This is a genomic window from Brumimicrobium salinarum (genome assembly GCF_002844555.1).
Taxonomy (GTDB): Bacteria; Bacteroidota; Bacteroidia; order Flavobacteriales_D; family Crocinitomicaceae; genus Brumimicrobium; species Brumimicrobium salinarum.
Map to the genome: position 1 here is coordinate 1 of NZ_PJNI01000012.1, position 57,671 is coordinate 57,671.

The 57,671-nt window shown below is 35.2% G+C and carries 47 protein-coding genes and 1 pseudogene (1 of these 48 running past the window's edge); 21 read left to right on the forward strand and 27 right to left on the reverse strand.

Annotated elements, in window-relative coordinates; genetic code table 11:
• The 14 genes and pseudogenes from CW751_RS10880 to CW751_RS10945 all read left to right on the forward strand — a co-directional run.
• On the forward strand, positions 1-1,038 hold a 1,038-nt coding region (locus tag CW751_RS10880; RefSeq protein WP_133122203.1), incomplete at its 5' end, for a T9SS type B sorting domain-containing protein.
• 11 nt (positions 1,039-1,049) lie between these two features.
• A complete protein-coding gene (locus CW751_RS10885) occupies positions 1,050-2,093 on the forward strand; it encodes a PorP/SprF family type IX secretion system membrane protein (RefSeq protein ID WP_101335065.1) in 1,044 nt (347 codons plus the stop codon).
• Positions 2,094-2,136: 43 nt separating this feature from the next.
• Positions 2,137-7,815, forward strand: a complete 5,679-nt coding sequence (locus CW751_RS10890) for a PKD domain-containing protein (RefSeq protein WP_101335066.1) — start codon at positions 2,137-2,139, stop codon at positions 7,813-7,815.
• 5 nt (positions 7,816-7,820) lie between these two features.
• Positions 7,821-8,747 carry a PorP/SprF family type IX secretion system membrane protein gene (locus tag CW751_RS10895; RefSeq protein ID WP_101335067.1) on the forward strand — a complete coding sequence of 309 codons (927 nt, stop codon included), beginning with the start codon at positions 7,821-7,823 and terminating at the stop codon, positions 8,745-8,747.
• 4 nt (positions 8,748-8,751) lie between these two features.
• Positions 8,752-10,680: an OmpA family protein gene (locus CW751_RS10900; RefSeq protein WP_101335068.1), complete on the forward strand. Its 1,929-nt coding sequence runs from the start codon at positions 8,752-8,754 to the stop codon at positions 10,678-10,680.
• A 240-nt stretch (positions 10,681-10,920) separates the two neighbouring features.
• Positions 10,921-11,778: an ATP phosphoribosyltransferase gene (hisG, locus tag CW751_RS10905; protein ID WP_101335069.1), complete on the forward strand. Its 858-nt coding sequence runs from the start codon at positions 10,921-10,923 to the stop codon at positions 11,776-11,778.
• Entirely contained in the window at positions 11,778-13,073 is a 1,296-nt protein-coding gene (gene hisD / locus CW751_RS10910; protein WP_101335070.1) for a histidinol dehydrogenase, read from the forward strand. The genes hisG and hisD overlap by 1 nt, the downstream gene beginning before the upstream one ends.
• Entirely contained in the window at positions 13,060-14,088 is a 1,029-nt protein-coding gene (gene hisC / locus CW751_RS10915) for a histidinol-phosphate transaminase (protein WP_101335071.1), read from the forward strand. The genes hisD and hisC overlap by 14 nt, the downstream gene beginning before the upstream one ends.
• Complete coding sequence (gene hisB, locus CW751_RS10920; protein WP_101335072.1) at positions 14,085-15,173, forward strand: bifunctional histidinol-phosphatase/imidazoleglycerol-phosphate dehydratase HisB; 1,089 nt, start codon at positions 14,085-14,087, stop codon at positions 15,171-15,173. Before hisC ends, hisB begins: the two co-directional genes overlap by 4 nt.
• Complete coding sequence (gene hisH, locus CW751_RS10925) at positions 15,170-15,748, forward strand: imidazole glycerol phosphate synthase subunit HisH (protein WP_101335073.1); 579 nt, start codon at positions 15,170-15,172, stop codon at positions 15,746-15,748. The genes hisB and hisH overlap by 4 nt, the downstream gene beginning before the upstream one ends.
• Positions 15,745-16,470: a 1-(5-phosphoribosyl)-5-[(5-phosphoribosylamino)methylideneamino]imidazole-4-carboxamide isomerase gene (gene hisA, locus CW751_RS10930; RefSeq protein WP_101335074.1), complete on the forward strand. Its 726-nt coding sequence runs from the start codon at positions 15,745-15,747 to the stop codon at positions 16,468-16,470. The genes hisH and hisA overlap by 4 nt, the downstream gene beginning before the upstream one ends.
• Before the next feature lie 2 nt (positions 16,471-16,472).
• The gene (gene hisF, locus CW751_RS10935) at positions 16,473-17,225 is read left to right on the forward strand and encodes an imidazole glycerol phosphate synthase subunit HisF (protein ID WP_101335075.1); all 753 of its coding nucleotides are present in this window, start codon (positions 16,473-16,475) and stop codon (positions 17,223-17,225) included.
• Positions 17,222-17,805, forward strand: a pseudogene (gene hisIE, locus CW751_RS10940) (bifunctional phosphoribosyl-AMP cyclohydrolase/phosphoribosyl-ATP diphosphatase HisIE). The gene hisF and the pseudogene hisIE overlap by 4 nt, the downstream one beginning before the upstream one ends.
• A 49-nt stretch (positions 17,806-17,854) precedes the next feature.
• A complete protein-coding gene (locus CW751_RS10945) occupies positions 17,855-18,430 on the forward strand; it encodes a phosphatase PAP2 family protein (RefSeq protein WP_101335076.1) in 576 nt (191 codons plus the stop codon).
• Between the two features lie 66 nt (positions 18,431-18,496).
• On the opposite strand, the gene CW751_RS10950 is transcribed toward CW751_RS10945, so the two are convergent.
• The 7 genes from CW751_RS10950 to CW751_RS10980 all read right to left on the reverse strand — a co-directional run bounded on the left by CW751_RS10950 (position 18,497) and on the right by CW751_RS10980 (position 25,377).
• Positions 18,497-19,216, reverse strand: a complete 720-nt coding sequence (locus CW751_RS10950; RefSeq protein ID WP_101335077.1) for an SAM-dependent methyltransferase — start codon at positions 19,214-19,216, stop codon at positions 18,497-18,499.
• A complete protein-coding gene (locus CW751_RS10955; RefSeq protein WP_240612571.1) occupies positions 19,209-19,673 on the reverse strand; it encodes a low molecular weight protein-tyrosine-phosphatase in 465 nt (154 codons plus the stop codon). Before CW751_RS10955 ends, CW751_RS10950 begins: the two co-directional genes overlap by 8 nt.
• Positions 19,674-19,690: 17 nt before the next feature.
• On the reverse strand, positions 19,691-20,485 hold the full coding sequence (locus CW751_RS10960) for an SDR family oxidoreductase (RefSeq protein ID WP_101335079.1): 795 nt from the start codon (positions 20,483-20,485) through the stop codon (positions 19,691-19,693).
• A 90-nt stretch (positions 20,486-20,575) separates the two neighbouring features.
• A complete protein-coding gene (locus CW751_RS10965) occupies positions 20,576-21,358 on the reverse strand; it encodes an SDR family oxidoreductase (protein WP_101335080.1) in 783 nt (260 codons plus the stop codon).
• Positions 21,359-21,364: 6 nt separating this feature from the next.
• Positions 21,365-23,209 (reverse strand): glutamine--fructose-6-phosphate transaminase (isomerizing), encoded by a 1,845-nt coding sequence (gene glmS, locus CW751_RS10970; protein WP_101335081.1) that lies wholly within the window; start codon positions 23,207-23,209, stop codon positions 21,365-21,367.
• Between the two features lie 28 nt (positions 23,210-23,237).
• Positions 23,238-24,506 (reverse strand): DUF4270 family protein, encoded by a 1,269-nt coding sequence (locus tag CW751_RS10975; protein WP_317045814.1) that lies wholly within the window; start codon positions 24,504-24,506, stop codon positions 23,238-23,240.
• A gap of 46 nt (positions 24,507-24,552) precedes the next feature.
• Positions 24,553-25,377, reverse strand: coding sequence for a glycogen/starch synthase (locus tag CW751_RS10980; protein ID WP_101335083.1), 825 nt, complete (start codon positions 25,375-25,377; stop codon positions 24,553-24,555).
• 104 nt (positions 25,378-25,481) lie between these two features.
• Between CW751_RS10980 and panC the strand changes: the two genes are divergently transcribed.
• Complete coding sequence (panC, locus tag CW751_RS10985) at positions 25,482-26,330, forward strand: pantoate--beta-alanine ligase (protein ID WP_205677825.1); 849 nt, start codon at positions 25,482-25,484, stop codon at positions 26,328-26,330.
• Positions 26,331-26,349: 19 nt separating this feature from the next.
• Entirely contained in the window at positions 26,350-26,934 is a 585-nt protein-coding gene (locus tag CW751_RS10990) for a riboflavin synthase (protein WP_101335144.1), read from the forward strand.
• Here the strand turns inward: CW751_RS10990 and CW751_RS10995 are convergent, their stop codons facing one another.
• The 8 genes from CW751_RS10995 to CW751_RS11030 form a co-directional block, all read right to left on the reverse strand.
• Positions 26,935-27,480, reverse strand: coding sequence for a hypothetical protein (locus CW751_RS10995; protein ID WP_101335084.1), 546 nt, complete (start codon positions 27,478-27,480; stop codon positions 26,935-26,937).
• Positions 27,481-27,501: 21 nt separating this feature from the next.
• Positions 27,502-28,452, reverse strand: coding sequence for a methylenetetrahydrofolate reductase [NAD(P)H] (gene metF, locus CW751_RS11000; protein ID WP_101335085.1), 951 nt, complete (start codon positions 28,450-28,452; stop codon positions 27,502-27,504).
• A 59-nt stretch (positions 28,453-28,511) separates the two neighbouring features.
• Entirely contained in the window at positions 28,512-29,186 is a 675-nt protein-coding gene (locus CW751_RS11005) for a 2-C-methyl-D-erythritol 4-phosphate cytidylyltransferase (RefSeq protein WP_101335086.1), read from the reverse strand.
• A gap of 87 nt (positions 29,187-29,273) precedes the next feature.
• Entirely contained in the window at positions 29,274-30,323 is a 1,050-nt protein-coding gene (gene queA, locus CW751_RS11010) for a tRNA preQ1(34) S-adenosylmethionine ribosyltransferase-isomerase QueA (RefSeq protein ID WP_101335087.1), read from the reverse strand.
• Positions 30,324-30,649: 326 nt separating this feature from the next.
• A complete protein-coding gene (locus CW751_RS11015; RefSeq protein WP_101335088.1) occupies positions 30,650-32,554 on the reverse strand; it encodes a TIGR00341 family protein in 1,905 nt (634 codons plus the stop codon).
• A complete protein-coding gene (gene truB, locus CW751_RS11020; RefSeq protein ID WP_101335089.1) occupies positions 32,555-33,268 on the reverse strand; it encodes a tRNA pseudouridine(55) synthase TruB in 714 nt (237 codons plus the stop codon).
• Complete coding sequence (locus tag CW751_RS11025; RefSeq protein ID WP_101335090.1) at positions 33,258-33,560, reverse strand: DUF3098 domain-containing protein; 303 nt, start codon at positions 33,558-33,560, stop codon at positions 33,258-33,260. Before CW751_RS11025 ends, truB begins: the two co-directional genes overlap by 11 nt.
• 12 nt (positions 33,561-33,572) lie before the next feature.
• The gene (locus tag CW751_RS11030; protein WP_101335091.1) at positions 33,573-34,463 is read right to left on the reverse strand and encodes a cell division protein FtsX; all 891 of its coding nucleotides are present in this window, start codon (positions 34,461-34,463) and stop codon (positions 33,573-33,575) included.
• Between the two features lie 375 nt (positions 34,464-34,838).
• Here CW751_RS11030 and CW751_RS11035 point away from each other — a divergent pair, with 375 nt between their 5' ends.
• Both CW751_RS11035 and CW751_RS11040 read left to right on the forward strand, forming a co-directional pair.
• A complete protein-coding gene (locus CW751_RS11035; protein WP_101335092.1) occupies positions 34,839-35,480 on the forward strand; it encodes a YceI family protein in 642 nt (213 codons plus the stop codon).
• 66 nt (positions 35,481-35,546) lie between these two features.
• Positions 35,547-36,173 (forward strand): HAD family hydrolase, encoded by a 627-nt coding sequence (locus CW751_RS11040; protein ID WP_165779288.1) that lies wholly within the window; start codon positions 35,547-35,549, stop codon positions 36,171-36,173.
• Here the strand turns inward: CW751_RS11040 and mce are convergent.
• A complete protein-coding gene (gene mce / locus CW751_RS11045; protein ID WP_101335094.1) occupies positions 36,153-36,554 on the reverse strand; it encodes a methylmalonyl-CoA epimerase in 402 nt (133 codons plus the stop codon). The two genes, CW751_RS11040 and mce, sit on opposite strands and share 21 nt — an antisense overlap.
• A gap of 66 nt (positions 36,555-36,620) precedes the next feature.
• Complete coding sequence (locus CW751_RS11050) at positions 36,621-37,418, reverse strand: T9SS type A sorting domain-containing protein (protein ID WP_101335095.1); 798 nt, start codon at positions 37,416-37,418, stop codon at positions 36,621-36,623.
• Positions 37,419-37,605: 187 nt separating this feature from the next.
• Between CW751_RS11050 and CW751_RS11055 the strand changes: the two genes are divergently transcribed.
• Both CW751_RS11055 and CW751_RS11060 read left to right on the forward strand, forming a co-directional pair.
• A complete protein-coding gene (locus CW751_RS11055) occupies positions 37,606-39,474 on the forward strand; it encodes an ABC transporter substrate-binding protein (RefSeq protein ID WP_101335096.1) in 1,869 nt (622 codons plus the stop codon).
• Positions 39,401-41,851, forward strand: coding sequence for a TonB-dependent receptor (locus CW751_RS11060; protein ID WP_101335097.1), 2,451 nt, complete (start codon positions 39,401-39,403; stop codon positions 41,849-41,851). The genes CW751_RS11055 and CW751_RS11060 overlap by 74 nt, the downstream gene beginning before the upstream one ends.
• A 159-nt stretch (positions 41,852-42,010) precedes the next feature.
• On the opposite strand, the gene CW751_RS11065 is transcribed toward CW751_RS11060, so the two are convergent.
• The 8 genes from CW751_RS11065 to CW751_RS11100 all read right to left on the reverse strand — a co-directional run bounded on the left by CW751_RS11065 (position 42,011) and on the right by CW751_RS11100 (position 55,153).
• Positions 42,011-43,162: a mechanosensitive ion channel family protein gene (locus CW751_RS11065; protein ID WP_101335098.1), complete on the reverse strand. Its 1,152-nt coding sequence runs from the start codon at positions 43,160-43,162 to the stop codon at positions 42,011-42,013.
• Positions 43,163-43,171: 9 nt separating this feature from the next.
• A complete protein-coding gene (dnaG, locus tag CW751_RS11070) occupies positions 43,172-45,139 on the reverse strand; it encodes a DNA primase (RefSeq protein WP_101335099.1) in 1,968 nt (655 codons plus the stop codon).
• A 2-nt stretch (positions 45,140-45,141) separates the two neighbouring features.
• On the reverse strand, positions 45,142-45,555 hold the full coding sequence (locus tag CW751_RS11075) for a toxin-antitoxin system YwqK family antitoxin (RefSeq protein WP_101335100.1): 414 nt from the start codon (positions 45,553-45,555) through the stop codon (positions 45,142-45,144).
• Between the two features lie 93 nt (positions 45,556-45,648).
• Complete coding sequence (locus tag CW751_RS11080; protein WP_101335101.1) at positions 45,649-46,527, reverse strand: bifunctional 5,10-methylenetetrahydrofolate dehydrogenase/5,10-methenyltetrahydrofolate cyclohydrolase; 879 nt, start codon at positions 46,525-46,527, stop codon at positions 45,649-45,651.
• 287 nt (positions 46,528-46,814) lie between these two features.
• Positions 46,815-47,135 carry a hypothetical protein gene (locus CW751_RS11085; protein ID WP_101335102.1) on the reverse strand — a complete coding sequence of 107 codons (321 nt, stop codon included), beginning with the start codon at positions 47,133-47,135 and terminating at the stop codon, positions 46,815-46,817.
• Between the two features lie 174 nt (positions 47,136-47,309).
• On the reverse strand, positions 47,310-49,109 hold the full coding sequence (typA, locus tag CW751_RS11090; protein WP_101335103.1) for a translational GTPase TypA: 1,800 nt from the start codon (positions 49,107-49,109) through the stop codon (positions 47,310-47,312).
• A 24-nt stretch (positions 49,110-49,133) separates the two neighbouring features.
• Positions 49,134-50,873, reverse strand: a complete 1,740-nt coding sequence (locus tag CW751_RS11095) for a DEAD/DEAH box helicase (protein ID WP_101335104.1) — start codon at positions 50,871-50,873, stop codon at positions 49,134-49,136.
• Between the two features lie 851 nt (positions 50,874-51,724).
• Positions 51,725-55,153 (reverse strand): BspA family leucine-rich repeat surface protein, encoded by a 3,429-nt coding sequence (locus CW751_RS11100; RefSeq protein ID WP_101335105.1) that lies wholly within the window; start codon positions 55,151-55,153, stop codon positions 51,725-51,727.
• Positions 55,154-56,055: 902 nt separating this feature from the next.
• Between CW751_RS11100 and CW751_RS11105 the strand changes: the two genes are divergently transcribed.
• Positions 56,056-56,736 (forward strand): NAD(P)H-binding protein, encoded by a 681-nt coding sequence (locus tag CW751_RS11105; protein WP_101335106.1) that lies wholly within the window; start codon positions 56,056-56,058, stop codon positions 56,734-56,736.
• Positions 56,737-56,753: 17 nt separating this feature from the next.
• Here CW751_RS11105 and CW751_RS16125 read toward each other — a convergent pair whose 3' ends face one another.
• Both CW751_RS16125 and CW751_RS11110 read right to left on the reverse strand, forming a co-directional pair.
• Positions 56,754-57,458 carry an HAD-IC family P-type ATPase gene (locus CW751_RS16125; RefSeq protein WP_449495006.1) on the reverse strand — a complete coding sequence of 235 codons (705 nt, stop codon included), beginning with the start codon at positions 57,456-57,458 and terminating at the stop codon, positions 56,754-56,756.
• A protein-coding gene (locus CW751_RS11110; protein ID WP_449495005.1) for a heavy metal translocating P-type ATPase crosses the window boundary here: on the reverse strand, positions 57,434-57,671 show its end. It continues 1,307 nt past the right edge of the window; the window shows 238 of its 1,545 coding nt (coding positions 1,308-1,545); the start codon falls outside the window, past its right edge; its stop codon occupies positions 57,434-57,436. Before CW751_RS11110 ends, CW751_RS16125 begins: the two co-directional genes overlap by 25 nt.

The following is a 57,671-nucleotide window of genomic DNA, read 5'->3' on the forward strand; positions in this document are numbered from 1 at the left end:
AATCAAGCAGGTTGTGATTCAATCGTAACTTTAGATTTAACTATTTCTGGAGGTGTTTCGGTTAACGTTGATAACATTCAGGATGTAACTTGTGCTAATGGAGCGGATGGAAGTGCAGAAGTTATTGCTTCGGGAGGAACTTCTCCTTATAGTTACAATTGGATTCCAAGTGGTGAAACAACAGCTAACGCCACTAATTTACCAGCAGGAACTAATACCGTTGAAGTTACAGACGCAGCAGGATGTGCTACTACAATTGATGTTACAATCGATAGTCCAGCACCTATTGGACTTGGAACAAGTGTCATTCACGCAGCAGATTGTGGAATAAATAACGGGTCTATTTCAATTATTCCAGGAGGAGGGACGCCAGGATATACCTTTGAGTGGGAAAATGGAACAACCTCATCTAATTTAGACAGTTTGACCGCAGGCAATTACCAAGTAACGATTACAGATGCAGAAGGATGCACCTTAGACACTTCTTTTACAGTGAACACTTCAAATTATTTTGATTTTTATGTATCTCCAACTGACACCACAATTTTATTGGGAGAATCAATTGAAATATCAACAAATGTTGAAGATGGGGTAAATGGAACAACTTATGAATGGACTCCAGCTGAAGGTTTGTCATGTACAACATGTACCTCACCAATTGCAACACCTGAATCAACAACAACATACTATGTTACGGCAACTACACCAGACGGTTGTTCAGCAACCGATTCAGTTGTTGTAAAAGTAAACGATGAAGATCCCTGTAAAGATTTATACATTCCAAACATGTTTAGTCCAAATGGAGATGGACAGAATGACGAATTCTGTGTTTATGGAGATTGTATTTCAAACTATCAAATCTCTATTTACGACCGTTGGGGAGAACTCGTGTTTTCTTCAGAAGACCAAACGGAATGTTGGAACGGAAAATACAGAGGGAAATTAATGAACACAGGTGTATTTGTGTATAAGTTAAAATTAACAACCCAAGAAGGCGAAGATATTGAAGCGTCTGGAAACATTAACTTAATTCGCTAAACTATTGTAATATGAAAAACAGAAATTTTAAAAAATCGATAATAATAGCATTATCTTTTACGATTGGAATTCTACGTGCGCAAGACATTCATTTTTCAGCAATGGATTATTCACCACTAACTATAAACCCAGCCATGGCGGGTGCAAATTATGATTTGCAAGCAACAGCCAATTACCGTACACAATGGAATTCGGTTGCTACGCCCTACAACACAATTGCGGCAAGCTATGATATGCGCTTTTTCAACAACAACCAGTTTGGAGAAGGGTTTTTAGCTGCGGGGATTCACTTCAATAATGACAATGTTGGTGAAAGTCGTATTAGTTCTAACAACATTGGCTTATCTGTCGCTTATCATTTAAAACTAAACCAAGAACATACTTTAGGTTTAGGAATTCAAGGAGCTTATGGTTCGCGCTCTTTTACAGAAAACAATGGTCAATGGGGAAACCAATATGACGGTACAGGGTACAATCCTAATATGGCAACCGGCGAATCATTTGATCGTGCTAACTTTGGATATTTTGATGCTGGAGCAGGATTACATTACACCTACAGACCAGTTCAGAAAACAACCAACAATAACGGAACATTATTAAATATAGGTTTTGCAGCATATCATTTAAACCGACCCAGCTATTCTTTTATTAAAGAAGACGGTGAAGACCTTTATGTTCGACTTTCAAGTTACGTGATGGCAGAAATTGGGATTGGAGAAACAAAAATGGCAATCGAACCACAATTAATTATGCAATTTCAAGGCCCTTCAATAGAGACATTATTGGGAACTGATTATCGTTTTTATTTAGGTCAAGGAACAAGTAAAAATGGTCATTACGATGGAACATCTCTAGCGGTTGGTGTATTCTATCGAAACAAAGATGCTTTATTATCTCGTTTTTCTGTACGTTTTGGAGGAATAGATGCGGGATTAGTCTATGACTTTAACCTATTCTCTTCTTTAAAAGAAGTTTCACGTGCGAAAGGAGGCGTTGAAATATTCCTTAGGTATATTTTAAACAACCCGTTTAAAGAAACAAGAGCAAGGATTTAAATGCTACGGGTTTAGCTCATTTTTTTACTAATACTATACAATTATGATACTAAGAATTACATTAACAGTGTGCTTGATCATCTCAAGTGCACTAGCTATTGGTCAATGCACCGACTTAAATTTAAACATATCAGAAAGTCAAAACTCGTTTTGTGGACCTGGTACAAACACGGTCACATTCACAAATAATTCAACAGGAGCTGAAGCTGCCACAACAACTTTTAACTGGTCTGTAAATGGTAGTTTAGAACATACTTCAGTTGGAACTGGAACCTGGACTTACGATTTCAACGGTGTAGGGAATTACACCTTAACAGTTGAAGCAGAAACAACTGGTGGTTGTACAGATAACACCCCCCCTATTTCCATTGAAGTTGTACCTGTTCCAAGCGCAAACTTCTCAGTGGCCGCACCATTACTTTGTTCAAATCAAGCTTTTAGTTTCACAAATAACTCAACTGGTACCTTTACAGGAACAACATACAACTGGGACTTTGGAGATGGAAGCAATTCAAGTGATGAAAATCCTTCTTATACTTACACAAATGCAGGTAACTACACTGTTACACTAACAGTTACAAACTCAGCAGGCTGCCAAGACACATATATTCAGCCGGTAACTATAGAACAGTCTCCTGTTGTTGCAATTGCAGGAGCAGACGATGATGGAGACCTAGAAAGTTGCGTTACCGCTTCTAACCCATTAACAGATATGGATGTAGTTTTCACAAACTATACAACCAATGCGATTAGTCATTTATGGGATTTTGGTGACGGAGCAACAGGAAACACACCATCTCCAACGCATAATTACAATACATACGGTGTGTATAACATCCAATATACAGCAGAATCAGCAGCTGGATGCGTGTCAACAGACAGTTTACAATTTATATTCCAACGACGAACGACCGCAGATTTCACCTTTGATGTTAACCAAGAAGAGGGATGCGCACCACATACAATCAATACTTTAGTCAACAATTCTGATGCAGCAACCTCCTATTTATGGGATTTCGGTGATGGGACTACATCCACTGCAACCACACCGACTAATGTGTACACAAATGAAGGGAATTATACCATTTCTTTAAGAGCCATTAATAGTTGTGGATATTCAGAAGCGTCTTATGGACCAATTATCGTTGAGGATGTTCCCAACACTGCATTTTCATTAAACCCGTCTTCTAACTTTTGTGCTCCTGTTAGCAACATTATGATTACCAACAGCACCACAGAAGCTTCTGCTGGCCCATGGGGATCTAAATATGAATGGGATTTTGATAATGGCACAACATTAAATACAAATGCAGAAATTACACCTCCTCAAAATTATACAAACCAAGGCAATTACACCATTTCATTAACGGCTACAAACGGATGTGGTGCAAATACGGTTACCCGAGATATTCGTGTTGATTCAATACCTGAACTTTCAGTTATTGCTAATCCTATTGAAGCTTGTTCACCTCAAGTTATTGAATTTACGAATAACTCTACTGATAATCATCCTAGTACAAACCATTATTGGCATTGGAGTCCACGTTTTCCTGGCGATATAGAAAGAAACTATTATCCCTATTACTACGTAAGACGATCTTATAATAAACAACGACCAGATTTGACCTTTAATTACCCAACAGGACCAAACCCTGTAAATGGAGACGTTTATTACAGAATAAGCAATGCGTGTGGAACAAAAGATACGACTATCAATATCATAACGCATAGACCGACTCATGCGAATTTCAGTATTCCATCATCAGTTTGTGTTGGTGATGCTATTAATATCAATGATAATTCTAATGGTGAAAATATTGCTTACAAATGGGATTTTGGTGACGGAAACCTATCTACAACCTTAAGTAATGACACTACATATACCTATAATACAGTAGGAGATGTTGATCTAGAATTAATCGTTGACGGTTATTGTGGTCCTGATACAATTGTACGTACCTTAACTGTCAAACCATTTCCAATTGCAGATGTTTCTGTAGCCGAAGACAGTTTATGTTTTGGTGATGAGATCATATTAGAGAACAATATTCCTGACACTGTTAGTGCTCATTATTGGAATTTCGGTGAGGGAATTACCTATACATCGGGAGGCACAGTTTATAGTAGTTCCTCAGCATATACACCCGGCAATATAACTTATGGAACTGATGGACAAAAAAGAATAACATACCAATCTACTTTAAATGGATGTACAAGTCATGATACTGTTTATGCAAGGCTTCACCCAAACCCAGAAGCGTTATTCAACTTGTCTTCTGTCGAGGAATGTAGCCCATTCGAAATAGATGGCACCGTATTAACAAACTCAAGTATTAACAACACAAATCATTCTTATAATTGGGATTACGGAAATGGTTCAACAAGTAATGGCTTCAATGCAAATACGACAATTTATGAAGCTTTAGGTAATACAGATTCACTTCACACCATTAAACTGGAAATAATTACGGATAAAGGATGTGTAGACTCTTTGAAACGTGATATTACAATTCATCCTTTGCCAGTTTCTGATTTCTCATTGATCGAAGATACCATTTGTAGAAATGTACCTACAGATATTATCAATAACTCGACAATAGGAAGTAATTATGAATGGAACTTTGATGGTACAGGTTCTTCCATCGATTTCGAACCTAATTATATCTTCCCTTCAGATGGAAATTTCGAAATTGAACTCATTTCATTTACCAACTTTGGATGTTCTGATACTATTACAGATTCCATATTTATCGATCAAATACCTAATGCGAACTTCGACGCATCAGAAGTTTGTGAAGGTTTTAATACAGTTTTTACTGATGCTTCAACAGGAAACATTAATCGTTGGGAATGGATTTACGGTGACGGAAATAACAATACAACTGATACTAATCCTATTCATCAATTTGGTAATGATGGCGCATATAATACAAGTTTAGTTATCGAAAACCTTGCGGGATGTACAGATACCCTAACAAAGACGGTAAATGTACTCCTTGTTCCCGAACCTCAAATCAATGCCACGGAATTTTGTTTAACTAACAACACGCAATTTCAAGGAACAAATAACGCTCCAGCAAGTACAATCAACAATTGGTATTGGGACTTTGGAGATGGAAATAACGACAACAGTAATGTGAATAACCCAACACATGAGTATAGTACTGTAGGTGTTTATGACGCTAAACTAATTGTTGAGAATGATTTAGGCTGTATTGACTCTATTGAACAAACAATAACAATTACAGAAACCCCTGTATCTGACTTTGATTTTACAGCAATGTGTATGAATGATACAATAATGTTTAATGATTTATCTTCAGGTGCTCCGGATTCGTACAATTGGAGTTTTGATAATGGTGACACCAGCACAGATGAAGAGCCTAGGTATGCATATAACGTTGACGGAACTTATAATGTAAGCCTAACAACAGCATATACCGCTTCTGGGTGTAATCATACAATTACCAAACCAGTTGAAGTTTATCCGAGAACGGTGCCTAACTTCACCAATACAACTGTTTGTTTAAATGAACCCACTGTTTTTACAGACGCAACAACAAATAACCCTAATGATTGGAAGTGGATTTTTGATGAAGGCGCTGCAAATGCAAATACACAAAACACAACTCACACCTATGGTAGTGCTGGAAACTATGATGTTTCTTTAATAACAGAAAACTCGTTTGGATGTGTAGACACCATTACTAGAGTGGTAACCATTAACACATTACCCATTGCTGATTTTAGTTTTGACACGGTATGTTTAGGAAATTCTACAACTATTAATGATTTAAGTATTGATGCGATAAACTGGGAATATACATGGGGTGATGGAAATAGCGCTGCCGGAACTCCCTCCCCATCATATACATATACAACTGCGAATACATATACTGTAGAACAAATTGTAACGACAATTAATGGTTGTAAGGACACTACTGATAGAACTATTACCGTTCGTCCTAATCCAACTGCTGATTACAGTTTTACTGAAGTATGTAATACGTACGCAACGCAGTTTACCGATATGTCGTCAGCGAGTGCTGTTGGCTGGTCATGGGATTTTGGTGACCCCGCAAGTACAACAGGTCAAACACAAGACACAGCATTTGTTTATCCTGACGAAGGAACTTACACAAGTACCTTAACTGTTTCAAATACGTATGGTTGTACAGATCAAATTTCAAAAACAGTTCTCGTGAAACACCAACCAACAGCAGATTTCACAAATCCAACTGTTTGTGCGGGAAGCAGTGTTAATTTCAATAACACATCTCAAGGAAACAATCACATTTCCTACGCTTGGGATTTTGGGGACGGAACAACTTCAACAAACCAAGATGAAGTACATGATTATGCGATTGGTGGAACCTATCCAATTACTCTTATTGTAGAAAATAACGTTGGATGTATCGATACACTAATTCGAAATATTGATGTGTTTAATGTGCCTTTCCCAGATTTTGTTGCTGACACAGTTTGTATTGGGTCCATGACATCTTTTACCAATTTAACAACAGATGCTTCAGGATTAGGTAATGATTACTTCTGGGATTTCGGAGATGGAAACTCGTCTTATCAAGCAACACCAACATATATCTATGACACACCAGGCGTTTATACCGTAACCTTGTTAGCAGGAAACCCTAATGGATGTGATTCGACCATTCAAAAAGATGTACGCGTTGCAGAAGTTCCAGTAGCTGACTTCATAAACGATACAGTATGTATGGGAAATCCAACTGAATTTACGGATGTCTCAACAGGAATTCCTAACGAATGGATTTGGAATTTCGGAGATGGTACAATTATTAATGCCACAGACAATGTTACACATGAATTTAACACTGAAGGTGATTATCTTGTCACACTAAGAGTAACAGGAGGCGGTTTAAATTGTACGGATGAAGTTTATAAAATTGTTACTGTCAATGAGGTACCTAAGGCAATGGGGACTTTAGACGATCAAGCTTGCCTAGACCAAGAAGTGAATTTCCAGAACAATAGTGTTATGATTAAAGACTCAATCGTTTCTTATAGTTGGAATATGGGAGACAATACCACTTACTATACTGAAAATGGTGAACATCAGTATACAGCTGAAGGCGTTTACGATGTTCTTTTGCGTGTAACCTCATCACAAGGTTGCCAAGACAGTATTGTTTTTTCAACTGAAATCCATCCTTTACCACAAACAGGGCTTAACACCTATCCTCTAGAATTTTGTCCAGGAGAAACCTTAACATTAGAAGCCTACGATGGTTTAAGCTACGATTGGACAGGTCCTAATGAATTTACTAATAGTCAACAAATGTTTACTCTTGAAAAATTAACCAAAGAAAACGAAGGTTTTTATAATTTACGAGTAACTGATGGAAACAATTGTGAAAATATAGACTCAGTTAATGTCTCAGTCCTCACAGGTAAAAATTGTTTAGTTGTAACACAATTGGTCACACCCAATTCAGACGGAAACAATGATACATGGATAATTGAAGGTGTTGAACAATACCCTAATGTTGAAGTTAATATATTTAATCGTTGGGGAAGTTTATTGTACAACAACAAGCAATATGCTAATGAATGGTCGGGTGAGGTCAACAAAGGCTTGAAAATCGTTCCTGAAGGTCAGGTTCCAGAAGGGACTTATTATTACACGATAGATTTAAATGATGGTGTTACAGAAATTATTAATGGCTTCATTGAGGTAGAATACTAAGAAATATGAAAAAGATAACTTATATAATTACCGTTCTTTTATTGATTAGCTTGAGCACAAATAAGGCACAAGCTCAACAAGATGAACAGCTAAGCTTTCAAAGTTTAAATCCACTCTATTATAATCCAGCTTATGCCGGGAGTTCAAATTCAATAAACATTACAGGAATTGGACGGTTCCAATGGGTAGGAATGGAAGGAGCGCCAAACACACAATGGCTTACCGTTCATGCACCTATTATTGGGAAGTCATTAGGAATGGGAATTCATACAGTAAATGATCAAATAGGTTCCCGAAATAGAACTGGAGTTTATTATGACATAAGTTCAAGTATTCGGTTAAACGACAAGGGTGCAAGATTAGCTTTTGGATTATCGGCAGGTGTGGATATTATTTCAAGAAACTTTACTTCACTCACAATACACGATCAAAATGACATTCATAACTCACAGTATTCATACTCAAAATTTAATCTTGGCGCGGGGCTTTTTTATTACAATGAGAAAACTTATATCGGTTTATCCATGCCAAGGGTACTTAAATATAAAGATGAAGATTTAATTTCAAATGTAGAACATGGTTTATATGCACAACATCTATTCTTAACATTTGGACAAGTTTTTCAGCTTAATTCATCCTTTAAATTAAAAGCTACTCTTTTGGCGAAACATACACCTGAAACACCAATTGCAATAGATTTAGGTCTACACACGCTAATGTATGACAAAATTAATGTCGGTGTAATATACCGTTTAACAGAAGCGCTCGGTGTAAACATGTACTATCAAGTTAAAAACTTTATGCGTATAGGATATGGATATGAATTCCCTTTAAATCGATTGGCAAATTATCAAACTGGCTCACACGAAATTTTATTGCAGTTCGATATCAAAATGAAAAACTCTGTTTATAAATCACCACGTTATTTCTAACACAATGAAAATACTTATACCCATATTTACTGTTTTATACTTTTCAATAGGATTAAACGCACAATTAAAACAGAAAAATGCTGACCAATACTTTGAATTGGAACAATATTATAAAGCCGCTCCAATATATGAAGAGTTGTCGAACAAAGGAATTAAGAAGAATAATGTCAACTGGAAAAACATTAGAAAAGCAGCGCAAGCATTCTCTTATTTAAACAAGAACAATAAGTCGGCTGAATTTTATGAAATGCTTAATCAAAATAATCAACTTGTAGAACAAGATTATTTAGACTACATTTTGGTTCTACGTCAATTAAAAAGGTACCCGCGTGCTGCAGAGATTACAAAGAAAGGTCATAAAAATCATCCCAAAAACAAATTATTATCAACATGGCAGGAAGAGCTTTCAACTCTACTCAGTTTATACAACGACCTATCCAACAATACTGTTGATGAGACAAACTTAAATAGTGGAAAAGGAGATTTTTCACCCGTATTCTACAAAAAAGGTATTGTATTTTGTTCAAAGTCGATACAAAAAGGATTTTTAGTAGGCAAAACAGGTTGGGATAACACCAACTTTATACGTTTATTTTATGCAACCAAGCCTGATAGTTCCTCAAAACAAAGACCTGAATTAATGAAAGATAAGTTCTTTTCGCGTTTGCACAATGGTCCAATCGCTTTTGATTCAACAGGAACACAGATGATGATCACTAAAAATGTTAGAAATAAAACGGATAAGACTGCTTATCTAGCTTTGTTTTCGTCAACAAAAAATGAAGATGGAGAATGGAGCGATTTAGAGCCCTTTCCTTACAACGAGGAAACTCATAATGTTGGTCATGCGAGTTTCTCTAACAATCAAAAAGGAATCTATTTCACATCTGACAAACCTGGAGGGTTTGGAGGAACAGACATTTATTATTCAGAAAAAGTAAACGGGAAATGGACAACTCCTATTAATTTGGGACCAAAGATCAATACGGCGTTAGATGAAATGTTTCCTTATATGAACAATCAAAATACACTATATTTTTCTTCAAATGGTCATTTTGGTTTAGGAGGTTTGGATATTTTCAAAATCCAATTAAATGAAGAACAGCAAAAGGTAACTAATTTAGGATATCCTATAAATTCATCAGCAGATGATTTTGGCATAATTGAATTCAATGATAAATCGGGTGGTTACTTCAGTTCGAACAGAACCGATTATATAGACCGTATTTATCAATGGAGTGGAGAAAAAGAATTTGACCAATTTTATGCGTATCAATTGTCTGGATCTGTTTTTAATGCAACAACAAAAGAAGCAATTGAAGGAGCAGATATTAGCATTAAAATGTTTTCTGAACAAGAAAGCCACCGCTCTAAAAATGATGGAGCATATCATTCAAACCTCCTTGATAGCATGTCGTATGGTGATAAAATAAAGGTAGCATTAGAGGTTAACAAACCTGGATTTATTCCACAAACGATCAACATTGATATACAACTCGATAAAAAAGAAAACTTAGTGTATGACTTCCATCTTAAACCTTTCGATATCGGTAGTGACTTAAGTAAAGTTTTACAGCTTAATCCGATTTATTATGATGTAGACAAGGCAACTTTAAGAAAAGAATCAAAAATAGAACTAGATAAAGTTGCAAAAATCCTCAATGAAAATCCGGAAATGATGATAGAGTTGGGTTCTCATACAGATTGTAGACAAACCTATACATACAACATGGAACTTTCCAAGAGAAGAGCCATTTCAGCTGCGGAATATCTAAAAACTAAAATTGTGAATCCACAACGTATAATTCCTATTGGATACGGGGAGTTAAAACTTATCAATGATTGTGCGTGTGAAGGTGATATTACAAGTGATTGTAGCGATGAAGAACATCAAGAAAATAGAAGAACAGATTTCATAATTGTAAAGAATTAATTGTTTTAATTAAAAATAAGTTAGGCTAAATTAAGTTAGGCTAATTTAAATTTATTAATAAATTTGTGGCAAACAAATAAAATTATGAACTCAAATTATTTACATCATCATTTACATTTTTGCCCTCAGGCGATGTAATCTGATATGTAAATAAAAAAATAATATCATAAACACCGTTTGAGCAATTCAAACGGTGTTTTTTTATACCCAGAGGTTTGCTCAAACATAACAAATAAAAAAATGAGTAAACTAAAAATTGCAATTCAGAAAAGCGGAAGATTAAACGAAAGTTCCCTTAAACTCCTAAAATCATGCGGAATCGCCATAGATAACGGGAAGGATCAATTAAAAGTAGCAGTTGCTAATTTTCCAATGGAGATTTTATACCTCCGAAATTCTGACATACCTCAATACCTTGAAGACGGTACAGTTGATATCGCTATAGTTGGAGAGAATCTATTAGTAGAACAGCAAAAACAAGTAGAAATTGTCGAAAAACTAGGATTCTCAAAATGTAGAGTTTCACTCGCAATTCCTAAAGATATAGAGGATGAGAGCACTAACTACTTAAACAATAAGAAAATCGCTACTTCTTATCCTGTAACATTAAAAACCTTTTTAGACAAAAACAATATTAATGCTGAAATTCACAATATTTCAGGCTCAGTAGAAATCGCACCGAATATAGGTTTAGCAGACGGAATTTGTGATATTGTAAGTTCAGGAAATACACTTTTTAGGAATGGACTGAAGGAAACACAAAAAATACTTGAGTCTGAAGCCGTTTTAGTTAAATCACAAAATCTTGGCGAAAGTCAAAAGCAATTATTAGAAAAGTTATTGTTTAGAATTAAAGCCGTTCAAAAAGGTAAAACAAGTAAATACATACTTTTAAACGTACCTAACGATAAAATAAAAGCGGTTACGAATATTCTTCCTGTTCTAAAAAGCCCAACTATTCTTCCATTAGCCGAAGAAGGTTGGAGTTCTTTACATTCAGTAATTGAAGAGCAAGAATTTTGGGAAGTGATAGATGCATTAAAATCTGCAGGAGCCGAAGATATTTTAATCGTACCAATAGATAAAATGGTGAGCTGATGAAAACATATAATAATCCAAAGAGAGAGGAATGGAACCAACTTGCATTACGCCCAAGCATCAATCAACAAGAACTCGATGAACTGGTTTCCTCTATTATCAAAAATGTAAAATTAAATGGTGACCAAGCCCTAATAGATTATGCACTACAATTTGATCGGGTAGCACTCAATGAACTTTACGTTTCTGAAAAAGAAATTGAAGACGCAAAAAATGAAGTCTCTAATGAATTAAAATCAGCTATTCAATTGGCTTATGCTAATATTTCTACATTTCATCAATCACAACAAATAGATGAACCCATAATTGAAACAGTAAAAGGGGTGAATTGTTGGCGAAAACCTGTTGGAATTGAGAAGGTTGGTTTGTACATCCCAGGTGGAAGTGCTCCTCTTTTTTCAACTATTTTGATGTTAGGGATTCCAGCCCAAATTGCTGGATGTAAAGAGCTAGTGCTATGCACCCCTCCAGGAAAAAATGGAAAAATAAATCCTGCTATTTTATATGCAGCAGATTTAGTTGGTGTAACTAAAATATATAAAACTGGAGGAGCCCAGGCTATTGCGGCAATGGCAGTTGGAACAGATACCATTCCGCAAGTTTATAAAATTTTCGGGCCGGGCAACCAATATGTTACCAAGGCTAAAGAACTTGTTCAACAAATGGGAGTAGCTATAGATATGCCTGCGGGTCCAAGTGAAGTACTTGTTGTTGCAGACCAAACTTGTAATCCAGAGTTTGTTGCTGCAGATTTGCTTTCTCAAGCAGAACACGGCCCCGATAGTCAAGTCGTTTTATTAAGTGATAACGAAAGTACCATAAAAGCATGTCAATTGGCAGTTGAAAGGCAAGTAGCGTTACTTCCACGAAAAGATACAGCATTAAAAGCCTTGACAAACAGTACAGCTATTACTTTTCAAAACATCAAAGAATGTATTGCGTTTAGCAATCAATATGCACCAGAACATTTAATTATCGCTTCAGAAAACGCTTCTCAATATGTGAATGATATTACCAATGCGGGTTCTGTATTCTTAGGGAACTATAGCTGTGAATCAGCAGGTGACTATGCAAGCGGTACAAATCACACTTTACCAACAAATGGGTTTGCTAAGAATTATAGTGGCGTATCTTTAGATAGTTTTGTAAAAAAAATCACCTTTCAAGAGTTAAGTGCAGAAGGAATAGAAAAAATTGGTGAAGCCATTGAAATCATGGCGGAAGCTGAAGGATTAGATGCACATAAAAACGCAGTTACATTAAGATTAAACAAAATTAGAAATGGTAGAAATTAACAACCTTGTTCGTTCAAACGTACTCACATTACAGCCATATTCGAGTGCTAGAAGCAAGTTTACAGGAAAAGATGGAACTTTTTTAGATGCCAATGAAAATCCTTTTGGAACCTTAAATCGTTACCCTGATCCTCAACAAAGTGAACTCAAAAAGAAGCTGGCTCAATTAAAGGGAGTCAATACACAAAATATATTTGTAGGGAATGGAAGTGATGAAGTAATCGATTTAGCATTTAGAATATTCTGTAACCCTGGGAAGGACAAAGCACTTACTTTTTCACCAACTTACGGCATGTATAATGTTTCGGCAGCAATTAATAATATTGAATTAATTGAACAACCGTTAAATTCAGCATTTCAAATTGATTTACCCACTTTAAGACCTTACTTTAATGATCCATCAATTAAACTCATGTTTATCTGTTCGCCGAATAACCCTACCGGAAACTTGATCGACAGAGCAGCAATAGACTATATTCTCACCAACTTTAAAGGGATTGTCATTGTAGATGAAGCATATATTGATTTTGCAACTGATGAATCCTTAATTTCAATGATTGACCAATATAATAACCTAATCGTGAGTCAGACTTTCAGTAAAGCCTGGGGGTTAGCGGCTGCAAGATTGGGAACAGCCTATGCTGATAAAGAAATAATCAATCTTTACAACAAGGTGAAACCGCCTTATAATGTAAGTGAACTCAATCAAAAAGCTGCAAATGAAGCCTTAGACAAAATTAAAAAATATGAGGAGAATTTAGCAGTCATTTTAAGTGAGCGCAAGAGGGTTGAAAAAGCACTTTCAAATATAAAAGAAGTTCAAAAAGTGTACCCTTCAGATGCAAACTATATACTTATTGAAGTTCAAAACGCTGATCAACTTTATACAGATTTAGTCAACCAGAATATCATTACAAGAAATAGAAATAACCAAGTTAAAAACTGCATACGTATTTCTATAGGTACACCAGAAGAAAATAACATATTGATTAACGCAATAAAAAATATAAAATGAAAAAAGCATTATTCATAGATCGAGATGGAACGCTGGTAATCGAACCTCCAGTGGATTATCAATTGGACAGTTTAGAGAAGCTAGAGTTTTACCCTGGAGTATTCCAGTGGCTATCTAAAATAGCTAAAGAAATGGATTATGAATTGGTTATGGTTACGAACCAGGACGGATTAGGAACAGATTCATTTCCAGAAGATACTTTTTGGCCTGCACAAAACAAAGTTATCCAGGCTTTTAAAAATGAGGGAATTGAATTTGATGAGGTCTTAATTGATAAAAGTTTTCCAGAAGATAATGCTCCTACAAGAAAGCCTAGAACTGGATTGTTGCAAAAATATATTCACGGGAATTATGATTTAGCTAATTCTTATGTAATTGGCGATCGTGCAACTGATGTAGAATTAGCTACAAACCTAAAAGCACAAGCTATATATATTGGAGAAGAAGATAAGAATGCAGCATTAAGCACTCAAAATTGGAGTGAAATATATCAATTTCTTAAAGCTATTCCTAGAACTGGTGAGGTAAGTAGGGTTACTAATGAAACCTCAATTCTTATCAAGCTTAATTTGGACGGAAGTGGTCAATCAAATTTGGACACTGGACTTCCATTTTTCGACCACATGCTAGAACAAATAGCCAAACATGGAAATATTGACTTAGCGGTTAAAGTAAAAGGTGATTTAGAAATTGATGAACACCACACCATTGAAGATGTTGCCATAACTTTAGGAGAAACGTTTATACAAGCTTTAGGAAGTAAAAGAGGTATTGAGCGCTACGGATTTTTACTGCCAATGGATGATTGTTTAGCGCAAGTTGCTATTGATTTTGGTGGTCGTCCTTGGTTAATGTGGGAAGCTGAATTTAAGCGTGAAATGGTTGGAGATATGCCAACTGAAATGTTTATGCACTTCTTTAAGTCTTTCAGTGATGCTGCTAAATGTAACCTGAATATTAAGGCTGAAGGAGATAACGAACACCACAAGATAGAAGCTATATTTAAAGCCTTTGCGAAAGCGATTAAGTCAGCCGTAAGCAAAACAGAAAACTACAGTATTCCGAGTACAAAAGGTAAATTATGATTGCAATCATCAAATACAATGCTGGAAATATTCAGTCTGTTCAGAATGCACTAACTAATTTAGGCTATGAAAGCGTAATCACAGATGATCATGCAACAATTCTTGCGGCAGAAAAGGTGATTTTCCCTGGTGTAGGTGAAGCCAGTTCGGCTATGCAGTATTTAAAAGAAAAAGGCCTCAACGAGGTACTTACCGCTATCAAACAACCTTTTTTAGGAATTTGTTTAGGTTTACAATTGATGTGTAAAAGCTCTGAGGAAGGATCAACAGAATGTTTAGGTATTTTTGATACAGAGGTAAAGCAATTTCCTCCAACAGATAAAGTGCCACACATGGGTTGGAATAATTCAACACAATTAGAAGGATCACTTTTTTTAAATATAAATTTGGAAGATAGCTTTTACTATGTGCATAGCTATTTCGCTGAAGTTTGTGAAAACACAATTTCTGTTTGCGATTACATCGAACCTTTTAGTGCAGCATTGCACAAGAACAACTTTTACGCCACGCAGTTTCACCCAGAAAAATCAGCAGATATAGGGATGAAATTACTGAAAAACTTTTTAAAATTATGAGAATTATACCTGCAATAGATATCATAGACGGAAAATGTGTTAGGCTTTCCAAAGGAGACTATAACACACAAAAAGTCTACAATGAAAACCCGCTTGAAGTTGCTAAAGCATTTGAAGACAACGGCATTGAGTTTTTGCATGTCGTAGATTTAGATGGAGCAAAGGCCCAACACATTATCAATCATAAGATACTCGAAGAAATATGTACTAAAACAAACCTAAAGGTTGATTTTGGAGGAGGATTAAAATCCGATGATGATCTTAGAATAGCTTTTGAAAGTGGAACGCATCAAATTACCGGAGGAAGTATAGCGGTTAAAAATCCTGAAGTTTTTAAAACTTGGCTGCAACAGTATGGAAGCGATAAGATTATTCTCGGAGCAGATTGTAAAGATCGAAAAATAGCAACCAATGGCTGGACAGAAAGCGCAGATCTTGATATTGTTGACTTTATCCTTGACTATGAAAAAGAAGGTGCAAAATATGTAATCTGTACTGATATTTCAAAAGATGGAATGCTTCAAGGTACTTCCAACGAATTATACGAAGAAATTATTGAAAAAAGCAATGTAAACCTTATCGCTAGTGGAGGAGTTTCTTGTGTTGAAGACTTGTATTTACTTCATGAAATAGGTTGTGAAGGTACAATCCTTGGAAAGGCTTTCTATGAAGGTAAAATCAGTATGCGTCAACTGGTAGAATTTATAAATAAAACAACTTAATTATGTTAAAGAAAAGAATTATTCCGTGTTTAGACATCAAGGATGGAAGAACCGTAAAGGGAATCAACTTTGTGGACATTAAAGATGCAGGTGACCCAATTGAATTGGCGAAAAAGTACGTTGAAGAAGGGGCTGATGAATTGGTTTTTTTAGACATCACAGCAACACTAGAAAATCGTAAAACCTTAGTTGATTTAGTGAGGGCGGTAGCACAAGAAATAAATATTCCTTTTACTGTTGGTGGAGGAATCAACTCGGTTAAAGATGTGCAGAAAATAATTAAAGCTGGAGCTGATAAAGTGAGCGTAAACTCTTCTGCAGTAAAACGACCAGCTCTAATTACAGAAATAGCCAATCAATTTGGAAAACAGTGCGTTGTTGCAGCTATCGATACCAAGTTTGAAAATGGTGAATGGAAAGTTTTTACACATGGTGGAAAAACAGCAACACCGCTTAATACTGTTGCCTGGGCTAAAGAAGTTGAAGCGCTTGGTGCCGGAGAAATCCTATTAACATCAATGAATAATGATGGAATGAAAACCGGATTTGCAATAGACATCACACAAGAGGTTTCGGAAGCTGTGAATATTCCAGTAATTGCCTCTGGTGGAGCAGGTGAGATGGAGCATTTCAAAGCTGTTTTTGAAAAAACAAGCGCAACAGGAGGATTAGCAGCAAGTATTTTCCATTATGGTGAAATACCAATTCCACAGTTGAAAGAATATTTAAAAACACAAAAAATTGCAGTTCGATGATAGATTTTAAAAAAGGCGATGGCTTAGTGCCTGTAATCGTTCAAGATAATGAAACTTTACAGGTTTTGATGCTTGGATACATGAATGAAGAGGCTTATGAAAAAACAAAAGCCGAAAAAAAGTAACGTTTTTTAGTCGCAGCAAAAGCAGATTATGGACGAAAGGTGAAACTTCAAATAATTTTTTAGAAGTGGTTGATATTCAAATCGATTGCGATCAAGACAGTTTGCTTATAAAAGCGAATCCCGCTGGTCCAACATGTCATACAGGAACAACCTCTTGTTTTAAAGAAGAAACGCCTAAAGGATTTCTGTATGCTTTGGAAAGTATCATTCACCAAAGAATTGATGAAAATGATGAAAAATCATACACCAATCAATTATACAAAAGAGGCATCAACAAAGTGGCGCAAAAAGTAGGCGAAGAAGCTGTTGAATTAGTCATTGAGGCCAAAGATAATGATGCTGATCTCTTTAAAAATGAAGCGGCAGATTTGATGTATCACTATATCATTTTACTAAAAGCTAAAGGATATCAACTAGAAGATATAGAAGAGGTGTTAAAGCAACGAAATGAATAATCCTCATTTCTATTCAAAATAATATTAACTTCGCTTTTTTAAGTAAAATATGGAGACATTAAAAAACATAGATGAACAACTATTCCTTTACCTTAACAATTTAGGAACTGAATCTTGGGATGGGTTTTGGCTTATTATCACCGATAAGTATTTAGCTTTTCCGCTTTATGCTTTGCTTGCTTTATTGATTCTCTGGAAAACAGGATTCAAATCTGCTGTAATAAGTGGCTTTATGATTCTAGGAACAGTTGCCGTAGCGTATGGAATTTCTCTAGCTATGAAATACGGAATAGCCCGACCAAGACCTTGTAATACATTTGAGTTTGGCTCAGAAATGCGTTTCCCTTTAGCTTTAAAAGGAAAAGAATGTGGCGATTTTGGTTTTGTCTCTTCACATGCTACAGTTGGAATGGCCATGATTACACTCATTGCACTAATTCTAAAACCTTATTTTAAATATATTTTAGCTCCTCTGATTGCTTGGGTAGCTTTATTTTCTTACAGTAGAATTTACGTGGGAAAACATTACCCTGGAGATTTAATCGTAGGGATACTCATCGGAATTGTTGTGGGTATTTTGGCATTTAAAGCGCATGGCTGGGTGCAGAAAAAATACAGTAAATAATTTTGCATGAAGGGAAGTTTTGCATGTAAGGATGTTTTGCAAAACTTCCCTTCATGCAAAACATCCCTACATCGCAAAAGGTTTTCCGATCAAAAACATAGTCGGCCGTTTACTCAAGTCAAACGCATTCTTTCTCCATTCAGCAACTGTCATTGTTTGAACGCGTTCTGTTGGTAACGTCAAATCACAGGCAATGCATAAAAATGTGTTATCTAAACACTCGTTGAGTAAATCTTCCAATAAATGATTATTGCGAAAAGGCGTTTCCATAAAGATTTGTGTTTGACCGTATTTATTGGCCATTCGCTCAAATTCTTTAAAGGTGTAAACACGTTTTTTACGCTCTTTTGGAATATAACCATTAAACGCAAAAGACTGACCGTTGAAACCACTCGCCATTAATCCCAATAAAATTGAAGAAGGTCCAGTTAAAGGACTTACAAAATGACCATTTTGATGTGCTAAAGCAACTAAATCAGCCCCTGGATCAGCAACCCCAGGACAACCTGCTTCAGAAATAATTGCAACATCATGACCATTTCTAATAGGTGCTAACATTCCCGCTAAATCCGTTGGAGGTGTTTTTTTATTGAGGATAAAAAACGTAGAGTCATCGATGGGAAAAGTGCGGTCTAACTTTCTTAAATACCGCCGTGCAGATTTTAAATTCTCTACAGCAAAATAGCGCGTATTTATCGCAAGTTCTGCTACTTCTTTTGGAATAACATGTTCCCATGTTTCCGAGCCCATCAATGTAGGCAATAAATACAATCGTCCTTTAGCCATTGTTTTTTAATTCTTCAATGAGTACATCTGTCCCTGCATCCAACATTTTAAATACATCTTGAAATCCTTCATCTCCTCCAAAGTAAGGGTCTGGAACTTCAAGATCTTTTCTTGGGTGTGTTAAGTTTAAGAACAATTCTACTTTTTTTGTATCATTCTCATCACGAGAAAGTTTAGTAACATTCTCAAAATTACTCTTATCCATCACAATGATTCTGTCGAATTCATCAAAATCAGTAACTTTAAATTGTCTTCCACGCAATTCATCAATTGGCACACCATTTTTTCTTCCTGTCTCCATCATACGTGGATCTGGTTGGTCGCCAACGTGCCAATCACCTGTACCGGCAGAATCTACAACAACATCCAAGTTGTTATCAGCTACTTTTTTACGTAATAATCCATCTGCCATTGGTGAACGACAAATATTTCCTAAGCATACCATTAATATTTTCATATCTCTATCTTTAATCTCTATGTTGGACTTTGATTCTTAATAATCTTCCAAAATAAAGCAGGAGAAAAACGTTTGATTTTCGCCGCTAATATTTCTTTATTACCAATTAAAACTTCTTTTTTCTTCTTTACTGTAGCTTTTAGCATCTGATTTACACATTCCTCAACAGACATTCCTGTTTCTTGATTGTGATCCATTTCTCCATGAGCCGTTCCGTCCTCTGTCAATGCACTTTTTGAAATGGGGGTGTTTATTTTTCCTGGACAAACAATCGTAACATATATATTGTTCTTTGCTTCCTCCAACAGCAGACTTTCGTAATAACCGTGCAAAGCATGTTTCGAAGCTGAATACGCAGAACGCAAGTAGAAACCGAACTTCCCAGCAATACTAGAGGTAATAATAAAATGTCCACTTTTTTGCTTTTGCATATAAGGCAACACAGCTTTAGTTAGCGCAATATTTCCAAAGTAATTCACTTCCATAATGCGACGATCTACGTCAATTGATGTTTTAGAAGCCTCTGCGCGTTGAGAAACTCCACCACTATTGAATAAATAGTCGATGCGTTGATATTGTTCAATAACCACTTTGGTTAACTCCTCATAGTTAGAGTTTTTCGCCAAGTCTAATGGCAATACCAAGTGCTTTTCGGAATTTTTTAAAGTTGATTTTAATTTTTCTAATTCCTGCTCATTTCTAGCAGACAAAATTAATTTACTACCTAATTCAGCTAATTGAATGGCCAACTCCTTCCCTATTCCTGAGGAAGCTCCTGTAATCCAAACTACTTTATTGGCAAATGTTTTCATACCTACAAAGATACCTAAAAGCTTTCACATTATCCCATAAAATAAAATGTTCAAACAAACCAAACACGAACAGGTAAAAGAAGTTCGATTTTATAATGATTTTGTTCTTCCACCATCAACAGGAAGGTTAATTCCATTGATATAACTCGCTGCTGGACTAGCTAAAAAAGCGACTGCATTGGCAATTTCTTGCGGCTCTGCAATTCGTTTCATAGGTGATTGAGCTGCCATATTTGTTAAAATCTCTTTATAATCTAAATGAGACGAATCTGCTGCTTTATTTTCTGCGATTGATTGTAAACGAACCGTATTTGTTGCACCTGGCAATACGTTGTTCACTGTAATATTAAATGCTCCTAATTCGTTGGCTAATGTTTTACTCCAATTTGCAACCGCTCCTCTAATCGTATTGGAAACTCCCAATCCGTCCAATGGTTGTTTTACGCTAGTAGAAATAATGTTGATGATTCTACCATATCCTTCTTCTTTCATTCCTGGGTACAAAGCTTGAACAAGAATATGATTGCAAATTAAATGTTTTGAAAAAGCATCGACAAATTCATCTGTAGCCGCTTTTCTAATTGGTCCTCCTTTTGGACCACCCGTATTATTCAAAAGAATATGAGCTTTATGGTTGGCTGTCCAAACCTTAAGTTTCTCTTTTAAGACTTCTGGAGACGAAAAGTCCGCTACGATATAATCGTTTTTATCATGTGGAGTTAACTCCTGCAGAACAGCTTTTAATTTCTCCTCATTTCTAGCTACTAGAGTAATTGAAGCACCTAGTTTTGACAAAGCGAGTGCTGATTCTTTTCCAATACCTTGAGTACTACCGCAAACTACTGCGTGCTTTCCATTCAAATCTATTTTCATATACTTTTATTCTACAGTTACAGATTTTGCTAAGTTTCTCGGTTGATCAACATTAGCTCCTCTCATTACCGCTACATGGTAAGAAATCAATTGAAGAGGTATAGTAGCTAATAAAGGAACAAGATGGTCGTCTGTTTCCGGAATTTCAATATAATGGTCTGCCATTCCTTTGACTTGTTCATCGCCTTCTGTAATCACAGCAATGATTTTACCTTTTCTGGCCTTTACCTCTTGGATATTACTTACCACTTTTTCATAGGAAGTGCCTTTTGTTGCAATAACAAATACGGGCATCTCTTCATCAATTAAAGCAATTGGACCATGTTTCATCTCAGCAGCGGGATATCCTTCTGCGTGTATATAAGAGATTTCCTTAAGTTTTAGAGCGCCTTCCAATGCAACGGGAAATGAGATTCCTCTTCCGAGGTAAAGTGCATTGCTCGCATCCTTATAAACTTTAGATATTTCTTCTAATTTCTCATTTTTATCTAAAATTCGACTTACTTTCTCTGGAATAAGGTCTAATTCAGTAATTATTCGTCTAAAGTCAGATTCTTTTAAAGTGCCTTTATTTCTAGCAATTGTCAAAGCCATTAAAGTCAATACAGTTACCTGAGCTGTAAAAGCTTTGGTAGAAGCCACTCCAATTTCTGGGCCTGCGTGGGTGTATGATCCAGCATCTGTTACACGAGAAATTGATGAACCTACAACATTACAAATACCTAATATTGTGGCACCTTTATCTTTTGCTAAATTCAAAGCCGCTAGCGTATCCGCAGTTTCACCAGATTGAGATATTGCAATAACGATATCTTCTTCTGATATAATTGGGTTTCTATAACGAAACTCAGAAGCATATTCAACTTCAACAGGAATTCGAGTCAATTCTTCAAAGAGATACTCTCCTACTAATCCAGCATGCCAAGAAGTACCACAAGCAACCATGATAATACGTTTGGCATTTGCCAATTGTTTCTCATAGTCTTTAATTCCTCCTAGACCTACCCATCCTTTCTCAACATTTAATCGCCCTCTAAAGCAATCGCGAATTGAACGTGGTTGTTCATGGATTTCTTTCAACATAAAATGCTCATATCCACCTTTCTCTATGGCCTCTAACTGTAACTCTAACTCTTGTATATAAGGTGTTTTTTCTTTATTTTGAATACTAAAAATACGTAATCCTGAATCTCTCCCAACAACAGCAATTTCCTCGTCTTCCAAGTAAACTACTTCATTAGTATATTCGATGATTGGCGTTGCATCAGAGGCAAGATAAAAGTCTCCATGTTTACCAATACCCACAACAAGAGGACTTGATTTTCTTGCAGCAATCAATTCATTTGGATTGTCCTTACTCAACACAACTATCGCATAGGCACCAACAACACTATTAAGTGCTATTCTTACCGCTTCTGATGTTTTAACATTCTCATTTTTTTTAATATCATCTATAAGATGTACTAAAACCTCAGTATCAGTTTCACTTTGAAATGTATGTCCCCTAGCAATGAGTTCTTCTTTAATGGCATCATAATTTTCAATAATCCCATTATGAATGAGTGCCATTTCACCATCACTAGAAACATGTGGATGTGCATTAATATCATTTGGCAAACCATGAGTTGCCCAGCGTGTATGTCCAATACCTATTGTTCCTGAGGTATCTTTGCGCTCAGAAAATTTTTCTAGTTCAGATACCTTTCCTTTTCTTTTATAATTGTGAAGTCCATTTTCATTCAACACAGCTATTCCGGCACTGTCATAGCCTCTATACTCTAATCGTTTTAAACCTTTCAAGACAATAGGAAAGGCTTGTTCTTCACCGATATATGCAACAATTCCACACATATTTACTTTTTTTCAGTTAATTAATTATTTAAAGTTCCGTATAAACGATACTTAATTTAGGTTTTGATTTATTTTGTGTATCCACACCATTGAAGACAATTCTTTCTGCTGTGGTATTATATTTTTTTGGAGAAACATATAGTCCATTATTTTGTATTTCTCCTTTTAGGATATTTTGAATGTACGTTCTTAAATCAACAATATAAGACTTACTGAATTCATCATAAATAACTGAAGAAACAATATATTTTCTAGAATCGTCATTAAACAATACTGAACTTACATTAACTTCCGTACTTGGATAAAAGTTACTCCCACCATAATAATCAATCGGCAAATGGAGCTTTGCACTGTGTACAATTATATTTTCTGGTAAATCTTTAATGGATGGGAAGTCAATTTTCGCACGTGTTGAAAACGCTTGTGCATAAAACTCTTCATTTCCTGAAGTCGAATCGTTAATAACTTGTTGCACTCGGGTGCTTGAATAATCTGTAACCACATGGTTGTAATCGGCAGCCCTTCCCGTAACTATAAATTCATATTCTGCTTGTGCACCATTGACGGTGTAATAAACTGTTAATTTAGAATTCGGCCGTGTTGTTGCTAAATATAAAATAGAACCTTCACCTGAAGACATCATTCCGTTATTTACTTTAAAGTGAAGTCCTTTAAACAAGTTTAAAAAGTCTTCATCTGAGCTCGCTCCATCGGCGTAAGTTAACAGTTGTTTTGCAAAGGTTTTATCCAAAGGGATACGTAATTGAGGATCTAGGGTGTCATTTCCTACCACTACTGGTAACTCAACATTTGGGGTGATCAATCCTTCATTATTCACAGTTGGCACAAGGTTTTGGGCAGCGGTTTGCTTTGTTGACGTGCTAACATAATTTGAATCAACATGTAAATCTTCAGTTATTTCGTAAACCTCAAATAATTGTTCATTCAAATTTCCATAATAACCTCCATATTCAAAAGCCATAACAGCAGAGTCGACTACCAAAGAAGCTAAGTCTTCAAAATCTGGGTCAAACCCAGACAAAGTTAGTTGCGTATAAAAATCTGCTGAAACCTCTCCAAAAACAGGATCCATGTAAGACCCTAATAAATTAAATTCAGGATCATTAGAAAAAACGTCGCCTTCTTCAACCGTATATGTAGATATAGAAAATGTATCTACACCATCTGAAGTCATAAGGCTTTCTGTTGGAAGACTTCCTTTACCAACTGGGTTTACTTTCTTTTTACAAGCGCCTAAGCCAATTGTAAAACAAAAAAAGCAGCGAAAAACGTTAATGTTTTCCGCCGACTTTTAATTTTAAATATAATTTTATTCTCTGTCATCATTGAATCAATGCTTCCTCGTCTATTACTTTATCGAAAAACTCACTCATCACTTTGGGTTGTGGTTCTTCTGATTCAAAGTCTAGTTTCATTTTATCTGAACTTTCGAAAGCTGTTTTCAAATCTTCATGAACACTGTTACTTCCCATAACAACTCCATCAGAATACTCCATTGCTGCTTTATTCAGGCTCAGGTAATCTCCAGACTTAATTGAATCTATCACTTTTTCATCAAAACCTTCAAATTTAAGTTTTTCATCGAAACGATCGTTCCAATTATTGTTAAATTCATTATCATATAAAGAATAAACTACCTTGGTGTCTGCAAAATGCGGATCATTTTTGTAAATATCCTTTACATATAAAGGCATAAGAGAGGTCATCCAACCATTACAGTGAATTACATCTGGTTTCCATCCCAATTTTTTAACCGTCTCTAGAACACCACGACAAAAGAACATTGAACGCTCATCATTATCAACGTATTCTTTGTCTTTATCATCAGTAAAAACACCTTTTCGCTTAAAGTACTCCTCATTATCAATGAAGTAAACTTGCATTCTTGCAGTTGGAATTGATGCAACCTTAATAATTAATGGATGATCTGTGTCATCAACAATTAAATTCATTCCCGACAATCGAATTACTTCATGTAACTGATGCCTCCTTTCATTAATCACGCCAAATCGCGGCATAAATACTCTAATTTCTTTCCCACTCTCTTGAACCCCTTGAGGTAATTTACGAGCTGCGGTTGAAACTTCTGAACTTGGTAAAAATGGTTTGATTTCTTGCGAAACAAAAAGGATTCTTTTCTTCTCCATGAAAATTAATTTGGTAAAACGTTTACAAAAATATAAAAAAAAAATCGGATTTTCGTTATAAAAAGATAGTTTTGTTGATTGGCTTTTTTAAAACTATAGAAATATTGATAACATCACACCATATAGCCGATCTCAAAACACATCTTACACAGCTGAAAAACAAAGGCTTAAAGATTGGATTTGTACCCACAATGGGCGCTTTACACGCAGGACACATCTCCTTAGTAGATCGTGCAAAAAAAGACTGTGACACCGTAGTTGTGAGTATTTTTGTTAATCCAACGCAGTTTAACAATGCATCTGACCTAGCATCATATCCTCGGCAAGAAGAAAAAGATATTCAAACATTAAAAGAAAATGGCTGTGATATTGTTTTCCTTCCTAGTGCCGAAGAAATTTATCCTCCAGGTTACGATTCAATAACAATAGATCTTGATCCAATTGAAAACACGATGGAAGGAGCACATCGACCAGGTCATTTCAATGGCGTAGTTAATGTCGTTTCTCGTTTATTTAAAATTATTGGACCGCACATAGCTTATTTTGGACGCAAAGACTTTCAACAAGTTGCAGTTATAAAAGAAATGGTAAAACAACTTCAGTTTGATATAAAGATTGCAACAGTTGAAACAAAACGAGATCCAAATGGTTTAGCTATGAGTAGTAGAAACTTAAGGTTGAGTGAACAGCAGAAGGAAGAAGCAACCATCCTATCTCAGGTGCTGAAAAAAGGAAAATCATGGGCGAACACCTACTCTCCTTACCAAACAAGAGAAAAAATGAAAACTTATTTAAGTGAATCTTCTCTGGAGCTGGAATATCTACAAATTGTTCACCCTGAGGACTTGACAGACCTCAACCAATATTGGGTAGAAGGAGCAACGGCATGTATTGCAGCTTTTTGTGGGGATGTGAGATTAATTGACAACATGGAACTTGTGGAATACACATAAAAATTTAACTTTCAAGGATATGTTTACAGGAATTATTGAGGATTTAGGAACAATTACGAAAATAGAAAAAGAAGGAAGCAATATACATTTTACGCTACAATGTAGCTTTACAAACGAACTCAAAGTCGATCAAAGTTTAGCGCATAATGGTGTATGTTTGACAGTAGTAGATATTAGTGACAATCAATATACAGTTACAGCAATAGCCGAAACGTTAAGTAAAACAGATCTCGCAGATTGGAATGTTGGCAGAAAGGTTAACCTTGAAAGGTGCATGCCTGCTAATGGTAGATTTGACGGCCACATTGTTCAAGGCCATGTAGACACTGTAGGAATCTGCACATCAATAATAGAGAAACAAGGAAGTTGGGTGTTTACCTTTACATACACTTCAGAAGACATCACAGTTGAGAAAGGGTCTATAACGGTAAACGGAGCCAGCTTAACTGTTGTTGACTCAAAAGAGAATGAATTTTCTGTACACATTATTCCCTTCACCTATGAACACACTGTATTTCACCAACTAAAGATAGGTGATAAAGTAAACTTAGAATTTGACATTATAGGTAAATACCTTGCAAAAATGTTAGATAAAAGAAAATGATTATTTAATCCAGTCTTTACGTAATTTGCGTTCCACTTTTTTCATCAACTTCTTCATTACAGCATCCTTAGACCCAACCGTTCCAGTACGTATCAATTCATAATGAACAGGCGCTAGATTACGGTAGAAAGTAAATGTAAATGTAACGTTAGAAGCGCTCTCTCTATACAGCGGGTATAGGTGTCCTGCTTTTATTTCTTCATCAAAATCATTAATCTCTTCCGAAGGTTTAAACCGCTTGTTATATCCACGAATAGATACCAAAAGATAAGTGTCAATACCTTCAGATTTTAATTTTTGAACAGTTGAGTCTGCCTGTAAGATATTCGCAGCTCCACCTTGTTTTATCACGTTAAGAGAAGCTTTGGTATTTATACCATATCGATTAAACAACTCAAGTAAAGCTACTTCCAAAGTATATCGATCCGAGAGGTCATCCTGTTGAGCCACAACTAACACGTTTTCCAAATCTAATTCCTGTTCGTTTTGAGCGGAAACCGATTGAATGATTAAAAAAGTGGATATAATGATTATTAAATACTTCATATTATTGTTATTTATTTTGATTTAGAAAAGTTCTCTTGCAATTTCTTTAACTTCAGAGGAGTCCGACATGGTATAATAATGAATACATGGAACTCCAGCTTCTTTTAACTCTTTAGACTGTTGTATTCCCCATTCAATCCCAAGTTCTCTTACATCCTCATTGCTTTTACACTTTAAAAGTTCATTTGACAATGTATCAGGTAAATCGATATGAAAGAATTTAGGCAAAAAAGGAATATGTCTAAGTTTACTAATGGGTTTTAACCCAGGAATAATAGGAACGTTTATCCCTACCGCTCGACATCGTTTTACAAAATCAAAGTACTTTTGATTATCGAAAAACAATTGTGTTACAATATATTCTGCTCCGCTATCCACTTTTTGCTTGAGGTATTGCAAATCTGTTGCCATATTCATAGCTTCAAAGTGCTTTTCAGGATATCCTGCAGCTCCAATACAAAAATCTGTAGGTTCTAGCTTGATTTCATCTAATGTATAGTTACCTTCATTCATTTGTTGAACTTGTTTTATTAATTCAACAGCGTATTTATGACCATTTTTTGCGGGTCTGAAGGTTGATTCCGTTTTAATTGGATCACCTCTCAAGGCCAAAACATTATCGATACCTAAAAATTGTAAATCAATTAAAGCATTTTCGGTGTCTTCTTTACTAAAACCACCACATATTAAATGAGGCACAGCATCAACATGGTATTTATTCATTATTGCAGCACAAATCCCCACAGTACCCGGCCTTTTTCGTATGGCTACTTTTTCTAACAAGCCCTTATCACGCTCCTTATAAACATACTCTTCGCGGTGGTAAGTCACGTTAACAAACTTTGGTTTAAACTCCATTAAAGGATCAATTCCATTATATATGGACTGAATACTTTTCCCCTTTAAAGGTGGAAGGATTTCGAAAGAAAACAAAGTGTCTTTAGCTTCAGCTATATGATCTACTACCTTCATTTATTGTTTTTTTGAGTTACACAAAGTTAAGAATCACCTTTTAATAAAAGCTTAAAAGATTATAAATCGTTTTTCTTTTTTAGAAGTGCATTTGCTATTTGTAAATCTGTAGGTGTAGTAATCTTAATATTCTCTTCATTTCCAGGTGAAAAATGAATTTGATATCCTAATTCTTCAACCAAACTAGCGTCATCTGTTATTTTAGGGGTATAAGGAAGATCGTAAGCTTTTCTTAAGATGTCGGCATGAAATACCTGAGGCGTTTGTACTTTCCAATATGCATCGCGGTCAATATGTTTATTCTCTTTTGCAGTTCCATATCTAAGCGAATCCTTAATCGGTAAAACGGGGATTGCCGTGAGGTTATGTATCGCACATTTCTTTGCGCTTTCTATGGTTTCAATACTCACCAAAGGTCGAACAGCATCATGAACAAAAATCAAAGCTCCATTTACCAATGCTAATGCTTTTTTTATAGAATGATACCTTTCCTTTCCACCTTCTACAACAAGGTGTTCAATACAAAAATCATACTCGTCACACAACTCTTCCCAATAAGGAATAAATGCTTTTGGGAGTGTGATTATAATTTGGCTATCGGGATTATAATTATAGAATTTCTTAATGGTATGCATAATGATTGGCTGATCATGCAATAATAAAAATTGCTTTGGGATTTCCTCTCCCATTCTCTTCCCTATTCCTCCAGCTGTAATTATTACTGTTGATTTCATTGCACCTACTTTAAAGTAAAAAAGTCACTATTCAATAATGAACAGTGACTTATATATGTTTTTCCAATTCTGATATTGGTAATTTAATCAAATAATAAGCATCGCATCACCATAGGAAAAGAATCTATATTTTTCCTTGATTGCTTCCTTATACGCTTTCAACATCAATTCGTGTCCTAGAAACGCCGAAACCATCATCAATAAAGTAGAAGATGGTGTATGAAAGTTGGTAATCATAGAATCGGCAATACTAAAATCATAAGGTGGGAAAATAAACTTATTGGTCCATCCTTCGTATGGTTTGAGCATTCCATCAGTTGATACTGACGTTTCAATTGTACGCATTGAAGTTGTACCAACAGCACAAACTCTTTTCTTATTTCTCTTTGCTTTGTTTACTTTATCAGCAGCTTTGGCAGTTATAAATGCTTGTTCAGAATCCATTTTGTGCTTTGTGAGGTCCTCTACTTCAACCTCTCTAAATGTTCCAAGACCGACATGTAGGGTGATTTCTGCAAAATCGATACCTTTAAGCTCCAAACGCTTTAAAAGTTGTTTTGAAAAGTGCATGCCCGCCGTTGGTGCTGCAACCGCACCTTCTTCCTTTGCAAATATCGTTTGATAACGCTCAGCATCATCTGGCTCGACTTCTCGATCGATATATTTTGGAAGTGGTGTTTCTCCTAACTCTTCGATTTTATCTTTAAATTCATCGTAAGAACCTTCAAATAAAAATCTTAACGTTCTCCCTCTAGAAGTTGTGTTATCAATAACCTCAGCTACTAAAGATTCATCTTCACCAAAATAAAGCTTATTCCCAATTCTAATCTTTCTCGCTGGATCAACAAGAACATCCCAAAGTAAAGATTCACGATTTAATTCACGTAATAAAAAAACTTCAATCTTCGCACCGGTTTTTTCTTTATTCCCGTACAATCTAGCTGGAAAAACCTTGGTGTTATTCCTCACCATCACATCACCTTCATCAAAGTAATTTATGATATCTTTAAACTGTTCATGTTTAATCTCTCCAGTTTCACGGTTTACTACCATTAATCTGGATTCGTCCCTATTTTCCATAGGGTGTTTTGCGATGAGTTCTTCGGGTAATTCGAAATCGAACTCTGAAAGTTTCATTTTATTCAAATCTGCGTCTTTTTTAAAGGGATACAAAGATAATAAATATATCTGTGAATTTCATCAAAGTAAGCGGTAAACATATTTAACGAAAGGAAAGTCCTGAGTTTATTGGATATTTCTAGGTTTTCAAAAACAGATGATTAAACAAACTAAAGTAAGTTGAATGCAAATTTTTTAATCGAATACAATACTAAAAAGCAAAAACGCAGATTTATACCCAGTAAAGTTTTTTCTTTAACCAATAGTCATAAAAACGAATTCATTCGCCATTAAGTTTATATTTCAATATTGATAAGTATATTTAACAATTAACTGAAGGGATTTTACCGTTTAATTCGAACAGCAGCTTTTATAATCACTTCCTGACCTACAATTTCTTCAATCTTATCTTTTACAAGATCAATATCAGTGTTTTCGATTTCATTGTCCACAAGCACATCCAAAGAAATCACCATTGGTTTTGTTTCTTCCAAAACAACGTTTTCCAATTTCATATTGTTAATTTCGGTGGTGTTCAAAGAGCGTATAATATTATTTTCTTGAACAACCTTAAAGAAACCATAGCCAAGTGGAATACTGATTGAAAAAACAACAATTAAAGAAATCAAAAGCCCTTTCTTAGCTAACCTGAATGGACTATATCCTGTCATTAAAAATGTAAAAGATGCTGCTAATATCATTCCTGTCAAGTTGGTAATCAATAGCAAAAAAGCACCAAAAAACACCTCAAAATTTAGCCAAGCCAATCCAATTCCCGAGACTGCTAATGGAGGCACAAGCGCAACCGCAATAGCTACCCCAGCCAAAGTTTTAGCAATTTCCTCTTTAGAAAAAGCATACGCTCCTGCGGCTCCAGAAACAACAGCAATTCCTAAATCAATGATGTTCGGTTTTATTCGAGAGGTAATCTCGGGATTTATCTGTGTAATAGGTGTTATTATAGTAAAAATTATTGCAAACAAATACCCTACACCAACCCCTACAAGAATGGTAATAAAGCTGTTTTTTATTAACCTTTGGTCTTGTCGCAAAACCCCCATCGACAATGAAATAATTGGAGACATCAGCGGGGCCAAAATCATCGCTCCTATTATGACAGGTGAAGAATTCGCAAAGACCCCAAGAGTTGCTAAAATAACAGATAGCATCATTAAAACAACGTAGTTCTGACTCGGTCGTGCATTCTCTCTCAACTGTTTAAACAAGCCTTTGTATTCATCTGATGAGGCATGGGTGATAAAAGGTAAATTTTTACGCACCATTTCTTTCCTAGACTCTCCACGAGGTAGATTTTTTGTATGAAAGGCTTTTGAACTACTCGCATCCTTTGACTCTGCCTCATAAGTGATAGATTCACTCGGAATTTGTTTAAGGTTTCCAACAAATTTAAAATTCAACTCCTTAGTTTCTACCCATCTGCCATCAATATCACACTTAAAAGACTGTGTAGAAGTAATTGATACATTTTCAGTTTTTAAATGACTTAAAAAATCAAATTTCTTATTCGTTTGTCCCGATCCTAAAAGCAATTTCACCAAATAAGCACGTATAAGCTGTAAAACACTTCTAGGCGCAAAAATAAATGTATGAAAAAGACGCTCACTCGAAAGTTTGGTGGAAGTAAAAACACGGGACACAACTGAATTGTGAGCATATTGAACAATTAAGACATCTGTTGCTGCTGTATCAATTGCATTTTTATCTTCAGCTTTTATGGTTAATGGAAAAGCTTTAATATTGACTAATCTTTTTAAATATCTAAAAAAGCGATACAGTTTATGAAAAAAGTTTTTCTTGTTAGATTTTTTAGTTAAGAATGTGACAATTTCACCGATCACCACATGATTCAATACGATTTCATCATTACACGCTAACAGACCAGTATCCACACGTCTTTTGCTGTTCAGCAAATCCTCTAGAGCTGTTTGTGTATCTTTGGGAACCTGATATCCGGATCGAGTTTCTGCAGCATCTGGATGAGGCAAAAAACCAACTGCACATTCTTTTTCCGAAAGTAGTGGCAAGACTTGTTTAACCTGTTGATCCTTTAGATATAAAAAAACACGAGTTTTATCTTCGATCTCTGCTAAAGCAGCATCGGTATAATCTAAAACAAGATCGACCTGTTCTTTAATAAACACTTTTGTCTTTTCACTCTCTTGGTCAAGAACACCAACATCTGCGAGTAAAATTGTCTTAGGAATTTCTTCTAATATTGAGTTTTTCATTTACGGTATTTCAGTAACTTCAAATCGATCAATAATCTCCAACCATTCATCTACTGACTTAGCTTCCTGAATGTCAAACTCTCCTGATTTGGTTCTTCTTAGTTTTATCAAGGTCGCCCCAGTATTTAGTGCTTTACCAAAATCATGTGCAATAGAACGAATATAAGTTCCCTTCGAGCAAGAAATTTTAAAATCTACCTCTGGAAATCGAACTGCTTCTATACTAAATGAATGAATAGTTATGGAGTTTGGCTTCATTGTAAGATCGATTCCTTTCCGAGCAGATTCATAGGCACGTTTTCCGTTAACCTTTTTAGCTGAAAAAACGGGTGGTACTTGCTGCTGTTCACCAATAAAAGTTCGGGCAACCTCCCCCAACATTTCTTCAGTAACATGCGTTGTATCAAAGCTTTGATCAAAATCTGTTTCTAAATCAAAACTTGGTGTTGTTTTTCCTAATAAAAAAGTCCCTGTGTAGGTTTTGTCTTCAGAGGTCAATGTCTGACTTATCTTTGTGCTTTTTCCTGTACATATTAACAAAAGTCCAGTTGCAAGTGGATCTAAAGTACCAGCGTGCCCAACCTTAAAACGTTTTATTCCATATTTTTTACTGAGGCGCCATCGTAATTTGTTCACTACATCAAATGATGTCCAATCAAGGGGTTTATCAACCAGAAGCACCTCACCCTTTCTAAAATCGTAATTACTCTTCATTATTTTCGGAAGTCATTGTCCCTTTATCGACTAGTTGATCCTTCTTTTTTAAACCTTGCGGTTTCTTCATTATACTGTAAATAATTACTCCATAACCTATTAAAATAAGAATTGGAGCTACAGTTAAACGAATAGGAGAAAACAATTCATCAGGATTAAATTCATCAAGTGATTCTGCGGCACCTCCAATCATTAAAAGGAATCCAACAACAATTAAAACTACACCTATAATTAAAAAGGTATAATTTGATTTATTGAAGAGGAAACTTTTTGCACTATTTTTATCTTTCATAATCAATGTGTTCTAGTATAAATTATCAAGTCTTTTTCTTAAGTATTTATTGAGTGCAAACCATGTAGACAGTAAACTGATGAGTACGCCAATCAATATAAGTGCACCAAACAAAATTAAAAAGGTTTCTAAATTGTAAGTTGATATAATAATATCCATATATCTTTTTAATGCAAAAAACACGGCCAAGAGCAACGCTACACCAATAATTGCAGATAACAAGCCCTGAATTATAGAGTTAATTAAAAATGGACGGCGAATAAATCCTGATTTGGCACCAACTAATTGCATGGTTTTAATGGTAAAGCGTTTAGAGTATAATGCTAGTCGAATGGTATTATTAATCATCGCAAAAGCAATAATCGTCAACAACACCCCAATTGCTATAAATAAGTATATCCATTGTAAAAAGCCCAAGTTTACTTGAGCAATTCTATTTTCATCATAATTAACCTCCGCAACCTGCTCAGGATAGGCTGCTAAAATATCATGTTTAACCTTGGCAAGCCCTTCCTTATTTACAATTTCACTAACGGGATGAAAAGAAATTGAAGGTGGAAATGGACTTCTATCCCCAAAGATAGCTTTAATCTCATCAGCTTCTTGATCGTTAGATTGAAAAACCTCAAGTGCTCTTTCAGGCGAAACAAACCAAACAGATTTAATTTCATCCCAGGATTTTAACTCTTGTTCAATGAGCTTAATATCAGAATCATTTAATTCTGGATTAAAAAACAAATCAACCTCAATATTTTCTTTTGCTGAATTTTGTGTGTGTTCAAGACCAAAATAAGCGCCCAGAACCAAACCAATCATAAAAAGCACGAGTGATATACCTACAACCACTGATAGATAACCAGATTGGAGTCCTCTTTTACTATATTTTTCTATTTCTTTGGCCATACAGAAGACGAATTTAGTAAGAATTTTTTAATAACTCGTCTTAGCGATACTCAAGATAATTCGGATTATTCAACAAACCAACAACTAAAAACACATAACAATCTGTTTTAAAAGGTATTAACTGATTTATCAACCTATAACACCAATGAAATTCTGAACATGACTTTTCTAAAAATACGATTGATGAATAATGATTTTGTGATAATAAAAAAACACGTTTTGTTTTAAAAGTACCGTTGACCGCTTACATCAATAAAGCTAAGGCGTTGCAACACAATAAAAAACCCAAAACAGATATTGAAATATTAAACAAAAATAAATACCGTGGTAATTAAATTATTTATATATTTGTCTAAATTTTAAAAAAAGAGAGAAATGAAAAAATTAATTTACGGAGTATTTGCATTTGCTGCTATGGGTTTAACCGCATGTGGAGCAAATGATCAAGAAGAGGTAACAAATGAAACGAAAACTGAAGACACAAAAGAAGAAGTTGTTGCTGAAACTTACAATTTAAATAGTGAAGAAAGCGTTCTTAACTGGGAAGGTTCTTGGACAGGTGGTAAAAATGATGGAAAAACACACTACGGAATTGTTTCTATCTCTGAAGGATCTGTTACAAAAGAAGGAGATAACTACAAAGGGTCTTTTACAGTAGATATGAACACAATTGAAGTTCAAGACATTGATGAAGCGAGTGGAAAACCAAAGCTTGAAAAACATTTGAACAGCGAAGATTTTTTCAATACTTCTGAATATGGTACAGTAAACGTAACGTTAAATGAGATAGTAGACAACAAAGCATCTATTACAATTGACTACCATGGTGTAGAAATGAATGAAACATTCCCAGTAGAGGTGAATACTTCTGGGGATAACATGTCAATCTCTGGGGAGTTTGGTGTTGACTTCGAAAAAGCAAACATGAGTGGAATGCAAGTTAACCCAGAAAAACCAGAAGATGGAAAGGTTTCTTCTATGATTAACTTTGAACTTGAAGCTGAATTATCGAAATAATTCATTTTAAAAAGATTATATTGCAAGGACGATATCTGTTTTTAGATGTCGTCCTTTTTTTATATCATGGAAACAAAGAATATCATATTAGATCTTGGAGGTGTAATCCTTAACATCGATTACAACAAAACGATTGAAGCCTTTAAAAAACTCGGAATTAAAAACTTTCAAGAACTATACACACAAGCTCAACAAAGTGAAGTTTTTGATGCATTTGAGAAAGGCTTAATTTCAGCAGATGAATTCTTAGACTTTCTTAAAAACATCCTACCTTCAACTGTTGAAAGAAATCAGATTATCGATGCTTGGAATATGATGCTGTTGGATCTTCCGAAAGAACGCCTTACTTTTCTCACTACATTAAAGCAGAACTATAATCTTGTTCTATTAAGTAACACTAATACAATCCATTTAGACCATTTCGCAAAAGAATTAAAAGCTAAACATCAGATAGATTCATTGGATTCTTTTTTTAAAAAGACTTATTTTAGTTGCAACATGGGGATGCGAAAACCTGATCAAGAAATATTTAAAGAAGTATGTAAAGACTCTAACTTTAATCCTTCAGAAACGATTTTCATTGATGATTCTATTCAACATGTGGAAGGAGCAAAAGAAGCAGGCATAAAAGCCCACCACCTCAACACAGAAGATCTTGATATTATTCAGTTATTAAACTCGCTCTTGGCATAACTCAACCAAGGTGCCTTCAGTTGATTTAGGATGAAGAAAAGCAATTAACTTATTATCCGCACCATTTTTGGGAGATTGTTGAATAAGAGCAAAGCCCAAATCTTTTAATCGTTTAATCTCTATTTCAATATCAGAAACATCATAAGCTATATGGTGCATTCCCACTCCTCTTTTTTCAATGAATTTTGCTATTGGACTATTAGGATTTGTGGCTTCAAGTAATTCAATTTTGCTATCACCAACTTTAAAAAAAGCTGTTTTTACACCTTCAGAGGCAACCTCCTCTACTTTATAACATTTAGAGTTGAGCAACTTTTCATACGTTTGGATTGCCTCATCCATGTTACGAACCGCTATTCCGATATGTTCAATTTTATTCATCCTTTATTAAAAAAAAATCCTGCTCAATAAATGAACAGGATACATATTTATACATTAAGAAGAGTATTAAGATTTAATAAACTTCTCGTTTTTGTTATCAAAATTAATGTAATAGGCACCCTTACGTAAATTCTCACAGTTCACTTTATCAGAGTAACCTTTCTTTACAATATTACCATAAGCATCGTAAATCTCATATTTGGTTTCTGACGGCTCTCCATTAGCAGTGAATTTAATCACTGACTTTACCTTTGTTGGTGACATTTCAACTGCAGGAACGGTAGATTCAAAAGTTTTTTCTGGTGATTTTCTTTTCGTTCCTGAATGATCTTTTTGAACAACTCTTACCTTGTTCTCACCATGGTGTGGTGTAATTTTGTAGCTGTAAGTATTTGGACCTTCTTCTCCAGTTCCATCAACCTCTCCTGCGCTCACCCACTTACTCCAACGATACTGTTCTACTACATAAGGCAATTCACCTTGTTCTCCAGTAGTCACCCATTCAATAGACCCATCTTTATCAACAGTCATACTTGTAACTTCGAATGTAGAACGCGGCAAAAGAACTTCTGGATTAAGTATTTTAGGAACACATCCATTTCCGTGTTCGATAACAATGAAAACTTCTTCACCAATATCGACATTAAACAATGAAAAGTCTATTTCAAATGCACTTCTCCCCACACCTCCTGGCATGATATTATTGTTAACGGTGACCTTAGTAACACAAAATCCAAATCCATCTTCAGAAGCAGGGTTTTGCACGTATAGGTTCTTTCCTTGATAGCTCCCCTCGATTGACAAATCAGCTTTAGCGTGAAAAACTGCAAAGAGTGTAACGATCGAAATAAGTAATGCTCTCATTTAATTAGTTGTATGATAGTTTTCGAGTACAATATTAATAGGATTTTATTAAAAAAGCAATTTGTTCGCTTCTTTTTTTCTCCGAACATATAAATTTGGTCTTTTAACTAAAAAAAAGCAACGACAAATATCAGAAGATGTGAATTTTATTACTAAATTAGTTTTTTGTACAAAAACACTTCTAACTATGTCAATTCATTCGATAGGCTCCAAATACCTTTTTAAACTACAAGTTTTGTTCGTTTTTTCAATTGTAACATTAATTTCTTCGTGTTCTAATATAGGAGGCAACAAAGAATTTGAACATGCTGGCGGCTCATTTAGTATGGCTATGGGAAATGAGCCAAGTACTTACTTAGCACGAAACGTATCAGATGTTTACACTGCTATATTTTTGAATCAAATATATGAACGTTTAGTAACCTTTGATCCACAAACGTTAGAAGTTGTTCCTTCGCTTGCTAAAAGCTGGGAAATCTCAGAAGATGGGAAGACCATTCAACTTGAAATACGAGATGATGTTTACTTCCACCCTCATGATGCCTTTCCGCAAGGTATTAAACTTACTCCTGAAGACATTGTTTATTCAATTGAACTTTCTTGCAAACCTTACAAAGGAAATGAAAGCTATGCTTACACCATAATATACAAAGGTATATTAAAAGGTGCTGATGAGTTTTACCAAGGGAAGGCAGACAATATAGAAGGGTTGAGCATTAAGGATAATACGGTCACTATAGAGTTAGTTGAGCGAGACATCAATTATCTGAACAAATTAGCATTAACAAATGCAGCGATTGTTTCTAAAAAGGTTGTAGAAGCAGGTTATGAAACAGACCTTATAGGAACAGGAGCTTTCAAGTATTCACAATCACAAGAAGTTGACGGACGTGTACACATGACCCTACTAAAGAACAACAATTATTATGGAAAAGATAAGGCAGGCAATCAATTACCCTACTTAGACAGTCTTATATTAAAAGTTGAGCCTAGAAACTTAAGGCAATTAGAAATGTTTGAAAATAATGAGATTCAACTCATTGATGGTTTGCCTCCGAGTAGAATTTCGATGATGCTTGATGGAAAAATAGATGATTTTAATAGCACACCGCCAAAGTTAATTCTTACAAGAAAACCGTTACTGGCAACACAGTATTATCATTTCAATTTGCTTCGAGAGGAATTTCAAGATGTTCGGGTTAGACAAGCAATCAATTACGCGATTAATCGAGATGATATCGTTAGAGATGTCCTCAACAATCAAGCGTTTAGTAAAGGGAATGGTGGAATTGTTCCTCCCGCTGCTTTTAGTGGTTACAATTCTTCGATGGTTAAAAAACATGCTTACGACTACAACCCTGAGAAGGCTAAAAAATTAATGGCTGAGGCGGGTTACCCAAATGCGGAAGGATTCCCGAGTATAAACATTAAGTTTAACATTGGCTCAAACCACTCAGCTGTAGCAGATAAAATAGCTAAACAACTCAAAAAAGTATTGAACATCAATGTGAGTCTAGACGGATTAAAGTTCCAGGATCGTTTAAATGACCAAGAAAATGCTAATGGTCAAATCTTTAGATCTTCATGGTTTGCTGACTATTACAGCCCAGAGAGCTTCCTGATGAGTGCTTTTGGAGGAAATGTTCCTCAAGATCCATCAGAGCCTTCTCCTAGTAATCATTCACGCTATAAAAATGACGCCTATGATGCTGAGCTAATCAAAGCGAAAAGCGCAACTGATATTATTAAAAGATATGAACACTTTGCAGCAGCTGAGCGTATTCTAATGCAAGATGCTCCTTTTGTTGTTCTTTGGTATGAAGAAACCATCAAGATAATTTACTCCAAAGTAAGAAATTTACATATTAATGAAATGAATTACTATACTTTTAACGAAGTGTATATTAAAGATTGGACAAAAAAGGAATGGGAAGAACGTCAAAAAAATAATTTCCTTTTCTTTGTTCCTAAATTAAATTTTTATGATTCGGTATTTTTTAATGTTACTATGCTATATCCCTTTAGTTGTGATAGGGCAAATTTCTCAAACTGTTAAAGGCGATATTGTTGATGCTGAGTCAAAATATCCACTTATCGGTGCGCGAGTAACTCTAATATCGAGTGATTCAAGTCGGATTTTGAATAGCACTTCTGACCTTGATGGTTTTTATCGATTTGAAAATGTACCAATCGGGAAATATGCAATTGTTGCCACTTATTCCTCGTATCTCAAAAGCTCGCAGAACATCGTTATCAATTCTGGGAAGGAAAGTATTATACAAATCGAACTCCAAGAAGATGTCATCACAACTGAAGCTGTGGATATTGTAGGTAGAAAAGCAGGTGATATTAATAATGACATGGCGATGATTTCTGCACGTCAATTTAGTGTTGAAGAAACCAATAGATATGCCGGATCTCGTGGAGACCCTGCAAGGATGGCCAGCAATTTTGCAGGTGTTCAAGGTGCTGATGATTCACGAAATGACATTGTAGTACGTGGAAACTCTCCAATTGGTTTGCTTTGGAAAGTAGAAGGAATTGATTTACCCAATCCAAATCACTTTGCTGTATCTGGATCAACAGGTGGACCAGTTGCCATTTTGAACAATAAAATATTGGGGAATTCAGACTTCTTCATGTCAGCTTTCCCTGCCGATTACGGTAATTCAATTTCAGGTGTTTTTGATTTAAAATTGCGTAAAGGAAATACGGATAAGCATGAGTTCACAGGACAATTTGGCTTTCTAGGTACAGAAGTCATGGCCGAGGGACCAATCAATAGAGAAAATCGATCGAGCTATTTAGTCATGGGGAGATACAGCACATTGAGTATATTTCAAGCTATGAATATACGCATTGGAACGGATGCTGTTCCAACTTACGGTGATGGAGCGTTTAAACTTTCATTTCCTTTAAAGAAAGGAGGCCATCTTGGTTTTTTTGGCATAGGAGGAGCGTCAGATATAGCTATAAAAATATCCGATCAAACTGAAGTTTCAGAAGAAGCATTTGGAGAGGGAGACCGTGATCAATATTTCGGCACAGCTATGGGTGTTTTTGGCATTACCTATAAAAAACCCCTCTCAATGAATACTTATTTTAAAGCTACGGTTGCTCAAACTTATGACCAGCAGCGTTCCCATCATGACTTCTTAGAAAGAAGCATTGATTCTTCAGTTGTAAATGGAGAAACACAATATAAAATAAGAACTGATTCCATTTATCAATTAATGGGTTATAAATTTAAAACTTACAAAACAGCACTTTATACCAGTATAAACCATAAAATTAATAAGAGACATATCATTAGAGGTGGTTTAAATGTGGATGGATATTATATCAATAACCAAGATTCAGCTTTAAATGTTGCTCATACGGAATTTACTACGCGTCATAACTATGAAGGTTTTAGCGCTTTGATACAACCTTTTATACAATACAAATGGAGAGTCAATGAAAACATGGGGTTTACTGCTGGAATTCATAGCCAATATTTCAGTTTGAGTGATAGCTGGAGCTATGCTGAACCTCGCTTAGGATGGAAATGGAATGTAGGAAATGGAAATGAACTGAGTGCAGGGGCTGGACTACACTCCCAAATGCAGCCAACCTATCAATACACATATCAACGAGTGGATAGCGAAGGCAACGCTAGAAGATTAAATGAAGATATGGACTTCACCAGAAGCTTTCACAGTGCTATTGGATATCAAAAACGTTTTAAAAATGCTTTAACAATTAAAACAGAGCTGTATTACCAACATTTATACAACATACCTGTCGATACTTATGCTTCATCATTTAGCTTGATTAACCAAGGTTCAGGTTTTCAAAGATTTTTCCCAGATGAATTAGTTAACGAAGGAACAGGAAGAAATTACGGTGCAGAGCTAACCATCCAAAAGTACTTTAATAAATCATTTTACTTTTTAGCAACAGGTTCATTATTCGAGTCAAAATACAAGGGAAGCGACAATATTGAAAGAAACACTGATTTTAATGGAAATTACGCAGTAAATTTTTTGGCTGGAAAAGAATTTAAGATAAATGAAAAGAACATGATTTCTGCAGGAATTAAAGTAACAGCAGCAGGAGGAAAAAGGTATGGATATGTGGATGTTGATGAGACTGTTTTAAATAATGAATTGGTGTTCAAAGATTCGTTATTCAACACCCGTCAATTCAAAGATTATTTTAGATTAGATATTAAATTGACCTATGTTTTAAACACCGAAAAATTAACGCATGAAATTGGTTTGGACTTGGTTAACTTGCTTAATACTAGAAATATTTTAGCGTTAAGCTATGCACCAAACTTGATTGATCCTTCAGCGGAGCCTATTGCCAAACGTTATCAATTAGGTTTCTTACCTATTTTCTATTATAAAATAGATTTCAGCTTCAACAGAAGAAATAAAGTATCTAATTAAAAAAACTGATTCCTAGAACTATGTCTTTAAGTTCGTTCATTTTCATTGGCATGAATTACATACTGGTAAAATAGTAGGGAATTATTTAAAAAATTAAGAATTAAACCTTTGCATCAAGAAAACAAGGTTAATAGTGATAAGCACAGAGGCAATCTTTAATTATTCCTTATTTTCTTGAGGAATATTTGCATACCCCTCTCTATTGTCATCCCCCATGTGAATGGTTCGTTGTGGAAATGGAATTTTAATCCCATTGATTCTAAATAAACGATCTATCTCAAAACGAATTTCAGATTTATATTGTTCAGCATACCATTTATGATTCGCCCAATACAAGAGTTCCATTTCAAGCGCATATTCACCAAAGTTAATAATACGCACAAGAATCGGATCATGTTTGATTACCTTAGGATGACTTAGTGCAGCTTGTTTAAGAAGTTTTTTAACCAATTCAGTGTCCGTACCATAAGGAACTCTTAATTTAATATGAAAACGCGTATGCTGTTCTCCGAAAGTCCAGTTTTCAATTTGATCTTGTGTTAATAATGAATTAGGTATAATTAAAGTATTTCCATCTCGGGTTTCAACCTTTGATGTCCGCACATTAATTTTGAGCACACGGGCAATTAGTTCCTCTTTAGTAACTGGACTTAAAACGCGAACAATATCTCCAACTTTTATTGTTCCTTCAAATAATAAAACAATGCCCGAAACAATGTCTCTAAACATACCTTGCAAACCAAGGGCTAGGGCTGCAAATATAGCAGCAGAACCAGCCAAAAGTACACTTAAATCAGAGAAAAGAAATTGTAGTGAAAGAATAATAGCAAAAGTAAAAACAATATATTTCGCTAATTGTAAATAAACAAAACGTGTAGCTTCATCAAAATCCTTGCTGTCTTTAAATCTTCTATCCAGATACAAGCGGAAAATATTGATTAAAAAACGAGAAATAGCAAAAACCAAAATAATTGTTAGCACATCCATCATGCTGACATGAAACTTACCATCAGCGGTCTTTGGAATAATATCATAACTTAAAAACTTACGAATAGAAATTACATCATTTTCTAATCTGAACGCCTGAAAACCAACAACAAAAGCAGTAAGAAACAGCAATTGATTAAGCACACGCAATAAAGTTATTCGAGTTCCTTTAATTTTTATGTTTGGTCTTTTGAGGTATTTTTTTAATAACCTTTTGATAAATTTATTAAGAAGAATAGTAAGGAGAATGGTTACTAACCATATGAGAACAATCCATATAGATGCTGTATATGGTCCAATATCAAATTTTAAAAACAAGATCATAAGTGCAATTTAAATAATAATTCTTCCTAATTGGGCAGCAAATGTGCTTTTTATGCCTTCAAGTAACATTTGTTCCTGAAGCAGTGCATTAATTTGAGTTATTTCATAATTGGTGTTTTCCTTCAGTTCCTCTTGAATTTCCTCAATTCTTCTCATAATCACAGTCTTCTTAAAAGCATATAATGACTCTTTAACTGCTTGCGCTATTTTATGAATTTCTTCCGTTGTTTCAATATTAAAATCAGCGAGCCATTTTCTACTGAGTTCATACTTTGGGGTAAGAATATCTGACACAAATCTTACAATCTCTTGATCCTCGTGTCTCAAAAATCGGGCAGGTTCATAAAAAATATTTTCAGCTAATCCTTCAACACAAAGCAAATAAATCTTTTGGAATAAAGGGTAATGGAAAGAAAGATCATCTCTTTGCAACTCTTGAATTATTAACTCAGCAACACTTACCTCTACAATTAAAGGCTTTCCTCCTTCAGGGTTAGGTGTTTCGACATCAATAGCTCTACTTCCATACAAAACTAAAATACGGAGTAAATCAAACTCTTGATCATAATAACTTCGCTTTCCTTCTGTGACTCCCGCATTTTTCTGCTTAGGAATAAGTTCAACAGGATCTTCTTTAGGTGTTGGAATACCACGACTTTCGTTTTGATGGCGTCGGCGGACTTTATTTAATTCATTGAGTAAAGTTTGCTCTTCAAGCTCAAATTGATTGGCAGTTTGTTTGATGTAAACAGAGCGGGTTATACTATCGGGAATTAAAGCAATTGATCCCACGATTTCCTTGATCAAAGATGCACGTTGAATAGGATCATTCTCTGTTCCTTGCAGCAAAACATCTGTTTTAAATCCAACAAAATCTTTTTGATTTTCGGCTAAGTATGATTTAAGTTCTTCTGTACTCACACTTTTAGCAAAAGAATCAGGATCTTCACCTTCAGGAAAAAGACAAACCTGCACTGTCATTCCTTCTTCAAGCAACAAATCAATTCCTCTAAAAGAAGCTTTTATTCCAGCGGCATCACTATCGTAAAGAACTGTTATATTTTGCGTGTAGCGCTGTATTAACTTTATTTGACCTTTTGTTAAAGATGTACCACTACTAGATACCACGTTTTCCACACCGGATTGAGCCAAACTAATAACATCGGTATATCCTTCTACCAAGAAACAATTATCTTGTTTTATAATTTCATTTTTAGCGAAATAAATACCGTAAAGCACCTTACTTTTGTCGTAAAGAATACTTTCTGGTGAATTAAAATACTTCGCCGTTTTTGAATGTGTTTGTAAAGTTCGCCCACCAAATCCAAGTACTTTTCCAGAAACTGAATGAATTGGAAACATAACTCTTCCACTAAAAAAATCAAACTTTCTATCGTCCTTAGTTTTAGTAAGCCCTAGTTGCTCTAAGTATTGTTGTTTGAACCCTTTTTCTAAAGCCGTTTCGGTGAATGATTTTTCCTTTCGCGGACAATAACCCAACTGAAATTTATCAATCGTATCCTGCGTAAATCCTCTTTCTTTAAAATAAGAAAGCCCGATACTCTTGCCTTCCGTGGAACTTTTAATGGTATCTACGAAAAAATCACGTGCAAAAGTATTAATGATTTGTAAGCTTTCTCTTTCAGTTAGCTCGTGTTGTTCTTCTGGCGTTAATGGTTTTTCCTCTGGCAACTGAATATTATATCGTTCAGCCAACCATCTAAGCGCCTCGGGATAACTAAACTGCTCCAATTCCATTAAAAATGATACAACTGTTCCCCCTTTACCTGTTGAAAAGCATTTAAAGATTTGTTTGGCGGGACTCACCATAAAAGAAGGTGTTTTTTCCTCCGTGAATGGACTCAATCCCTTGTAGTTAGAACCTGATTTTTTCAATTGCACATATTCACCAATCACCTCCTCAATACGAGCAGTATTCATGATTTCATCGATGATATGTGACGGAATTCTAGCCATGACTACTTTGTATAATCTTTTGTTTGCGTTAGTTCACCATTTTCATCATAAAACTTCCATTCTCCAATTGGCTCGTCATTCAAATACTCTCCGGTATAGTGAATCGCTCCATTTGGATATTTTACAATTGTATGCCCTTCTTTCTTGCCATTATTATAAACTGTGATTGAAAGTTCAACCCCTTGTTCAGAAAAGTATTTCCAAACGCCAACTCTTTGACCTTCTTCATTTTTGCGGCCGGTCATCTTAATTTGCTCATGTCCAGGGTACCATTCAGTATATTTTCCGTTACTACCTTGGACAATCAAAGGCCGGTGATCCTTTTGCTCAACCTTCTGCTCAGCAACGGGTTGTTCGTTGTCACAACCTAGTAAAAGAAAACCAAATAAAATGATTGAAAAACTTTTTATACTCATTTTTGAATGTATTTCTAATAAAGAACAAAAATAAGCTATTTATTAGAATGTTGGATACAAAAATAAAAGAGAAAAAGCGTATATGATGTGTATCTACCTTTGATTTATTTCCATTGCTTTCAAAGTATTCATCATCAAAGAAACAATTGTCATTGGTCCTACTCCACCGGGAACTGGAGTGATAAATGATGCTTTTTCAGCAACACTTTCGAAATCTACATCACCAGTAATTTTGTAACCTTTTTTCTTTGTAGTATCCTCAACTCGTGTAATTCCAACGTCCATCACCACAACGCCATTCTTTACCATGTCCGCAGTTAAGAAATTAGGTTTTCCAATTGCTGTGATAATGATGTCCGCTTGAAGGGTTAATTCTTTCAGGTTTTTTGTTCTAGAGTGCGTCAATGTTACAGTTGAATTGCCAGGGTAGGCGCTTCTTCCCATTAGAATACTCATAGGAGACCCTACAATATGCGAACGCCCAATCACCACACAATGTTTTCCGGAAGTTTCAATCTCGTATCTTTTGAAAAGTTCTAACATTCCAGCAGGAGTTGCAGGTAAAAATCCAGGTAGATTCAAAACCATGTTTCCTAAATTCGTAGGATGAAAACCATCCACATCTTTTTTCGGGTCTATGGCTAAAGTAATTTTCTTTTCGTCGATGTGTTTTGGAAGCGGCAACTGAACAATGAATCCGTCAATTTCCTTGTCATTATTGAGTTCATTTACTTTCGCTAACAATTCTTCTTCTGTGATAGTATCCTCGAGGTGAATAAGCGTGCTTTCGAAACCTATTTCTTTACAGGCCTTAACTTTAGCGCCAACGTAAGTTAATGAACCTCCGTCATTTCCCACTAAAACTGCCGCTAAATGAGGTGTTTTTTGACCTTTTTCTTTTCTTTCTTGAACGGCTTCTGCTAATTCTTGACGAATTGTCTTTGAAGTTTCTTTACCATCTAAAATCTGCATGACGAAAATGTTTTTGCAAAGATAGAATTTTAAAGTCAATTAGAAATTACATGAGAGGAAATTACCTGCAATAGAATACGGAATTGTTAGATTTGGCAAAAAAAGCCAAGCGCTCCCTTTAATAATCATTAAAAAACAACAACAATATCAAAAATTGGCGGAGCTTGTTCCAAATTGAATAAGCTTTGGAAACGTTTAAGGTCAAGCGAACTGCAACCAAGCTCTTCATTTTCACTACCTCGAAATAATAATACGTATAACTAGTATTAAATACGAAATAAGCCACTCTATTTCTTCATCAAATACACATCCCCATTTGGATTGATTAGGGTTTTCTCATAATATCCTTCTTTAGAAAATGAAATAGTTATGCTAGGACATCCACCAACCGCACCTATCATTCCTGTGGTCATATAATATTCACCTTCTGAATTCGTGTAATATTCATTGTAAACCCGTTCTATACCTTTGACAAATACTGAGTCAATGGGAAGCTTCGTTGATATATCGAGCACATTACCACTAGCTGTTCTCCTGCATTCACATGAAATCAGCAAAAGAGCACATAGCGCTATACTCAAAATTCTTACTATCGATATTTTGAACATTTTTTTCTTTTTATAGAATACTAGCTAAATTAAGTAAAAAAATATTCAAAAAAAAAAACAAACCACTCATAACCAACAAAAAATCAGGGAAAACCCTTGATCAAAAAAAGCGACAACCTTTCGATCATCACTTTTAATATAGTTCCACTTCTTGACAGAAGTCTTTTTTCAAAATTATTTAGAAGCTCGCTTACGCGCATTCTCATCCAAAAGAATCTTACGAATTCTCAAAGATTCTGGTGTCAACTCAACGTATTCATCAGCTTGAATGTACTCTAAGCTTTCTTCCAAAGACATTTTAACTGCTGGCGCAATTCTTACCTTGTCATCCGCTCCTGAAGAACGCATATTAGACATTTTTTTGGTTTTGGTAACGTTAATTACCAAGTCTCCTTGTCTAGTATTTTCTCCAATTACCTGACCACCATATATATCTTCATTAGGATCAACAAAGAAGGTACCTCTATCTTGCAAGTTGTTCAAAGAATAAGGAATCGCCGAACCTTTCTCCATAGAAATCAATGATCCGTTTGTACGACCAGGAATCTCACCTTTGTACTTTTGGAACTCAACAAATCTATGGTTCATAATCGCCTCTCCAGCAGTTTGCGTTAATAAGTAGTTACGCAAACCAATAATTCCTCTCGAAGGAACGATAAAGTTAATAACCATTCTATCGCCTTTGGCTTCCATGTTCGTCATTTCTCCCTTACGCTTTGTTACCGCCTCAACAGCAGTTCCAGAATGTTGCTCTGGTAAATCAATTGTCAATTCCTCAACTGGTTCACATTTCACACCATCAATTTCCTTGATGATTACCTGTGGCTGACCTACTTGCAATTCATAACCTTCTCTACGCATGGTTTCCACCAATACAGATAAGTGCATTACACCTCTTCCGTAAACCAACCATTTATCCGCTTTATCTGTAGGCTCAACACGCAAAGCTAAGTTCTTCTCTAGTTCTTTGTTTAAACGTTCCTGAATATGACGCGAAGTCACAAACTTTCCTTCTTTACCGAAGAAAGGCGAATCGTTAATTGAGAACATCATGCTCATTGTTGGTTCATCAATAGAAATTGATTCCAAAGGCTCAGGGTTTTCAGCATCACAAACAGAATCTCCAATTTCAAAACCTTCAATTCCTGTAATTGCACAAATATCTCCTGGCTGAACAGCGTCAACTTTTACACGCTCAGTTCCTGCAAAAACAAAAACATCTTTGATCTTGTGTTTCTCTTGTTTACCATTATTTTTTGAAAGAATGATTGGCATTCCTGGCTTAATTTCACCTCTTTGCAAACGACCGATTGCGATACGTCCAACGAAAGAAGAAAAATCTAAAGAAGTAATCAACATTTGGGTATTTCCTTCTTCAATCTTTGCTGGTGGAAAATAATCTAAAATTGTATCCAAAAGCGGTGAGATAGAATCTGTTGGTTTTTGCCAGTCTTTTGACATCCAGTTGTTCTTTGCAGAACCATAAACTGTTTCAAAATCCAATTGGTCTTCATTGGCCTCCAAATCAAACATTAAATCAAAAACTTTTTCGTGTACTTCATCTGGTGTACAGTTTTCTTTGTCGACTTTGTTTACAACCACCAATGGTTTCAACCCCATTTGAAGTGCTTTTTGCAATACAAAACGCGTTTGTGGCATTGGACCTTCAAAAGCATCCACCAACAAACAAACCCCATCAGCCATGTTCAAAACACGCTCTACCTCCCCGCCAAAATCGGCGTGACCAGGTGTATCAATGATGTTAATTTTTGTTCCTTTATATTGAATTGAAACGTTTTTTGATACGATAGTAATCCCTCTTTCTCTTTCAAGGTCATTGTTATCCATCATTAGAGCTCCTCCTTCAACAAGGTTTCTTGTGTCAAAAGTTTCTCCTGCTTCAATAATTCGTTCAACCAAGGTAGTTTTACCGTGGTCAACGTGAGCGATAATCGCTATATTTCTAATTTCCATTTGTTATTTTCTCGTTTTCGTGTTTTATCTTCTTCTACGGCTACTTCCTGAACCTCCTCTGCGGTCTCTTCCACCTGAGCGTCTGTCGTTTCCACGACTTCTCCCTCCGCCACCACGGCCTTTTCTACCTTTAGCGCTTTTGTTTTCAGTTTTCTCAATGTTCATGGTTTTCCCTTCAAATTCGGCACCTTTTACTTGAGATAAAATCTTATCTACATCAGTTTTATCCGCATCAAAGAAAGAAAACGCTGGCATAATATCAATTCTACCAATGGTATTTGATTTCAAACCTGTAGCATCACATATTACACGCAATAGTCCACCTGGATTTAAACCATCTTTTTCTCCTAGAGAAACAAAGAAACGTTGTTTGTTTTCATCTGTTCCTTCTCTTCTACCTCTTCTTTTAGATCCTCTATCATCACCTGGACGATCTGATGGCTTAGCATTCAAATCACCTGCTTTTTTGTAATAATCTAAGAATCTATTGAATTCAGCCGAAACGAATTTCTTAATCACTTCTTCTTTAGAAAGCTCTTCCAAATCTTCTAAAATGTGCGGAATAAACGGAGCAATTTCTGCTTCATTTACTTTAGTCGCTTTCACTTTATCAATCATCGATTCCAATTGCACAGCACAAATTGCTTCAGCTGGTGGAATTTCAGCAAATGTAAATTCTTGCTTGATGATTTTTTCAATTTGTTTGATCTTATATTTCTCTCTGGTATTAATTAAAACCAAAGATTCACCAGTGTTTCCTGCTCTTGCAGTACGTCCACTTCTGTGCGTGTAGTTTTCTACCTCGTCAGGAAGGTTGTAGTTAATTACGTGTGTAATATCATCCACATCAATACCACGTGCAGCAACATCTGTCGCTACCAATAATTGAATGCTTCTATTACGGAAAAGGTTCATTACGCGGTCACGTTGCGCTTGCGATAAATCACCGTGCAATGCTTCTGCGCTGTATCCTTCTTTTCCTAATTTTTCAGCAACTTGTTGTGTTTCTCTTCGCGTACGACAGAAAACAAGTCCAAAAATCTTCGGATTAAAATCGATTAAACGTTTCAAGGCCACATAACGGTCTCTTTCTTTTACGGCAAAGTAAATATGGTCAATGTTGGCATTACCTTCATTTTTGTTTCCTATGCTCACCTCAAGTGGGTCAGTCATATACGTTTTCCCAATTCTTGCCACTTCTTTTGGCATTGTTGCAGAAAACAACCATGTACTTTTTTCTTCTGGTGTTGCACTCAAAATGAAATCCAAATCTTCTTTGAATCCCATGTTTAGCATTTCATCTGCTTCATCGAGGACTACAACTTCAACTTCGTCAAGCTTTACGGCTTTACGTTTAATCAAATCACACAATCTTCCTGGGGTAGCTACAATAATAGAAACTCCTCTTTTAATGTTTTTAATTTGACGTTGAATATCTGATCCACCATACACTGCTTCAACACTGGCAGCTTTTTCATGTTTTGCATAGTTTCCTATGTCTTTTGCAATTTGCAAACACAATTCCCTAGTTGGACAAATAATTAAGCCTGTTGGAAATTTTCGGCTTTCTGTAATTCTGTTCACTAATGGTAATCCAAAAGCGGCAGTTTTCCCTGTTCCAGTCTGTGCTAATCCTACAAAATCACTCTTAGACTTGAGTAAATGTGGTATAGCTTCCTGCTGGATTGGCGTTGGCTGTTCAAACCCCATGTCTGTAACAGCTTTGACCACTTGGCTTCTCAGCCCTAAATCGTTAAAGGTCATACTTTTATTTAAAATTTGGGTGCAAAGGTACGACATTCTAAAGAGAATCAAGATTTTGAGGTTTTTTTTATTGATTTTTTTTAATCTATACATTAGAAGCATAAAAAAAGCTATGAAATTAAGTCATTGAATTGATGAGCATTCTCCAGCTATTAAGATTCCTAAGAACAACAAATATTCGAGATGATTAATACGCTAAAAATCAGATGAAAAAATCTAAAAATTCAACTACTATCATATGCAGAATTATTTAGAGTGAATAGCTAAGTGTAAAAGTAAAAGAAAGACAACTGGAGAGCAATTTATTGAAATAAGCGTGATATATACTTTTTGAATCAATAAACTCTATAAAAGAAACTTTGTCCCATTAACAATTATCTAATACCTCAACTTTCTTTTAATCGTAAAATTAATTTATAGACTATAAAGTTATGTCGCCCCTGGTTGGAAGTTTTCGAATAATCATAACCACTCAATCTTGACTATTATTACAACAGTTCAGAAGGTTAACCCGCTTTATTCATGAATTTAATGAGTACTCAAAAGTGGGGTTCTTTAAAAACATTGTTTTAACTCCTAAAAGATTGTTTTTAAATCATTTACAACTTTAAAGTATGACATTGGTGAATAAAGCGGGTTAGGCAAAAGTAGAAGGTAAAATGATAGTAGCCTACACTAGTGCCAGTGAGGAAAAGATAGGTAATATTGTGCGTTCAACAATAATTAACAGTAAAAAGACGAGGAGCTAAGAGAAAGCATCGGTCGTTTTATGAAAATATAAAGAGAGCATGACGGAAAAATTTCGCCATGCTTCTCATATCATTAAAACTACCATCTATTTAAGCGGCTGATTATTCGACTATGAATCTCTTTACTTGATCATTTAATTTAATTAAGTAAACTCCTTTACTAAAGTCAACAACACTAATTGTTCCAAAACCACTTTCTATAGTGCCTTCGCTAATCTTCATGCCTAATGCATTAATAATTTCAAATTCTACATACTTACCAAACTTATTTGAAACTTCAATGTTAAGAACACTAGATGAAGGGTTTGGATAGACTTTAAACATCTTCAATGCTTCTTTATCAATAGAATTAGTTTCAGTTTCAATATTAAAAGTATCAGAAGCTACAGTACAACCATCGGAAACCAATACTATATATGTACCATCCTCAGGAGCTGTGATATTCTGATTGCTTGAACTGAAGTTATTCGGTCCTGACCACTCATAATCTAAAGGTCCATTCCCTCCGTTTGTTGTAAGGTTAATATCTGAACCATTTACAGTTCCAGTAACTGAGATATTCGTTGTAGTTGTTTCACCATCATCATTAATAACCCAACTAAAATTAGATATAATTGACTGTCTTTCATTTGTTGCAAATTCTGTGTAGTGAATTCCTAATGCTCCAAGGGTTACATTGTTTGTTAAATTTAATGTAGACCACCCTTTAAGGATATCATTATACGTACAATGATCTAATCCTGAATTATCAAACATAGACTCCATATTAGCAACATTCTCAACATTCCATACTCCAGTGTTTTGATCAAATAAACTGGCATCATTAAACATAAAGCTCATGTTTTGAACATTGGTCACATCCCATGTACTTAGGTCTTGATTAAATGTATTTGCTTCATTGAACATATATGACATATTTTGAACATTAGATACGTCCCATGCACTTATGTCTTGGTTAAAGGCTGACGCTCCATTGAAAGCACCTTTCATGTTCGTTACATTAGAAGTGTTCCAACTTGATATGTTTCCATTAAAGTTAATTGCATTGCTAAAAACTTCTTCCATAGTGGTAATACTTTCTGTATTCCAGTTATTTAGGTCACTAGCCAGAGAAGTGGCACCTTTAAACATTCTTGACAATGAACTTACAGACATAAGGAACGGGCTATCCGTTGCATTAACATTCAAATTGTTACAACCGTGGAATGCGTCCTCCATTGAAGACCAGAGTATACTTCCCCATTCTTCAACAGATAGAATTTTTTCAAGGTCATTATTTACATCGTTGTTAAAGTAAATTCTTGGGAAATCTCCTGTTATTTCGACCTTATACGTTCCGGCAAGGGGAAGATTTACAGTTACATCTCCAGTTAAATTACTCAAGGTCCCATTAGTTGATGGATCGTTTACATCCTCCCAGTACAAATCATAATTATATCCAGCTCCATCGGTAGGTATTATTATTTGATTGTTGAAAGACGCCCCTGGATTATCAGACTTCCATATTGTTACAAATGGCCCTTCACAAGAATTAGCGTCCCCTACAATCGTCCAGTTGTTATTGTTAATAAGATTTAATCGTTCTAACATCGCTAAACAATACTCAAGATTATTTGCTCCAAGTGTTACATTATTCTGAACAGATTGATTACTCCAACTAATAAGAATATCATCATAGTTTGAAACAGATATATTGGTATTACTAAGCATATTTTGCATATTACTTACATTCGAAACATCCCACATGCCTAGGGTTTGGTCATAAGCTGACGCCCCAATAAACATCTCCTGCATATTGGTAATTGTAGAAGTGTTCCAGTTGCTGAAATCATTGTTTAACGAAGTAGCATCCCTAAACATTCTGTAGGTAGTTGTTACATTTGATAAATCTGGCGCATCCGTTGCGGGCACCGTTAGGTTTTCACAACCATTAAAAGCACCATACATACTTGTCCATGCAATATCACCCCACTGTTCTACAGTTAAGATTTTAAGTTTATCACTATAGTAACTGTCATTAAAATATATTCGCGGAAAGTTTCCACTGATTTCTACACGATATGTACCTGCATTTGGAAAAGTTATTAAAGCACTACCTGAGTTACCATTTATCCCGCCATTGATATTTGGATCATTGACATCTTCCCAATATATATTATAATTATACCCAGCACCAGTGGTTGGAATTCTAATTTGATTATTATTGGAACTTCCTGAGTTATCCGTTTTCCATCTAGTTACGAAAGGAGTTGTACAAATATTTGCATCTCCGTTAATTGTCCAATTAGAGTTAGTAACCAGATTATTTCTTTCAACATCGGCATTACAATATTGAAGCATGTTAGCTCCTAAAACAACATTGTTTTGAACCGTTTGGGCTTCCCATCCAATCAAAGTAGCATCATAATTAGCTGTTGAAATCGGGCTGTTATCTAGCATACTTACCATCGTTGTTACCGAAGAAATATCCCATGAAGCAAGACTTTGGTTAAAAGCTCCAGTATTTTGGAATGTGCGCTGCATGCTTACAATATTACTTGTATTCCAAGCACTTAAATCTTGATTAAAAACAAGTGCTTCACGAAACATACTGTTGAGATTATCAGTTCCTGTTACGTCCCACCCACTGATATCTTGATTAAAGGCAGAAGCACCATAAAACATAGACGACATATTAGAAACATTAGAGGTATTCCAGCTTATTATATTTCCATTAAAAGCAGAAGTACCTCGGAACATATTCTGCATATTTGTAACACTTGAAGTATTCCAACTATTTAGATCTTGGTTAAACGCTTGAGCATTCATGAACATATTCTGCATACTTGTTACATTAGAAACATTCCAACTGTTTATATTTTGATTAAAGGCAGAAGCACTATTAAACATAGATGACATATTAGAAACATTAGACGTGTTCCATGTAGTAATATCACCATTAAAAGAACTTGCGTAGATAAACATCTCCTGCATATTGGTAATCGTAGAAGTGTTCCAGTTACTGAAATCATTGTTTAATGAAGTAGCATACCTAAACATTCTGTAGGTAGTTGTTACATTTGATAAATCTGGAGCATCCGTTGCGGGCACCGTTAGGTTTCGACAACCATCAAAAGCACCATACATACTGGTCCATGCAATATCTCCCCACTGTTCTACAGTTAGGATTTTAGGTTTATCACTATAGTAACTGTCATCAAAATATATGCGCGGAAAGTTTCCACTGATTTCTACACGGTATGTACCTGCATTTGGAAAAGTTATTAACGCACTACCTGAGTTGGCATTTATTCCTCCACTGATATTTGGATCATTGACATCTTCCCAATATATATCATAATTATACCCAGTACCAGCGGTTGGAATTCTAATTTGATTATTATTGGAACTTCCTGAGTTATCCGTTTTCCATGTAGTGATAAAATTTGTTGTAGCTCCTGGTGTTACTTGCGCAAAAATTACGTTAAAAGCAAGCAAAAATAATATTGACAAGATACCTGAAGTCTTAAGACCAAAAATCATTTTTTTCATAATTTTATTTTATTTAAATTTTTATTTACGCTTTCCTAAATTGAAGTTAAGGCGTATTTATTTTGAAATATCGATATAAGCTTTTGAAAGAAATTATTCTTAAAATTATACTCCCTCCAAAAGATTGGAGTTAATTTACCCCTTTCAATAAATAGCCTCTTAAAGGCTGAATTAATTTCATAATGAATTCTCATAATCTAGTTTTAGTGTTGTAAATAATTCTTGACCTCTAACTTAGTTAACACGACAGGTTAAAAGCAAATAATAGGGGTGTACAAAAGGTTTACATAACTCAAAACAGTCACCAGTACAGCCACAAAGCCATCAGTTTGAAAGATTCTACAAACAAATAAATAACAGAGCATAATCCAGTCTTATAAGCTATTAACCACCTATTTTAAAATTATTTATTCTTATTATGATAGTAATAACCAAACAATGCCCTGAAAAGAGTTTATACTGATAAGTTAATCCTAGTAAGAAACTCTTTGTGGTAAAAAACGAGATAAATCCTAAAAAACATCTAAATTTCAAAGGCAATTAATCAACGATTTTCGTTAACAAGAAGTATGTCTAGAAAAGTTTTTTATTTCAAACACAAAACCCTAATAGGTCAAATTGAAACGGCCCTCTAACGCTTCTTTGTTATTTGTTATTACACTACTTAAATATTATATATTAGACTCAAAACAACTCGTTATCGAAAATCATATATGCTTTCATCACCTAAGTTCACTCACAATTATGAAAAGACCTATATAATCAGCCATATTTACACAAGTCAATGAGAGCAAACGACTAAATTTAAACTGTATTTAACACGTTAAACATTACGTAAAAAAACTAGGAACATTGTATTCATAAAATGCTTACATTTATGACTTGTATTAAAAACAATACACATGAAAAAAACGGCTACATTACTTGGAGCAACTGGATTAATTGGTAGCGAAATACTTAAACAACTGCTAAAAGACGTATATTTTGATGAAATTAAAATTATTGTTAGGAACCCCTATAAATGCGACCATCCAAAAGTGAATGTAGAAGTTATTGATTTTGAAAATCAAGTTCAATTTGAAAATGCAATGCACGGAAGTACATCAATATTTTGTGCTATTGGGACCACTCAAAAGAAAGTCAAAGGCGACAAAAAAGCGTATCGAAGAGTAGATTTTGATATACCTGTTAATGCCGCAAAATGGGCTAAAAAAAGCGGAGCAAATCAGTTTATTGTTGTTTCTTCAGTTGGTGCAGATCAGTCAAAAAACAACTTTTATTTAAAACTAAAAGGAGAAGTAGAAAATGCGCTTCAAGACACCTTTTTAAAAGACGTCAAAGACAATCAACTATCCATTTTCAGACCTTCATTGTTGTTGGGAAAACGTTCTGAAACACGAATAGCAGAAGATATTGGTCAGTTTTTCAGCAAAGTATTCAAATTTTTAATTCCAGGTAAAACAAAACCAATCGAAGCTGAAACTGTCGCCAAAGCAATGATCGCGTCAGCTAAAACAAACCAACCTGGTGTGAGGGTTTATCACTATCGAGATATGATACAACTCATTCAAGAAGAAAAATAAAAGCCCTCTAATTTTACCTATAGTTTTATACTTTTTAACCTTAAACTATTGAGAACTACAGATACCGAACTAAACGCCATTGCTGCTCCTGCAATCATTGGATCAAGCAAGAAACCATTTACAGAGTAAAGTACACCTGCAGCAATTGGTATACTGATGACATTATAAAAGAACGCCCAAAATAGGTTTTGACGAATTCCTTTTACGGTTTTTGAAGACAGTTTTAATGCCTTTGGAATCGTTGCTAAATCTGAAGTTGTTAAAGTGATTTTTGCAACGTCCATCGCAATGTCTGAACCGTGCGCCATCGCAATACTAACATCGGCTTGTGCCAAGGCTTCGGAGTCATTAATTCCATCGCCAACCATTGCAACAACACGGCCTTCACTTTGTAGTTGCTTCACAAAGTCTGATTTGTCGGAAGGCATTACTCCTCCTTTATACTCCGAAATTCCCACCTGTTTAGCTACTGCGGTAGCCGTATTTTGATTGTCTCCAGTTAACATATACACATCGACATCAAGTGCTTTTAAATCTTTAATGGCTTGAACCGAGTTCTCTTTAATTTCATCTGCAATTCCTAAAATGGCAATTAATTCAGTTTCATTGGTAAAGAAAACCACTGTTTGCGCCTCATTTTGCCATAGCTCTATAGTGTCGTTTAGTGATTTGTCAATAGCAATTCCTTGTCCTTCTACTAATGCACGGTTCCCGATAAAAATGTTTTACCGTTTGCATCCTTAGCTTGAACACCTTTTCCTGTAATGCTATTAAAATCGGTCATTTTAACCGGTTGAACCCCATTTTCTTTTAACTTTCTGATGACAGCATCCGCTAAAGGATGTTCAGAATCTGCTTCTAAAGCCAATAATGTTGATTTTAATGTTTCATTTTCATCTTTGATCAACCACTTTTGATTCACTACATTCGGTTTT

Coding starts and splice junctions, on each gene's coding strand:
- CW751_RS10885 (WP_101335065.1), top strand. CDS start 1,050: ATGAAAAACAGAAATTTTAAAAAATCGATAATAATAGCATTATCTTTT.
- CW751_RS10890 (WP_101335066.1), top strand. CDS start 2,137: ATGATACTAAGAATTACATTAACAGTGTGCTTGATCATCTCAAGTGCA.
- CW751_RS10895 (WP_101335067.1), top strand. CDS start 7,821: ATGAAAAAGATAACTTATATAATTACCGTTCTTTTATTGATTAGCTTG.
- CW751_RS10900 (WP_101335068.1), top strand. CDS start 8,752: ATGAAAATACTTATACCCATATTTACTGTTTTATACTTTTCAATAGGA.
- hisG (WP_101335069.1), top strand. CDS start 10,921: ATGAGTAAACTAAAAATTGCAATTCAGAAAAGCGGAAGATTAAACGAA.
- hisD (WP_101335070.1), top strand. CDS start 11,778: ATGAAAACATATAATAATCCAAAGAGAGAGGAATGGAACCAACTTGCA.
- hisC (WP_101335071.1), top strand. CDS start 13,060: ATGGTAGAAATTAACAACCTTGTTCGTTCAAACGTACTCACATTACAG.
- hisB (WP_101335072.1), top strand. CDS start 14,085: ATGAAAAAAGCATTATTCATAGATCGAGATGGAACGCTGGTAATCGAA.
- hisH (WP_101335073.1), top strand. CDS start 15,170: ATGATTGCAATCATCAAATACAATGCTGGAAATATTCAGTCTGTTCAG.
- hisA (WP_101335074.1), top strand. CDS start 15,745: ATGAGAATTATACCTGCAATAGATATCATAGACGGAAAATGTGTTAGG.
- hisF (WP_101335075.1), top strand. CDS start 16,473: ATGTTAAAGAAAAGAATTATTCCGTGTTTAGACATCAAGGATGGAAGA.
- CW751_RS10945 (WP_101335076.1), top strand. CDS start 17,855: ATGGAGACATTAAAAAACATAGATGAACAACTATTCCTTTACCTTAAC.
- CW751_RS10950 (WP_101335077.1), bottom strand. CDS start 19,216: ATGGCTAAAGGACGATTGTATTTATTGCCTACATTGATGGGCTCGGAA.
- CW751_RS10955 (WP_240612571.1), bottom strand. CDS start 19,673: ATGAAAATATTAATGGTATGCTTAGGAAATATTTGTCGTTCACCAATG.
- CW751_RS10960 (WP_101335079.1), bottom strand. CDS start 20,485: ATGAAAACATTTGCCAATAAAGTAGTTTGGATTACAGGAGCTTCCTCA.
- CW751_RS10965 (WP_101335080.1), bottom strand. CDS start 21,358: ATGAAAATAGATTTGAATGGAAAGCACGCAGTAGTTTGCGGTAGTACT.
- glmS (WP_101335081.1), bottom strand. CDS start 23,209: ATGTGTGGAATTGTTGCATATATCGGTGAAGAACAAGCCTTTCCTATT.
- CW751_RS10980 (WP_101335083.1), bottom strand. CDS start 25,377: ATGGAGAAGAAAAGAATCCTTTTTGTTTCGCAAGAAATCAAACCATTT.
- CW751_RS10990 (WP_101335144.1), top strand. CDS start 26,350: ATGTTTACAGGAATTATTGAGGATTTAGGAACAATTACGAAAATAGAA.
- CW751_RS10995 (WP_101335084.1), bottom strand. CDS start 27,480: ATGAAGTATTTAATAATCATTATATCCACTTTTTTAATCATTCAATCG.
- metF (WP_101335085.1), bottom strand. CDS start 28,452: ATGAAGGTAGTAGATCATATAGCTGAAGCTAAAGACACTTTGTTTTCT.
- CW751_RS11005 (WP_101335086.1), bottom strand. CDS start 29,186: ATGAAATCAACAGTAATAATTACAGCTGGAGGAATAGGGAAGAGAATG.
- queA (WP_101335087.1), bottom strand. CDS start 30,323: ATGAAACTTTCAGAGTTCGATTTCGAATTACCCGAAGAACTCATCGCA.
- CW751_RS11015 (WP_101335088.1), bottom strand. CDS start 32,554: ATGAAAAACTCAATATTAGAAGAAATTCCTAAGACAATTTTACTCGCA.
- truB (WP_101335089.1), bottom strand. CDS start 33,268: ATGAAGAGTAATTACGATTTTAGAAAGGGTGAGGTGCTTCTGGTTGAT.
- CW751_RS11025 (WP_101335090.1), bottom strand. CDS start 33,560: ATGAAAGATAAAAATAGTGCAAAAAGTTTCCTCTTCAATAAATCAAAT.
- CW751_RS11030 (WP_101335091.1), bottom strand. CDS start 34,463: ATGGCCAAAGAAATAGAAAAATATAGTAAAAGAGGACTCCAATCTGGT.
- CW751_RS11035 (WP_101335092.1), top strand. CDS start 34,839: ATGAAAAAATTAATTTACGGAGTATTTGCATTTGCTGCTATGGGTTTA.
- CW751_RS11040 (WP_165779288.1), top strand. CDS start 35,547: ATGGAAACAAAGAATATCATATTAGATCTTGGAGGTGTAATCCTTAAC.
- mce (WP_101335094.1), bottom strand. CDS start 36,554: ATGAATAAAATTGAACATATCGGAATAGCGGTTCGTAACATGGATGAG.
- CW751_RS11050 (WP_101335095.1), bottom strand. CDS start 37,418: ATGAGAGCATTACTTATTTCGATCGTTACACTCTTTGCAGTTTTTCAC.
- CW751_RS11055 (WP_101335096.1), top strand. CDS start 37,606: ATGTCAATTCATTCGATAGGCTCCAAATACCTTTTTAAACTACAAGTT.
- CW751_RS11060 (WP_101335097.1), top strand. CDS start 39,401: ATGATTCGGTATTTTTTAATGTTACTATGCTATATCCCTTTAGTTGTG.
- CW751_RS11065 (WP_101335098.1), bottom strand. CDS start 43,162: ATGATCTTGTTTTTAAAATTTGATATTGGACCATATACAGCATCTATA.
- dnaG (WP_101335099.1), bottom strand. CDS start 45,139: ATGGCTAGAATTCCGTCACATATCATCGATGAAATCATGAATACTGCT.
- CW751_RS11075 (WP_101335100.1), bottom strand. CDS start 45,555: ATGAGTATAAAAAGTTTTTCAATCATTTTATTTGGTTTTCTTTTACTA.
- CW751_RS11080 (WP_101335101.1), bottom strand. CDS start 46,527: ATGCAGATTTTAGATGGTAAAGAAACTTCAAAGACAATTCGTCAAGAA.
- CW751_RS11085 (WP_101335102.1), bottom strand. CDS start 47,135: ATGTTCAAAATATCGATAGTAAGAATTTTGAGTATAGCGCTATGTGCT.
- typA (WP_101335103.1), bottom strand. CDS start 49,109: ATGGAAATTAGAAATATAGCGATTATCGCTCACGTTGACCACGGTAAA.
- CW751_RS11095 (WP_101335104.1), bottom strand. CDS start 50,873: ATGACCTTTAACGATTTAGGGCTGAGAAGCCAAGTGGTCAAAGCTGTT.
- CW751_RS11100 (WP_101335105.1), bottom strand. CDS start 55,153: ATGAAAAAAATGATTTTTGGTCTTAAGACTTCAGGTATCTTGTCAATA.
- CW751_RS11105 (WP_101335106.1), top strand. CDS start 56,056: ATGAAAAAAACGGCTACATTACTTGGAGCAACTGGATTAATTGGTAGC.